This is a genomic window from Planococcus sp. ISL-109 (assembly GCF_018613655.1).
In the GTDB taxonomy this organism is placed as follows: domain Bacteria; phylum Bacillota; class Bacilli; order Bacillales_A; family Planococcaceae; genus Planococcus.
This window is the reverse complement of sequence record NZ_JAGGPW010000006.1, coordinates 1-55858: the sequence shown is the minus strand read 5'-3', so window position 1 is coordinate 55858 and position 55858 is coordinate 1. Positions and strand designations below refer to the sequence as shown.

56 protein-coding genes, 2 pseudogenes and 1 other annotated feature are annotated in these 55858 nt (G+C 49.1%); of the genes and pseudogenes, 44 read left to right on the top strand and 14 right to left on the bottom strand.

What is annotated here, in order from left to right; genetic code table 11:
- Positions 1–356: 356 nt before the first annotated feature.
- On the top strand, positions 357–842 hold the full coding sequence (locus tag J7E21_RS07920) for a DUF2243 domain-containing protein (protein ID WP_215106388.1): 486 nt from the start codon (positions 357–359) through the stop codon (positions 840–842).
- Between the two features lie 41 nt (positions 843–883).
- On the opposite strand, the gene J7E21_RS07915 is transcribed toward J7E21_RS07920, so the two are convergent.
- Positions 884–1468 carry a protein-L-isoaspartate(D-aspartate) O-methyltransferase gene (locus tag J7E21_RS07915; RefSeq protein WP_215106386.1) on the bottom strand — a complete coding sequence of 195 codons (585 nt, stop codon included), beginning with the start codon at positions 1466–1468 and terminating at the stop codon, positions 884–886.
- A gap of 108 nt (positions 1469–1576) precedes the next feature.
- Between J7E21_RS07915 and msrA the strand changes: the two genes are divergently transcribed.
- The 7 genes and pseudogenes from msrA to J7E21_RS07885 all read left to right on the top strand — a co-directional run bounded on the left by msrA (position 1577) and on the right by J7E21_RS07885 (position 5744).
- The gene (gene msrA, locus J7E21_RS07910; RefSeq protein ID WP_215106384.1) at positions 1577–2251 is read left to right on the top strand and encodes a peptide-methionine (S)-S-oxide reductase MsrA; all 675 of its coding nucleotides are present in this window, start codon (positions 1577–1579) and stop codon (positions 2249–2251) included.
- 134 nt (positions 2252–2385) lie between these two features.
- Positions 2386–2580 (top strand): PLD nuclease N-terminal domain-containing protein, encoded by a 195-nt coding sequence (locus J7E21_RS07905; RefSeq protein ID WP_483313488.1) that lies wholly within the window; start codon positions 2386–2388, stop codon positions 2578–2580.
- A pseudogene (locus J7E21_RS16655) lies at positions 2499–3110 on the top strand (ABC transporter ATP-binding protein); the annotation flags it as partial. The gene J7E21_RS07905 and the pseudogene J7E21_RS16655, both read left to right, overlap by 82 nt.
- Positions 3111–3140: 30 nt before the next feature.
- Positions 3141–3458 (top strand): DUF4162 domain-containing protein, encoded by a 318-nt coding sequence (locus J7E21_RS16650; RefSeq protein ID WP_483313491.1) that lies wholly within the window; start codon positions 3141–3143, stop codon positions 3456–3458.
- Complete coding sequence (locus tag J7E21_RS07895; RefSeq protein ID WP_215106378.1) at positions 3455–4240, top strand: ABC transporter permease subunit; 786 nt, start codon at positions 3455–3457, stop codon at positions 4238–4240. The genes J7E21_RS16650 and J7E21_RS07895 overlap by 4 nt, the downstream gene beginning before the upstream one ends.
- A 162-nt stretch (positions 4241–4402) precedes the next feature.
- A complete protein-coding gene (locus tag J7E21_RS07890) occupies positions 4403–5230 on the top strand; it encodes a metallophosphoesterase (RefSeq protein WP_215106376.1) in 828 nt (275 codons plus the stop codon).
- A 31-nt stretch (positions 5231–5261) separates the two neighbouring features.
- A complete protein-coding gene (locus J7E21_RS07885) occupies positions 5262–5744 on the top strand; it encodes a GNAT family N-acetyltransferase (protein WP_215106374.1) in 483 nt (160 codons plus the stop codon).
- 75 nt (positions 5745–5819) lie between these two features.
- Here the strand turns inward: J7E21_RS07885 and J7E21_RS07880 are convergent, their stop codons facing one another.
- A complete protein-coding gene (locus J7E21_RS07880; RefSeq protein ID WP_215106372.1) occupies positions 5820–6146 on the bottom strand; it encodes a CHY zinc finger protein in 327 nt (108 codons plus the stop codon).
- 148 nt (positions 6147–6294) lie between these two features.
- Between J7E21_RS07880 and J7E21_RS07875 the strand changes: the two genes are divergently transcribed.
- The 4 genes from J7E21_RS07875 to J7E21_RS07860 all read left to right on the top strand — a co-directional run bounded on the left by J7E21_RS07875 (position 6295) and on the right by J7E21_RS07860 (position 10826).
- On the top strand, positions 6295–7308 hold the full coding sequence (locus tag J7E21_RS07875) for a GTPase (RefSeq protein ID WP_215106370.1): 1014 nt from the start codon (positions 6295–6297) through the stop codon (positions 7306–7308).
- A 90-nt stretch (positions 7309–7398) separates the two neighbouring features.
- Positions 7399–8079: a response regulator transcription factor gene (locus J7E21_RS07870; RefSeq protein ID WP_215106368.1), complete on the top strand. Its 681-nt coding sequence runs from the start codon at positions 7399–7401 to the stop codon at positions 8077–8079.
- Positions 8069–9475: a sensor histidine kinase gene (locus J7E21_RS07865; protein WP_251047912.1), complete on the top strand. Its 1407-nt coding sequence runs from the start codon at positions 8069–8071 to the stop codon at positions 9473–9475. The genes J7E21_RS07870 and J7E21_RS07865 overlap by 11 nt, the downstream gene beginning before the upstream one ends.
- Positions 9476–9650: 175 nt before the next feature.
- Entirely contained in the window at positions 9651–10826 is a 1176-nt protein-coding gene (locus J7E21_RS07860; RefSeq protein WP_215106366.1) for a S1C family serine protease, read from the top strand.
- Positions 10827–10921: 95 nt separating this feature from the next.
- Here J7E21_RS07860 and J7E21_RS07855 read toward each other — a convergent pair whose 3' ends face one another.
- Both J7E21_RS07855 and J7E21_RS07850 read right to left on the bottom strand, forming a co-directional pair.
- Complete coding sequence (locus J7E21_RS07855; RefSeq protein ID WP_215106364.1) at positions 10922–11152, bottom strand: hypothetical protein; 231 nt, start codon at positions 11150–11152, stop codon at positions 10922–10924.
- 63 nt (positions 11153–11215) lie between these two features.
- Positions 11216–11911: a type 1 glutamine amidotransferase domain-containing protein gene (locus tag J7E21_RS07850; protein ID WP_215106362.1), complete on the bottom strand. Its 696-nt coding sequence runs from the start codon at positions 11909–11911 to the stop codon at positions 11216–11218.
- Positions 11912–12059: 148 nt separating this feature from the next.
- Here J7E21_RS07850 and J7E21_RS16265 point away from each other — a divergent pair, with 148 nt between their 5' ends.
- A complete protein-coding gene (locus J7E21_RS16265; protein WP_251047900.1) occupies positions 12060–12230 on the top strand; it encodes a hypothetical protein in 171 nt (56 codons plus the stop codon).
- Between the two features lie 206 nt (positions 12231–12436).
- Positions 12437–13144, top strand: coding sequence for a YqjF family protein (locus J7E21_RS07840; RefSeq protein ID WP_215106360.1), 708 nt, complete (start codon positions 12437–12439; stop codon positions 13142–13144).
- Between the two features lie 356 nt (positions 13145–13500).
- Here J7E21_RS07840 and J7E21_RS07835 read toward each other — a convergent pair.
- From J7E21_RS07835 to J7E21_RS07815, 5 genes and pseudogenes are all read right to left on the bottom strand, one after another.
- A pseudogene (locus tag J7E21_RS07835) lies at positions 13501–14364 on the bottom strand (SDR family oxidoreductase).
- A gap of 134 nt (positions 14365–14498) precedes the next feature.
- Positions 14499–15137: a superoxide dismutase family protein gene (locus J7E21_RS07830; RefSeq protein ID WP_215106358.1), complete on the bottom strand. Its 639-nt coding sequence runs from the start codon at positions 15135–15137 to the stop codon at positions 14499–14501.
- A gap of 93 nt (positions 15138–15230) precedes the next feature.
- A complete protein-coding gene (locus J7E21_RS07825; protein ID WP_215106356.1) occupies positions 15231–17822 on the bottom strand; it encodes a YfhO family protein in 2592 nt (863 codons plus the stop codon).
- Positions 17823–17840: 18 nt separating this feature from the next.
- Complete coding sequence (locus tag J7E21_RS07820) at positions 17841–18236, bottom strand: GtrA family protein (RefSeq protein ID WP_215106652.1); 396 nt, start codon at positions 18234–18236, stop codon at positions 17841–17843.
- Positions 18226–19164, bottom strand: a complete 939-nt coding sequence (locus J7E21_RS07815; RefSeq protein ID WP_215106354.1) for a glycosyltransferase family 2 protein — start codon at positions 19162–19164, stop codon at positions 18226–18228. Before J7E21_RS07815 ends, J7E21_RS07820 begins: the two co-directional genes overlap by 11 nt.
- Before the next feature lie 348 nt (positions 19165–19512).
- Positions 19513–19740, top strand: a binding site (T-box leader).
- A gap of 82 nt (positions 19741–19822) precedes the next feature.
- Here J7E21_RS07815 and J7E21_RS07810 point away from each other — a divergent pair.
- Positions 19823–20980: a pyridoxal-phosphate-dependent aminotransferase family protein gene (locus J7E21_RS07810; protein WP_215106352.1), complete on the top strand. Its 1158-nt coding sequence runs from the start codon at positions 19823–19825 to the stop codon at positions 20978–20980.
- A complete protein-coding gene (gene serA / locus J7E21_RS07805; RefSeq protein WP_215106350.1) occupies positions 20980–22566 on the top strand; it encodes a phosphoglycerate dehydrogenase in 1587 nt (528 codons plus the stop codon). Before J7E21_RS07810 ends, serA begins: the two co-directional genes overlap by 1 nt.
- Before the next feature lie 60 nt (positions 22567–22626).
- Here serA and J7E21_RS07800 read toward each other — a convergent pair whose 3' ends face one another.
- Complete coding sequence (locus J7E21_RS07800) at positions 22627–23427, bottom strand: HAD family hydrolase (protein ID WP_215106348.1); 801 nt, start codon at positions 23425–23427, stop codon at positions 22627–22629.
- A gap of 125 nt (positions 23428–23552) precedes the next feature.
- Between J7E21_RS07800 and J7E21_RS07795 the strand changes: the two genes are divergently transcribed.
- The 28 genes from J7E21_RS07795 to J7E21_RS07660 all read left to right on the top strand — a co-directional run bounded on the left by J7E21_RS07795 (position 23553) and on the right by J7E21_RS07660 (position 52045).
- Positions 23553–24650: a nitric oxide synthase oxygenase gene (locus J7E21_RS07795; protein WP_285228738.1), complete on the top strand. Its 1098-nt coding sequence runs from the start codon at positions 23553–23555 to the stop codon at positions 24648–24650.
- A gap of 212 nt (positions 24651–24862) precedes the next feature.
- Positions 24863–25579 carry a YebC/PmpR family DNA-binding transcriptional regulator gene (locus tag J7E21_RS07790; RefSeq protein WP_215106346.1) on the top strand — a complete coding sequence of 239 codons (717 nt, stop codon included), beginning with the start codon at positions 24863–24865 and terminating at the stop codon, positions 25577–25579.
- 509 nt (positions 25580–26088) lie between these two features.
- Positions 26089–27669 carry a class I adenylate-forming enzyme family protein gene (locus tag J7E21_RS07785; protein WP_215106648.1) on the top strand — a complete coding sequence of 527 codons (1581 nt, stop codon included), beginning with the start codon at positions 26089–26091 and terminating at the stop codon, positions 27667–27669.
- The gene (locus J7E21_RS07780; RefSeq protein WP_215106344.1) at positions 27662–28888 is read left to right on the top strand and encodes an acyl-CoA dehydrogenase family protein; all 1227 of its coding nucleotides are present in this window, start codon (positions 27662–27664) and stop codon (positions 28886–28888) included. Before J7E21_RS07785 ends, J7E21_RS07780 begins: the two co-directional genes overlap by 8 nt.
- A gap of 34 nt (positions 28889–28922) precedes the next feature.
- Positions 28923–29903 (top strand): NADPH:quinone oxidoreductase family protein, encoded by a 981-nt coding sequence (locus tag J7E21_RS07775; RefSeq protein ID WP_215106342.1) that lies wholly within the window; start codon positions 28923–28925, stop codon positions 29901–29903.
- Positions 29904–29915: 12 nt separating this feature from the next.
- A complete protein-coding gene (locus tag J7E21_RS07770) occupies positions 29916–30692 on the top strand; it encodes an enoyl-CoA hydratase/isomerase family protein (protein ID WP_215106340.1) in 777 nt (258 codons plus the stop codon).
- A gap of 56 nt (positions 30693–30748) precedes the next feature.
- Entirely contained in the window at positions 30749–31864 is a 1116-nt protein-coding gene (gene dctP, locus J7E21_RS07765; RefSeq protein ID WP_215106338.1) for a TRAP transporter substrate-binding protein DctP, read from the top strand.
- A gap of 184 nt (positions 31865–32048) precedes the next feature.
- The gene (locus tag J7E21_RS07760) at positions 32049–33371 is read left to right on the top strand and encodes a TRAP transporter large permease (protein WP_215106336.1); all 1323 of its coding nucleotides are present in this window, start codon (positions 32049–32051) and stop codon (positions 33369–33371) included.
- Between the two features lie 18 nt (positions 33372–33389).
- Positions 33390–33938, top strand: coding sequence for a TRAP transporter small permease (locus J7E21_RS07755; protein WP_215106334.1), 549 nt, complete (start codon positions 33390–33392; stop codon positions 33936–33938).
- A 25-nt stretch (positions 33939–33963) separates the two neighbouring features.
- Positions 33964–34557 carry a TetR/AcrR family transcriptional regulator gene (locus J7E21_RS07750; RefSeq protein WP_215106332.1) on the top strand — a complete coding sequence of 198 codons (594 nt, stop codon included), beginning with the start codon at positions 33964–33966 and terminating at the stop codon, positions 34555–34557.
- A gap of 18 nt (positions 34558–34575) precedes the next feature.
- Positions 34576–35322 carry a 2-phosphosulfolactate phosphatase gene (locus J7E21_RS07745; RefSeq protein ID WP_215106330.1) on the top strand — a complete coding sequence of 249 codons (747 nt, stop codon included), beginning with the start codon at positions 34576–34578 and terminating at the stop codon, positions 35320–35322.
- A gap of 12 nt (positions 35323–35334) precedes the next feature.
- Positions 35335–36117: an enoyl-CoA hydratase/isomerase family protein gene (locus J7E21_RS07740; RefSeq protein ID WP_251047899.1), complete on the top strand. Its 783-nt coding sequence runs from the start codon at positions 35335–35337 to the stop codon at positions 36115–36117.
- 16 nt (positions 36118–36133) lie between these two features.
- Positions 36134–36979 (top strand): 3-hydroxybutyryl-CoA dehydrogenase, encoded by an 846-nt coding sequence (locus J7E21_RS07735; RefSeq protein ID WP_215106328.1) that lies wholly within the window; start codon positions 36134–36136, stop codon positions 36977–36979.
- 16 nt (positions 36980–36995) lie between these two features.
- Positions 36996–38048 (top strand): phosphotransferase family protein, encoded by a 1053-nt coding sequence (locus J7E21_RS07730; RefSeq protein WP_215106327.1) that lies wholly within the window; start codon positions 36996–36998, stop codon positions 38046–38048.
- A gap of 102 nt (positions 38049–38150) precedes the next feature.
- Positions 38151–38597: an FAS1-like dehydratase domain-containing protein gene (locus tag J7E21_RS07725; RefSeq protein ID WP_215106325.1), complete on the top strand. Its 447-nt coding sequence runs from the start codon at positions 38151–38153 to the stop codon at positions 38595–38597.
- Positions 38575–38931: a MaoC/PaaZ C-terminal domain-containing protein gene (locus tag J7E21_RS07720; protein WP_215106323.1), complete on the top strand. Its 357-nt coding sequence runs from the start codon at positions 38575–38577 to the stop codon at positions 38929–38931. Before J7E21_RS07725 ends, J7E21_RS07720 begins: the two co-directional genes overlap by 23 nt.
- Positions 38932–38979: 48 nt before the next feature.
- Positions 38980–39753 (top strand): SDR family NAD(P)-dependent oxidoreductase, encoded by a 774-nt coding sequence (locus J7E21_RS07715; protein ID WP_215106321.1) that lies wholly within the window; start codon positions 38980–38982, stop codon positions 39751–39753.
- Between the two features lie 58 nt (positions 39754–39811).
- Entirely contained in the window at positions 39812–41194 is a 1383-nt protein-coding gene (locus tag J7E21_RS07710; protein WP_215106319.1) for a short-chain fatty acid transporter, read from the top strand.
- A 16-nt stretch (positions 41195–41210) separates the two neighbouring features.
- Positions 41211–42194 carry a quinone oxidoreductase family protein gene (locus tag J7E21_RS07705; protein WP_215106317.1) on the top strand — a complete coding sequence of 328 codons (984 nt, stop codon included), beginning with the start codon at positions 41211–41213 and terminating at the stop codon, positions 42192–42194.
- Positions 42195–42412: 218 nt separating this feature from the next.
- Complete coding sequence (locus tag J7E21_RS07700) at positions 42413–43594, top strand: acetyl-CoA C-acetyltransferase (protein ID WP_215106315.1); 1182 nt, start codon at positions 42413–42415, stop codon at positions 43592–43594.
- Positions 43587–44489, top strand: coding sequence for an NAD(P)H-dependent flavin oxidoreductase (locus tag J7E21_RS07695; protein WP_215106313.1), 903 nt, complete (start codon positions 43587–43589; stop codon positions 44487–44489). The genes J7E21_RS07700 and J7E21_RS07695 overlap by 8 nt, the downstream gene beginning before the upstream one ends.
- Positions 44467–45291, top strand: coding sequence for an enoyl-CoA hydratase-related protein (locus J7E21_RS07690; protein WP_251047898.1), 825 nt, complete (start codon positions 44467–44469; stop codon positions 45289–45291). Before J7E21_RS07695 ends, J7E21_RS07690 begins: the two co-directional genes overlap by 23 nt.
- Positions 45292–45447: 156 nt before the next feature.
- On the top strand, positions 45448–46860 hold the full coding sequence (locus J7E21_RS07685) for an MBL fold metallo-hydrolase (protein ID WP_215106309.1): 1413 nt from the start codon (positions 45448–45450) through the stop codon (positions 46858–46860).
- 80 nt (positions 46861–46940) lie between these two features.
- Positions 46941–47309, top strand: a complete 369-nt coding sequence (locus J7E21_RS07680) for a hypothetical protein (protein WP_215106307.1) — start codon at positions 46941–46943, stop codon at positions 47307–47309.
- Positions 47310–47496: 187 nt separating this feature from the next.
- Positions 47497–47664: a helix-turn-helix domain-containing protein gene (locus J7E21_RS16260; RefSeq protein ID WP_353047747.1), complete on the top strand. Its 168-nt coding sequence runs from the start codon at positions 47497–47499 to the stop codon at positions 47662–47664.
- 286 nt (positions 47665–47950) lie between these two features.
- Positions 47951–49450 (top strand): D-alanyl-D-alanine carboxypeptidase/D-alanyl-D-alanine endopeptidase, encoded by a 1500-nt coding sequence (dacB, locus tag J7E21_RS07670; protein ID WP_215106305.1) that lies wholly within the window; start codon positions 47951–47953, stop codon positions 49448–49450.
- A 903-nt stretch (positions 49451–50353) separates the two neighbouring features.
- Entirely contained in the window at positions 50354–51076 is a 723-nt protein-coding gene (locus tag J7E21_RS07665) for a gamma-glutamyl-gamma-aminobutyrate hydrolase family protein (protein WP_215106303.1), read from the top strand.
- Complete coding sequence (locus J7E21_RS07660; RefSeq protein ID WP_215106301.1) at positions 51077–52045, top strand: dipeptidase; 969 nt, start codon at positions 51077–51079, stop codon at positions 52043–52045. It abuts the gene before it with no gap.
- A 44-nt stretch (positions 52046–52089) separates the two neighbouring features.
- Here J7E21_RS07660 and J7E21_RS07655 read toward each other — a convergent pair whose 3' ends face one another.
- The 4 genes from J7E21_RS07655 to J7E21_RS07640 all read right to left on the bottom strand — a co-directional run bounded on the left by J7E21_RS07655 (position 52090) and on the right by J7E21_RS07640 (position 55604).
- Complete coding sequence (locus J7E21_RS07655) at positions 52090–52980, bottom strand: YihY/virulence factor BrkB family protein (protein ID WP_215106299.1); 891 nt, start codon at positions 52978–52980, stop codon at positions 52090–52092.
- 110 nt (positions 52981–53090) lie between these two features.
- A complete protein-coding gene (locus J7E21_RS07650; RefSeq protein ID WP_215106298.1) occupies positions 53091–53450 on the bottom strand; it encodes a YolD-like family protein in 360 nt (119 codons plus the stop codon).
- 123 nt (positions 53451–53573) lie between these two features.
- Entirely contained in the window at positions 53574–54890 is a 1317-nt protein-coding gene (locus tag J7E21_RS07645) for a hemolysin family protein (RefSeq protein WP_251047897.1), read from the bottom strand.
- 84 nt (positions 54891–54974) lie between these two features.
- Positions 54975–55604 (bottom strand): YfbR-like 5'-deoxynucleotidase, encoded by a 630-nt coding sequence (locus J7E21_RS07640; protein WP_215106296.1) that lies wholly within the window; start codon positions 55602–55604, stop codon positions 54975–54977.
- Positions 55605–55858 lie beyond the last annotated feature (254 nt).

Sequence of the window (55858 nt, the reverse complement as noted above, 5' to 3'; positions counted from 1 at the left end):
AATGAATAAGCTCAGCTTCCCCTTCGCTTATTCATTTCCCGCGGGAAAGGTGCCCGACCTTGCGAGGGCAATCCTTTGCGACGCAGTGCGCAGCACGGTTTTCTCCGTAGTTTTGCTACATATCTGTTTGTTTGTTCGCAAATTGTTAGTGGTCAAGTAGTAGTGGTAATTCACTGATATTTCTTTAGTTCAACATATATGATAAAATTATTTGGTTAATTATCCCTTATCTAAAAGCGAAATTCCGTCAGAATTGAATTAATCGCCGTATCTGAACTGTCGGAGCGGTTTGCGGCCTGAAAGAGCGGGTATAATTTGAAAATACAGCATATGGTCAGGAGGAAGGGGGAGCTCGAATGGTTTCTGCCGAACGGAAAACAGATCTTACAAAAGCGAGAAATCGGCGAGTGCACACTACCCGGAATTTTTGGGCGGGCCTGTTGTTTGGAGCCGGAACATTTTCGGTTCTGGAGCAGAGCGTCTTTCATTTCTTTTTGCAATGGCATCATTTCTACGAAGGAAACGGCCCGCAAGCTTTGCTGACGGGGGAAGGTGTTTACCAGCTGATCGGCTGGGTCTTGACCGTCCTGTCACTTTGGATCGCTGTCGACCTGGCAACAAGAAAAGCATTCTGGCCAGCACGCTTTTTCGGAAGTGTACTGATCGGCGGCGGTGCATTGTTGTTGTGGGATAGTTTGATTTTCCGGCAATTGCTGCAGCTGCACACAATCAGAGACGTCGAAAACCCATTGTTCTATGAGTCACTTTGGTTAGGCGGCGGTGCTTTCTTGATCTTTCTCGGCTGGACAATTTTGCGCGAAGCGTCTAAAATGCATGATTGATTTTGCTGTCCTTTGCTGCATGGTCTTCAGCAAAGGGTTTTTCAGTATTCGTACTTTCCTTTCAAAGGGACAAAGCGCACAGCTTCGAGTGCCGTTTTTTCCAGCTTCCCATCTATTGTTTTATCGATTGCGAGAAGATCTTGGCTGAACCGGCCGCCTACAGGAATGATCATGCGCCCGCCTGGCGCCAATTGGTCCAGCAATTCCTGCGGGATGGCGGCTGCGGCTGCGGTGACCATTATGCGGTCATATGGGGCGTGCTCAGCCCAACCGAGACTGCCGTCGCCCAACAGAAAATGAATGTTGTGGAATCCCTTTTCCTTTAGGCGCAGGACCGCGCGCTCATGAAGCTGCGGGATCTTCTCTATGGTATAGACTTGTTGTGAAAATGCAGCAAGGAGAGCGGTTTGAAATCCGGAACCGGTGCCGATCTCGAGCACTTTGTGATGGTCTTGCACATCGAGTGCTAGCGTCATTTCGAGTACGAGAGAAGGCTGAGAGATGGTTTGGCCATGGCCGATAGGCAGCGCTTCATCACGCGCAGCATCTTCCATTTGGTTATCCATAAAAGTGCGGCGGTCGAGTGAGCGGAAATAAGCAGTGATGTCGTGTTTTCGTCCAGTCATGCGATGCACCTGCTTTCATTCGATTTTTTCTTGTGGATTCCTTGGTACTATCATAAGGCAAAACCGTGCCGAAGCACAAAAGGCAGCTCTTGAAAGGAGGAGAAACATATGGGGAAACAGACAATTTCCACCCTCGAACGCTGTTTGATTGAGGATGGCAGGAAGCTTGAAACTGCTACGTTCGGCATGGGCTGCTTTTGGGGTCCAGATGCCCGCTTCGGTTCGCTGCCCGGTGTCATCCGGACCCGGACAGGCTATGCTGGCGGTTCAATGCCTACGCCAAGCTATCGCCGGATGGGAGATCACACGGAGACGCTTCAAGTGGAATTTGATCCGCATCAGATTCGCTATGAGGATCTATTAAGGGAGTTTTGGTGGAACCATTACCCGAACCGGGATGCCTATAAAGGTCGCCAGTACATTTCTTTGCTGTTTTGGCATTCGGAAGAGCAGCGTCAGCTCATCGTTCAAGTGAAAGAGGAAAGGGAACAGCACCTGAACGAGCCCATAGAAACCGAAATACGGCCGTATGCTGGTTTTACGGAGGCAGAAGAGCGCCATCAGAAATATTATTTGAAACGTTATCCGAAAGCAATGGACCAATTGGCTGAGCTCTATCCTGAGGAAGCGTTGCTGACCGATTCGGCATTTGCGGCCCGGCTGAACGGTTTTGTCAAAGGCTTCGGCAACCGCAAGCAGTTGATGGATGAACTCGATTTATGGAAACTTCCACAAGACCATCGCATAATCCTGCAACAGCTGCTATTGGAGCTTAAATGGTAAGTGAATCCGTTCGACTTATAGAGCATATCAAAAGCCGCTGATTGCGGCCTTTTTTCGTGTGGAAGCAGGGACAGTGAGCGGATGTAGCGAAGTAAGAACAGGCATTGAACAACAGTCAGGCAAGGGGGATGAACATGATAGATGAACAGGCATTATTGCTGGTGCTGCCCATTTTGCTCCTGCAATTAGCGTTAATGATCTTCGCGCTTGTCGATTTGATCAAAAACCCGAATCCGAACGGACCGAAATGGATGTGGGCAGCCATTATCGTCCTATTGAATATTATCGGCCCCATTCTATACTTTATAATAGGGAGGCGGAATTATTGAACGTCTTGGAAGTCAGGGCATTATCTAAGCGTTTTGGGACAGAGCAGGCAGTTGATAGAGTGGACTTCGAACTTACTGAAGGCAGTGCGACGGCGCTGATTGGGCCTAATGGATCCGGTAAGACGACGACTTTGTCGATGCTTGCCGGATTACTCGAGTCGACGGGCGGGGAAATTCAGCGCAAGAAAGGGTTGTCGGTCGGGTTTCTGCCGCAATATCCCCGATTTTTTCCATGGCTCACAGCTTTGGAATTTACGGAAATGGCAGCGAAGCTTAGCGGAGTCGACCCGAGAAAAGCGCGCCAGCAAGCACAGCGGACCTTGGAGTTTGTCGGACTTCACCAAGTTGCAGGTAAAAAGGTCGGCGGTTTTTCCGGCGGTATGAAGCAACGGCTCGGACTTGCGCAGGCAATGGTACATCAGCCGAGTTTATTGCTGCTGGATGAACCGATTTCTTCTTTGGATCCGACAGGTCGCCGGGAAGTGATGGAGCTCTTGAAATCACTTCTGGGGCAAACGACTATTTTATATTCCACCCATATTTTGAATGATGCTGAAGAAATGACGGATCAGCTTTTATTTTTGCGGAAAGGGCGCCTCGTCGAACAAGGATCGCTCGATCAAGTGCGCAGCCGATATGCCGATCCGCAAATACAGATTCGCTTTGAAAACACTGACGCTGCGGAAAGGTTTGTGCGCGAGTCACCGTGGCCAGCTACGGCTAAAGGCGCAGCGGCGGTACTTCCGGTAAAAGCGGAAGAGCCGGTTATGCAGGATGTGTTCCGCTACCTGGCAGCAAATGGCGGGCGGGTACTCGGCGTGGAGCAGGAAACGGCGAGTTTGGAAGATATTTTCCTCAAGGTGGTGGCAGAAAAATGAAGCAATTATCCACACTGCTATTGAAGGAATGGCGGGAAAATGTACGTAATTATAAAGTTTTCTGGATTCCTGTCGTGTTTATCCTGCTTGGCGTGACTGAACCGCTATCAAACTACTATCTGCCGCAGATTCTGGATGCTGCCGGCGGTTTGCCGGACGGTGCAGTCATCGAGTTTCCGGAGCCTGAACCCGAACAATTGCTCGTTGCTGTCATGGGACAGTTCCAGACGATTGGAATGCTCGTTTTGGTCCTTGCCTACATGGGGAGCATAGCCGGCGAACGAAGAAATGGCACGGCGACACTTTTATATGCAAGGCCGTTATCGTTCACGTCCTATTTTCTCAGCAAATGGATGATGGCTTCTCTGATTGCGATGATTAGCATATGGACAGGCTTTCTAGCAGGTTATTATTATACAGCGGTGCTGTTTTCAGCGGTGCCGTTCGGAGACTTCCTTCTATTTGCCATCACGTATAGCTTATGGATTTTGCTTGTCGTCACAATGATTTTGTTCGCGAGTGCAGCCATGCCAAGCGCGGGGCTTACCGCAGCGCTCGCACTTACCGTATTGATTATTGCTCAGCTCGTCGATGGCCTGCTCGGCAGCCGGTGGATATGGTCACCGCTCAAATTGCCGAATTACGCCGCAGCCTTTTTAGATATTGGCCCGGATGGGGGAGCGTTTGTCGGGGCAGTTTTACTTGCTATCATATGCATCTTCGGACTTGCAGCTTTCGGTATTTGGTTCTCGAAAAGAAATCGTTCGAAAGCAAAAGTATAAAAGCAATCAGCTGCGTTAGCTGATTGCTTTTATTTTGTGCGAATGCTGGTAGAATAAGAACAGGATTTGGCGGCAGATGAAATGCTTTGTCCGAACCGAGGCCTCTGTTGTAGAATAAAGCATTATATGCACGGGCCATAATAATGAATTGAGGAATTGTTTATGAAGAAACTGATCGCATTACTTTTTGTGGCATTGCTCCTGTGGGGTTTTGTCTGGGTCAATAATAAATGGATCGTTACGACCGAATACACGATTCAATCGGAAAAATTGCCGGATGCGTTTGCCGGCAAGCGCATCGTCCAAGTTTCGGACCTGCACAATACAGAGTTTGGAAATGAACAAAAATCGCTAGTGTCGAAAGTGAAAGCGGCGAATCCGGATGTGATTTTCATTACGGGTGATTTGATCGACAGCAACCACTACGATTTGGGGAGAAGCTTGGCTGCTGTCGATGGCCTTGTGGAGATGAGTGAGGTTTATTACGTCATCGGCAACCATGAAGTTTCCTCAAACCGGCTGGATGATGAAATCATTCCTGCCTTGGAAGAACGAGGCGTAGAAGTGTTGCGCAACCGTTCAGTGATGTGGGAAGAGGATGGAGAATCGGTGCGTATTGGGGGCATTGACGACCCGTTGATGGACGTCTTTTTTAATGAAGAAGAGTTCACACGCAACAGCATTACAGAAGCCGGGTTGGGGGAAGAGTTTACCTTATTGCTCGCGCATCGCCCTGAACAATTGGAAGTCTATGCAAGTGAAGGCGTTGATGCAGTATTCGCCGGCCATGCCCACGGTGGCCAGATCCGCATTCCGGGTCTTGGCGGCCTGATTGCTCCCGGGCAAGGCTGGTTCCCGGATATGACAGAAGGGGTCTTTGAGTCGGGTGATACGCAATTGATCCTCAGCAGGGGACTCGGCAATAGCGGGTTCCCGCTCCGGATTTTCAATTTGCCGGAAGTTGTCGTGGTGACTTTGGAGAAAGAATAGCAATAATCATCTGTTTAGGGGGACTCATTTCGTGATCAGAAAAAGTGAAGTGACGTTGCATTGTCATACAAAGAAAACGACTATATCGTATGAACTGCCGGCAGACCAGCAGGAATTTACGAGCCTTCCTCAAGACCTCATCAAACGGGATGCCGGAAATCCCGAGAAGCACCTGGTCGTCATCCGGGCGCGCGGGGAAGTGGCCGGATTTTTCGAGCTCGATGAGTCCAGTGACCGGAAAAGATGTTCCGACAACCCGAAAGCGTTATTGCTGCGCGGTTATTCGGTCAATCCGAAATTCCAAGGGCGCGGCATAGCGACAGGCTCACTCGATGCCTTGCCTGCTTTTATGAAAGAGGAGTTCACCGAATTTAATGAAGTCGTGCTCGGTGTGAATGCCCGAAACAGCGCAGCGCAGAATTTATACAAAAAAGTCGGCTTTGAAGATACCGGCAGGCGCATCATGGGGCCAAAAGGCGAGCAGCTCGTCATGTGCCTGAAAGTGAAAGAATAAAATCACCCCGAAGGCGTGGAAACATTGCTTCGGGGTGATTTTTATTCAGTGGAGCCGAGAGTTTTTCTGGTTTTCTCACGTTTCGAAATACAGATGTTTATGGAGGTTGCAGCCGGGATTGAATGCAGTGGAACAGTTCGGGCAATGGGATGCACAGTCGAGGTATTCGCGGATTGAAAGTTCCGTGCTGCATGCCCCACATAAAATCGCTTTCTCATGGAATCGCTCTTTCGGCCACACAGAATGATGCCCGCAACCGAGCGCTTTGTGGCATTCGAAGCATGGAAAAAAACTATTGCAGCAATGGAAGCGGATGGCGATCCGGTCATTTTCCGAATGGTAATGGCGGCAGCGGGTTTCCGGGTCGACATCCAGGCCGAATACTTGGGGACGTTCACACATAGAGCGACACTCCTTCTGATTTGTCGTATTTCTTTCATGCTACTATGAAATGCGGCGCTTAACGAGTTCGGCTAGGTGGCTGAAAATGGTCGCGGGCGCCCTATGCCTTTATAATGGAGTTAAGTAAGTTGAAGGAGGAGACTGGCCAATGGTTAAGGAGTTCGAAGATGAGGTCATGCGCGCGATGGATAAAGTGTTTGAAGACGAAATGAAAAAAGTGAACGATGCGCTTGATCAGGAATTGCTGATTTCGTTGATAGGTGAAGTCAATGCCGGAAAATCATCGACAGTCAATAAAATCATCGGTGAAGATATTGCAAGCACCAATCCGATGCCTGGCGAGACGGTCAGCGTGGATCCATATAATATCCGCGGCTTGGAAAACATCAAATTCATGGATACACCGGGACTCAATGACCCGAATGACAAAAACCCGAAAAAGACCTTGGAATTCGTTCAGCAATCGGACGTTGTGCTATTTTTCCTGAACGCTGCCGGAACGGTCTTTTCAGAGAGCGAAAAACAGAAATTCGCTGAAATCGAAAAGCATAATAAAGACATTCTCATCGTCTTGAATAAAATCGATGCGGCGGAAGACATCCCATCAATCGTCAAGTTCATCAAGGGACACACGAAAAGCAAATACAAAGTGATTCCGGTGTCTTCAAAGACCGAAGAAAACTTGGACAACTTAAAGAAAGAGATTCTGTTGCTTCTCGAAAAGAAGGGGAAAGACCTGCTCTTCGCCAAAAGCATGAAAGAGAAATCATCCGCCGCAACGCGCTGGATCGTAGGTGCGGGTGTATCAGCAGGAATCATCGGCGCGTCTCCGATTCCAGGATCGGACGTTTTGCCTTTGACGACGCTGCAGGTCGGACTGATCGTCAAACTATCGAACCTGTACGATAAACCGCTGACGAAAAAAGCGGCAAAAGACATGATCGTCATTACGGCGACGCAGACGATTGGCCATACGCTTTACCGCCAGGCGCTGAAGTTCATTCCGGGAGCCGGTTCGATTATCGGCGGGACAGTTGCCAGTGCCATGACGCTTGCACTCGGCTACGGCGTGAAATATGCTTATGAAAACGACATTGCCATCGATTACGTAATGATCGGCAGCTTGTATGAAAAGCTGAAAAAGCGCGATAAGAACGCTTGATCCACTTAGCCGTCCTTGCTTTTTGCAGGACGGTTTTTTAATCTTTGTATATGGAATAATGATGGAATGAGAATGCCGGAGGTGCACGAGATGAAGATATTGGTAGTGGAAGACAACCCGAGTGTCAGTTCGATGCTGGAGCTGTTTTTTTCAAAAGAAGGCCTAGAAGGGGACTTTGCCAGCGATGGGCTGGAAGGCTACCGCAAATTCCAGGAAGGCGACTATGATCTGCTCGTTCTGGACTGGATGCTTCCGGGGATGGACGGCATTGCCTTGTGCCGGAAAATCCGTGAGACGGGTAGCGAGGTGCCGATCATCATGCTGACGGCCAAAGACAGTGAATCCGACCAAGTGATTGGATTTGAAATGGGGGCCGATGATTATGTCACCAAGCCGTTCAGCCCGCTCACGTTAATGGCGCGCATTAAAGCGGTCGCCAGAAGGTCACGCAAGGGGGACAGTTTTGATGCGGGTATCCGAACTGTCCATTTCTTCGCACGGAAAGAAACTCGTGAAGTATTGAAAGACGGCGAACCGATCGATAATTTGACGCCGAAAGAATTCGACTTGCTGCTGTTTTTCCTCCAGCATCCGAAACAGGTGTTCAGCAGGGAGCAATTGCTCGAACAAGTTTGGGGCTATCAGTTTTACGGCGACGAACGGACAGTCGATGTCCATATCAAGCGCTTGCGAAAAAAAATTCCGGAAGGGGACCGACTCTTCCATACGGTGTGGGGAGTGGGCTATAAATTTGAAGAACTTGCGGATTAAATATTTCTACCAACTGATTGCTAGCCATATGGGTGTCTTGATGTTTGCGGTGGCGATTTTAAGCACACTGTTCATTTTCTACGGCGAACGAGTGGCATATTCCGATAAAGCCGAAGAGCTCGAGCGCTACGGGGAACAGATTCTGCAGGAACTCGAACAAGCGCGCCCAGGTACGGACCTGCAATCGTATGTGACTGTGCTCGAGTCGCAAAACATCAATTTCATCGTTTTTGACCAGCAAAGCCGTATTCTGTATCCCGTCAACGGCAATTTTCCGTCTGTCGAGCTGACGCCTGAAGAATGGAACGTCATCGAGCGGGGGGAAACCTTGGTCGTCCACCGGGATACCGACCGGTTCGATCGGTCGATGACCTTTGTTGCGCTGCCGTATGTCCAAGGCAGCACGCTAGCAGGAGGCGTATTGCTCGCCGCACCGATCAGCGGCATCCGGGAGATGGTGACCGAGCTGAACCGGACTTTGGTCGCCGTGATCGCCATCTCACTGCCTTTTGCACTCCTGCTCAGCCTGTTGCTGGCGAAAATCCACGTGACGAGGCTGCAGCGCATGCGACAAGCGACATCGATGATCAGCGAAGGGCATTACCAAGTGAATTTGCCGGAATCGAATTTTGATGAGTTCGGCGATTTGGCACATGATTTTAATGTCATGGCGGACAAGCTGCAGCGTTCCAATGAAGAAATCGAACAACTCGAAAATCGCAGGAGGCGCTTTATGGCGGACGTTTCACACGAAATGCGGACGCCGCTGACGACCATTGCCGGCGTGATCGAAGGCTTGAAGAGCGGCATGATCGAGGAACAACAGCGCGAGAAAGGCATCCGTCTAGTCAGTGAAGAAACGAAGCGGCTGATGCGCTTGGTCAACGAAAACTTGGATTATGAAAAAATCCGTTCGAATCAAGTAGCACTGATGAAAGAACAAATCGAAGCGAGTGAGTTGCTAGAAATCATCCAGGAGCAACTGCAATTGCAGGCGGCGGAAAAAGGGGACCGCTTGCTCATCGAAGCAGTGCCTGGTGACATGGTTTACGGGGATATGGACCGCCTCATCCAAATTCTCGTGAACATCGTGAAAAACAGTATCCAATTTACTGAAAACGGCGACATCACGCTGAGAGCGCACGCAGAACAAGATGCGATTCGGCTCGAAGTGGAAGATACCGGCCAAGGCATCGCGGTCGAAGAACTCGAAATGATCTGGCGGCGTTTCTATAAAGCGGATATGTCGCGGGGCAGCGGCCAATTCGGCCTTGGCCTCTCGATTGTTCGCCAGTTGGTCACTTTGCATGACGGCGAAATTTCGGTGGAAAGCGAGAAGGGTCGCGGAACGAAGTTTACTATCCGCCTGCCGCATCAAAAAAAGACTGACAATTAAAGATGCCGAACGCCTGCCGTACGCTTACGGCAGGCGTTTTCATGCAGCATAAGTTAGCGTAAACTTTCCATTTCTGTTGCATGTTTGGTCATACATTTTTCATATATGGTTTGTATGATTAAACTATCGAAAGCCCGCGGGCAAACGACAAAAAATGCCGAAGGAGATGGAAAAGGTGGGCTATTACAACACAAATCAGCAGAAAGACACAAAAGCTTCCTGGAAACGCTATATGGCTTCTAGTTTTGGCGGCGTCTTGGCCGGTGCATTGCTTGTCGGGACGATGATGACAGGAGCGGATACCGGAAGCAACGAACCGCTGACAGTTACTGAGCAAAGCAGCGAACTGCAAAGTGCATCGGCAGTCGTCACCACCGATGTGACGGAAACGGTCGACCGGACGGCGGACGCAGTCGTCGGTGTGTCGAACCTTCAAGCGAGCAACAACCCTTTTGCGCAAACTTCCACGCAAGAAGCAGGTGCCGGATCTGGCGTCATTTATAAAAAACAGGGCGAGGAAGCATTTATCGTCACCAATCATCACGTCGTCGACGGCGCAGAAGAAGTGGTCGTGACGCTCGCGAACGGAGAAGAACTAAAAGCGGAAGTGCTTGGGACGGACGTCTGGACAGACCTCGCAGTGTTGAAGGTGGCAGGGGAAACGATTGAAACTGTCGCGGAGTTCGGCGATTCGTCTGTCCTGAAATCCGGCGAACCGGTCATTGCAATCGGCAATCCGCTCGGCCTTCAATTTTCCGGTTCAGTGACGACGGGTGTCATTTCCGGAACAGAGCGCGCAGTCCCGATTGACATCAATAATGATGGCCAGGAAGACTGGCAATCCGAAGTGCTTCAAACCGATGCCGTGATCAACCCCGGCAATAGCGGGGGTGCGCTATTGAATGCGCAAGGCCAAGTGATCGGCATCAACTCGATGAAAATCGCCCAAGATGCTGTAGAAGGGATCGGGCTGGCGATTCCGATCAACTCAGCGATTCCAATCATCGCTGAACTCGAAAGCAGCGGGGAAGTGGTCCGCCCGTCGATTGGCGTTTCGCTGCTGGATCTTAAACAAGTTCCCGCTGACATTAGGGCTTCTGAATTGAATTTGCCGGAGCAAGTGGAAGATGGTATTATCGTCCAGTCGGTTCAGGAAGGTTCAGGAGCGGCTCAAGCGGGCATGCAGGCAAAAGATACAATTGTCGAATTGAACGGCAAAGCAGTAGCATCTGTTTTAGAGCTGCGCCAATATTTATATAGTGAAGTGAATGTCGGGGATGTCTTGACGGTGAAGGCGTATCGAGATGGTGAACTGAAAACTTTCGAAGTTCCCTTGAGCGAGCAATTCTAAAGGGCAAAGTGAAAAATGCAGAAATACAAAAGCCGGCGAAAAGGATCTCCTTTTCGCCGGCTTTTCTTGCTATGCAAATGATGCGCAATGCGTTTTTAGTTAGTGCCGAACAGGCCGAACCAATCAAAGCCGATCGCAAAACCGACAATGACTAAAACAGCAATGGCGAAAATAATCATGCCCAATTGCAACGGTTTATAGCCCGTTTTTCTTGGCTGTTCAAGACCTTCTTTTTCTGGCATCGGTTGTTTTTTTTCTAATTCCTGCTCGCTTGTTTTCATATATTCCTGTTCTTTGTCCTGCTGCTTATCCTTATCTTTATCCATTAGGTTTCCTCCTCAATACTGCTTGTTTTATCCAATACCCATTTTAATGTTGGGTAAATCCACTTATTTGTCGAGCGGGTGTGCTTCGAGTTCTGTCAGCTTTTTAGCGAGTTCACGGCCAAATGCCTCTGATGACCCAGGGTCCCGTCCAGTCAATAAACGATCGCTGCCCCAAATGACAAACCCCTCCTGTCCCTCGCCTTTATCGTATTGGCCGATTTTGCTCATTTCGTCCTCTAAGCTAAATGGCAACAGGCTCTCCAGTTCTTCCGGTTCCATGTCATTCGGATAGCCGGTCACGTTCAAGCCTTGCAATAACGGCTGCCCCTCTTTTGTTTTCGTGAAGACGAGTGGAGCCGGCCCGTGGCAGACAGCCGATACGATGCCGTTTGTTTCATGGACGATGTTAATGACGGCGTGCAAATCGCTGTCATGCGCCAAGTCGAACATCGCGCCATGTCCACCGACAATCATAATCGCGTCATAATCGCTTGCTTTCACATCGACGACAGGTGTTGTTTTATCCGCAATCCCGGAATCGTATAGTTTTTTATACTTGCCTTCCGGATCATAGGCTTTGTTCAAGCTTAAAGGATCAACGACAGGTTTGCCGCCTTTGATGGAAGCGAGTTCCACCGCATGTCCTGCTTTTTCGAGTTCTGCGATGGGTGCGAATAATTCTTCCGCCCACCAGCCAGTGACGTAATTATGTTCTTCATTTGCGTAACCACTCGATAATACCGCTAATACTTTTGCCATTCGATGATCCTCTCCATTTCTAAAAAATGCTCTTGCTGTTTCATTTACCCTCTGGCGGTTTCCTGAAACTTCAAAGCTGCCCCGATTTCGGCAAAAAGCGAAGCTATGCTACGATGAAATGAGTGAAATATTTGAGGTGAACTAGTAGATGAAAAAATTAGAAGTGGATACACAGATTCAGTTGCTGGAGGCGATGCTCGACGGCAGTAAAGTCGGAACCATCGTCACAGACCCTGCCCTTGATGATAAAATACAAACTATAAAGCAGCGAAATTCACTATTATCTAAAAACATGAGCAACTCTGTTTTGTTGATTTAACTCTGGGTAAATAACTAAAAAGTGGTAATGTTCGACCTGAAAATGGTATTAAAGCTCTGAGCACATGAGTTGCGTGATACGCTGCTGAAAGGCCAGTAGATAGGATCAACGGAACACGAGGTGAAGAGCTTATTCTCCGTTTCATTTTTGATGTGAGAGTAGTTTACGATGCCCGGAAAAAAATAAGAATTTAGGAGGGAAACCAGATGAACAGGTCTTGGATTATGGCTCAGACGTGGCGGGATCTGGTGTTTTTGCATTGGCCCGTTTCTACAGAGTGGCTGCGGCCGTTTATCCCGCAGGAACTCGAGGTCGATGTGTTCGAAGGGCAAGCATGGCTAGGCGTTGTTCCGCTTGTCGCGGATCAGACACGCCCGCGCTTTTCGTTGCCGATTCCATTTGTAAGGAAGTACCGCGAGCTGAATGTCCGGACGTACGTGCGCTACCGTGGGCGTTCCGGGGTATTCTTTTTCAGCTTGGACGCGGATAGCTTACTCGCTGTGAAGGCGGCAAGCGCTGGAGGTTTTCTGCCATACCGCTATGCCCGAATGAGATTTGTAAAAAAGGAGAATCGGCGTTTGTTTTTAAGCCATTATGCCGGCAAGAACGGAAGTGAAGATTTCCGGATGGGCTATACGCCAGCCGCTGGAATAATCGAGGCTTCCGAGCTGGAACTGTGGCTGACGGAACGGTATTGTTTATGGACAAAGCCGGACGACATATTATATCGGGTCGATATCGAACATGCGCCGTGGCAATTGCAAAACGTCCATATTGAAATAGCCGAAAATTCCCTGGCAGCGTTCCTGCCTATCGATTTGAATGCTCTTCAGCCGCTGGCGCATTTTTCGGCAGTGCTGCATGCGCGTATTTATCCGCCAGTCGCGGAAACGAAAAAAAGAGCCGGCCATTAAATATGGCCGGCTTTTCCAGGCTGTCGAGAAAGCATAATCAAACGTGGCCTTCCGAAGCTTACCGCGGGCTCGCGCTCAAGCTTCCTCGGTTTGCTCCACTTTCACTACGCTCAAGCGTCGCAAATGAATGCGCTCAGTAAACTTCGCACATTCATTCGCTGTGGGGTCTCGATCGTCTCGCTATTCCGCCGGAGTCGAGCGGACGCTTCTCCAAACCACTAGGTCAGCTCATTTAATATGGCAAGCAGCGACTTAAGGTAGTATAACCAAAACGACAGCAACTTAACTTTTTCAACAAGCAAAAAAAGCCTGCCATTAAACATGGCCGGTCTTTCTCGTTTGGGTTGTTTGTGGGGTTATGAGTTGATAAAGTCTCCGCCGCTAATATGAATTGCTTGTCCTGTGACATATGTGGAATCTTGTGACGCAAGATAAACATAAGCGGGAGCAACTTCTGACGGCTGCCCGCGCCGTGTCGCCGACTTGACCGCCGACTTTTTCAGCACCGAACGAAGCAAGGATCAAAGGCGTCCAAATCGGGCCGGGTGCTACGGAATTGACGCGGATGCCCTGTTCGCTGACACTAGCAGACAGAGAGCGTGTGAAGCTAGTGATTGCGCCTTTTGTTGATGAATAATCGATCAACTTAGGTGAGCCGCGATAAGCGGTGACGGATGATGTATTGATGATGCTGTCGCCTTTTGATAGATGTGGCAATGCAGCTTGTGTTAAATAGAACATGCTGAAAATATTCGTTTAAAAGGTTTCACGTAGTTGTTCGGGGCTGATGTCCAGGAAATCCTCCTGAGGGAACTGCTTGCCAGCGTTGTTGACGAGAATGTTCAATTGGCCGAACTCGGCGATGACGTCAACGACCAGTTGATGGCAGTTTTCCACTTGGCTGATATCTGTCGCAAACTTAAAGGCTTCTGCGCTATATGCTTTTGCCGCTTTAACCGTTTTTTCTGTATCCTCGTGTTCGTCGAGATAGGCAATGGCGATGTTTGCACCTTCCTTTGCAAAAGCGATGGCAACCGCGCGCCCGATTCCGCTGTCGCCGCCGGTAATCAGCGCCACTTTTCCTTCCAGTTTGCCGGCACCTTGATAATTTTCATCATCGTAGATAGGTTCTGGAGCCATCTCGCTCTCAATACCCGGTTGGCGGCCCTGCACTTGCGGGTCGACCTGTTCATGGGTTTTTCGAACTTATCTTTTGTCATCGATGTATTCCTCCTTACAACTAATATGTGGTAGTTATTCCCGTTCCATTTTCAACTAAACGTAACCCTCCCATTGAGTAAATGTTCACATAAAAACAGCCGGAGAATTGTTCTCCGGCTGTTTTGGGGAAACTTTACTCAGTTGTGACGACGCCGCAAGCGATGCGGTCACCGGAATCTCCTGAAGGGTCGGTCTGGCCGTCATCCGCTGAAGCGTGGATGACGAGCGCTGTGCCGCCTTCTTTTAATAAGGAGTTGTCTTCACCGATTTGCAACGTAAGGTTTTCTGCCGTCAGTTCGTCCATCGACGTCCCGTCATCGGCTACTTCGATATTCTTCAGGTCGCCGGCATGTGGGCCGTCCGGGTTATCGTGTCCGTGGCTCGCGCCGGTCGGGTTGAAATGGCCGCCAGCCGATTCGAAATCAGGTGCTTCACATAATCCTTCTTCGTGGAAATGGATGCCATGCGTTCCAGGTTCCAAGCCTTCCACGTTCAATTTCACTAAGACGCCTGTATCTTCCTCGGTCAATTCAGCCGTGCCGATTGCATCACCATCGACGTTTAAAAATTCGACCGTCAGCATTTGAATCTCGCTGGAGTCTTCAGGATCTGCTTCCGAGCCTTCGGGTGGTGTTTCTTCTTCGCCTTCAACTTCCTCTTCTTGTGCGTCTCCCGCACCGTCCGTCTCTGTCGGAGGTTCATCCGTGTCATCTCCGCACGCCGCGAGCAGCAGCACAAGGCCTAACAGCAAAATCTTTAACCAAGATTTCATCGTGTTGTCTCCCTTCTCCTAAAAAATGTGATTACCATACATTACACTTCTTGGCGGGTATATAAACCCGTCAATTCGACACGGTGTCTTTTGTCATACAACAGAAGACGTTTTCTTCCTGCGCAGGAACAGCCAGGAAACACCGAGAGCAAGTGACAATACAGTCACTAGTAGGGAAGATAAAAAGAATGGTGGGCGGTAACGCAGCTCGACTTGGTTATCGCCCGCTTGGAGCGGAACGGCAAGAAAAGCGTAATTGGCTTTTAACACGTCGACCGGCTCGCCGTTTACCGTTGCGTGCCAGCCTCTTTCATAAGGAATCGACAAATTCAGGAAAGGGGCATCGTCCTGGTTATTGTATGAAACGTCGACCCGGCTGCCGTCGATCGTCAAATCGCTCGTCCGGTCTGCCAGCGCGTTCTGTTCTTTCAACAGCGTATAAGGCTCTATCAGCACTTCGATATCAGCTAAGCGGTAGACGCCTTTCGGCAATCGGATTTCGATCGTTTCAGCCGCTGCTACGCGGATTGTCAAATCATCAATAAAGGTCTTGTAAATGGATTGGTTCGACTTGCGCGTCGTCCGGTATTCATTGACTTCGAGCGCAAATCCTTGATCCACTGCGGTATTTTCCAAGTGGAACGACACGTACAAGTCGCCCTCTTCAGGTATTTCCTCCAGCGTCAAATCGATGCCTCCAGTTTCAGCGGTTATGTCGAGCAGCCCGTTTTCATACGTGGCGTCAACGCCTTCGATATCAAAACTAGCCTCATCCGGAAAGCGGTCGGGAAGCGGTTGGGCTTCAACGTCTTTATCCAGGACGATTCCGCTGAGCATGGCATGTTCCCTCAGCAACGGCGATTCATCGGCCAATTGCGCTTCTTGGAAAACTTGGAAAGCGGGACGCGCAAAAGGCAGCGGATAGCGGTTTTGGTATGCGACGTAATTTTCGGTTGCCGCAAATTTGCGGAAGCCGTACGGCACATTCAGATCAGTTTTTTCACGTATCGCATAATTGCCTTGCAAGAGGCTGTAAAGGTTGCTGCGGTTGCCGAGTGTTGCATAGCGGCTGACGCTCTCACGCTTCATATCGATTTCCAATTCAGTTAAGTAGAAGTACAGCAAGTTTTTGTTCAAGATGCTGGAATAGGCGCTGAGTCCTTTAAAGCCCTGGACGATCGGCGTATTATTGCGGACACCTTCCATCCAGTCGATCCGGTACATTTCGCTTGTCTCTCGCTGTTGGATTTGATCGATTAAGTCGCGGACTTCCGTATCGTCATAGGTTTCTCCGGTGATCAATTCCTCATCGACATCGGCAATATTTCCATCGACGAGCAATTTCTCGCTTTGGTAGACATTGGCGGCCACCAGTGTGAAAAGCAGCAACCAGCCGGCCAATAATAATTTTTTACTAGCATCGGAGCCCGTCGTGGCCATCAATGCAAGCGCCAAAGTGACGACCAGCCCGATCACTGCCAGCCGTGGATACAGCGTAGAGAATTCAAGCTGATCATCGCGCAGAACAAACAGCCCATAAACGAGCAAGGTCATAAAGGCAGCGGGAAGCAGGTCTTTCAAACGCAGCTTGTGGAAGTGATCCAGACCGCTCGCAATCGCCCCAGCTGCCACCAGTGAAATGAAATATTCCCAGCGGTGCTGAGGAGCGGAAAAGCCGTTGAACATACTGCCGATCATTGGGCTATAGTACAGCACAATCGTCAGCATACCGATCAAGGCAAATAACCTGAATGTGCGCAGGCGATAAAGCGCCGGGATAAACAAGAACAGCACGAAAATCGCCGGCAATAGTATATAGCGGCTCATGAACAAAATGTTCTCCGCTTGTTCAAACCACGGTATTTCCTGCTCGAACGGCGGCCGGTGGTTGTTGAGGTACGCATAAACCGACGGCACGAAGGACACAGCTGAAATGCCGGCGCCGATCAATCCAGCGACTAAAAACAAGACGATGGCTTTTTTGCGTTTTGTTTCAGCGTCGACCAATGGCATGAACAGGCGGAACGCGATATAAATACAGGTCAATAGGAAATTGATATAAGCAAAATAAAAATTATCGATCATCGAAATCGCGACGGCAGCGATGAACCAGCCGGGTTTTTGTTCGCGAAAAATTTTCTCCGCTCCGAAAATCAATAGCGGCAGCCAGAGGAAGGCATCGGCGAAAAACTCCCAAAACGCGACATGGCGGAAATACATGCCGGAAATGGCGTAAATGCTGGCACCGACAAACGCCGATAACCGGCTGATGTGCATATAACGGAACAGCCCATAAGTGATCAGCAATGCGGCGACTAGCCTTGCAATGCTGATGAGCACTGTAGCCTGCGCCCAAAACAGCACAGTCGGTTCACCGATGATGTGCAATAATTCGAGCAGAAAAACAACGGCGATTGTCACGAGGTAGACGAAGGAAGTGGAAAAATAATACGACAGCTCACTGAAAATTCCAGCCCCGAGGCCGAAATCGAACGAGTAGAAAAATTCCCCTCGCGTGTACTGGTCATAAAGCAACTGTTTAAAAGGCATCATTTGAGCGAGGCCATCATTCGGGCCTGCCATAAATTGATTTTGCGTCCATTGAAACAGAAAGACGCCATGGCCGATAACGGACATGGCTAAAAAAGCAATGGCAATCAGAAGATAGGGACGAAACGAACGCATAAGGTCACCGTCTTTAAGTTATTTTGGCTGCGCCGGTGCCTTAAGGATTTTTCCAGAGACGATAAACGTCACGGGAATGGTGAAAATCACAGCGGCAAACGGTGCGATATTGCTGTTGATGTTGAGAAATTCAATAAATATGAAAATCAAGATCGTAGAAACCGACATATTCACAACTTGGGTCAATGGAAAATACAAGTATTTTTTCAAGGTGGGCTTGACTCTGTACGTTACGTAAGTGTTCAAGAAAAACGAGATGTTTAAACTGATCAAAAAACCGATGATATGCGAGAGCATATAAACCCAATCGAGCACATTGTGCAAAAACAGGTAAATGGAGTAATAGCTTAAGGTGTTGACGACCCCAACAAAGATAAAGCGGGTAAACTCCGTATTCAAGTGATTAAGGCTCATCGTATTCATCCACGTTGCTCATATCCACCAAGAAATGCGGCCGTTGCTTTGTTTCATTATAGATGCGCCCGACATACTCGCCGATGACGCCGAGGCTGATCAATTGAATGCCGCCGAGCAGCAAGATGGCTGTAATGGTCGTGAAATAACCAGGTGCGATGATGCCATGCGCCATAATTTGATAAAACGTGAAGGCGATATAAAGGAGCGACAAAAACAACACGAGAAACCCTGTATAAAAACAGATGCGCAATGGTTTCATATTGAACGAGATGATGCCATCGATGCCATAATTGACCAGGTTGCCGAAAGACCATTTGGAATCGCCTTCCGCGCGCAAGACATTTTCATAATTGATGGTTTTTTTGCTGAGGCCGATCCATGAATAGATGCCTTTTGAAAAGCGGTTGCTTTCGCTGAGCGATAGGATGGCGTTGATGGCTTTCCGGCTCAGTAAGCGGAAATCGCCCTCGCCGTCTTCTAGGCTGACATCGGTGACCGAATTGACCATTTTATAGTAGAGGGCGGACTGCCAGCTGCGCAGCTTCGATTCGCCGCTGCGCGAGCGCTTGGCGACGACTTGGTGGAAGCCTTCTTCATAGCCGGCAACCATTTCGCAGATGAGTGTCGATGGATGCTGCAAATCGCTGTCCATCAAAATTGCAGCATCCCCACTGATGCGTTTAAGCCCTGCAAACATAGCGGATTCCTTCCCGAAATTACGGGTCAGGGAAATGTATTTTACGGTGTCGTGTTCATTAGAGAGTTTGAGTATTTCTTTTAAAGTTCCATCACTGCTGCCGTCATTAATAAACATGATTTCATACAGATAAGGAAGCGGCTCAAGTTCTTGTACCAATGTTGTGTACATCGAAGCGATATTCGCTTCTTCGTTATAAGCTGGTACAACAATAGAGATCAGCTTCATAATGGTGTCTCCTTTCAATGGGCTTTCAAATCTTCCCTAAAGATCATTTTACCCTGTCTACAGGGGAATATGCTTGAAAACAGGAAAACAAAAAGGAAGCTGTGTCCATTATACGCAAATTGTACTTCTGTATCATCTGCAAACCTTTTACCGGCCAGGCGCGACGGGGAAAAATGCCATAAAAATGCCAGGCGGAAGTGTTTTGCGAGGACAAGAAAAATAATTTTTCCTACCAGTTGTTTGTAGCTAATACAGCATTGGAAACGCTTGCAAAGAAATCTAAATATTTATTATATATTGACAATAGTTTTTTGCATATATATGATGGATTCAATTCAACTATACCGACCAACTATTTTGACGGAGACAGGCATAATGTTCAGGAATCTCAAAGAGAGCTGATGGGTGGTGCGAATCAGCGGTTCCGGCACGAGGCAGCACTCCCGAATAGATGCGCTGAACTTATCAGTAGGCCCATCCGCTTCATGTCCGTTACGCATGATGTTTAATGAGGCTGTCTGTGTGTTGGGCAGCGAATTAGGGTGGTACCGCGACAGAAGACTCTTCGCCCCTTGCATCTTAGATGTGAGGGTGAAGAGTCTTTTTTTGTATAGCAATTTTCACGACAAAGGTTTACAAATCGAAAGGGGAAATAACCATGCTAACAGACCAACAGATTTTACGAATTCCAGGACCGACACCAATTCCGCCAAGTGTTGAACGGGCGATGACACAGCCGATGATCGGCCATCGCGGGGAAAGCACTTATTCTTTAATCCGGGATATTCGCCCGAAACTGAAAAAAGTATTTGGCACTAAAGAAGAAGTAATGATCATAACGGGCAGCGGAACTTCTGCACTTGAAAGCGCCGTCGTCAACACGGTAGCACCAGGTGAGGAAGTATTGGTGCTCGTCACCGGAGCATTTGGCGAACGCTTCGCGAAAATCTGTGAAGCATATAAAATTACGACGCATGTATTCGATGTGGAATGGGGCAAGGCGGTCGACCCGCAAGCCGTGAAGAACTTCCTTCACGAGCACCCGGAGATCCGCGTCATCTTCTCTACATTCTGTGAAACGTCAACCGGTGTGTTGAACCCGATCAAAGAACTCGCCGAGACGGTGAAACAAGTGTCGGATGCACTCATCGTCGTCGATGGCGTATCGTGTGTGGCAGGAACGGAAACGGAAATGGATAAATGGGGCGTCGATGTGGTCGTCACCGGTTCGCAAAAAGCATTTATGCTGCCGGCAGGACTCGCCTTCATCGCCGCGAGCAAACGGGCATGGGAGAAAATCGAAGCCAACCCGCAGCCGCGTTTCTACTTGGATTTGAAAAAACACCGCGACAATATCGAAAAAGATACGACACCGTTCACACCGGCAATTTCCATTCTCTTTGGTCTTCAGCAAGTGCTGAATCTATTGGAAGAAGAAGGGCTCGATAACGTATACCGTCGCCACCGTTTGATGCGCGACATGACGCGCGCTGCATTTAAAGCATTGAACGTCCGTTTGTTGACGAGCGATGAAGATGCATCGCCGACAGTTACCGCCGTTTACCCTGAAGATTTTGACGCAGAAAAATTCCGCAAAGTGCTTAAAGAGGAATTCGCGATCGAATTCGCAGGCGGACAGCAGCATCTTGCAAAGAGCATCTTCCGCATCGGCCATATGGGCTATTGCTCCCCGGCAGAGATGCTCCAGGCACTCGCAGCCTCTGAAGTGGTATTGAAGAAACTCGGGCAAGATATCACACTCGGCGCAGGCATCGCGGCCGCACAGCAAGTCTTTTTGGAAGGGAAGGATAACTAATGACATTTCATGTCTTGATCAGTGACCCATTATCAGAAGAAGGCGTTTATCCGCTTCGCCACGCCGACGGCATCAACATCGTCATGGAGACGAATTTATCTGAGGCAGAGCTTATCGAACGCATCGGTGGATTTGATGCGTTGCTCGTGCGGAGCCAGACACAAGTGACACGCGAATTGATCGAAAAAGCATCCAACCTGAAAATCATCGGCCGCGCAGGCGTCGGTGTCGACAATATCGATTTGGAGGCGGCGACCGAACATGGCATCATCGTCGTCAACGCACCGGATGGCAACACCAATTCTGCAGCGGAACATACGATGGCGATGCTCATGGGCATGGCACGCAAAATTCCGCAAGCGTATAACTCTTTGAAACAAGGCAAATGGGATCGCAAATCCTATGTCGGCGTCGAACTGAAAAACAAAACGCTCGGCGTCGTCGGCTTCGGGCGGATTGGACAGGAAGTGGCGGCACGGGCGAAGGGCCAGCGCATGAACATCATTGCTTACGATCCATTTTTGACAGCTGAAAAAGCGGAGAAACTTGGTGTTGATTTCGGAACGGTAGAGGACGTCTTGAAAGCGGCTGACTTTGTCACCGTCCATACGCCGCTATTGAAAGAGACGAAGCATCTGATAGATGCGGAAGCGTTCAAAATGATGAAAGACGGCGTGCAGATCATCAACTGCGCGCGCGGCGGCATCATCGATGAGAGCGCCTTGTACGATGCGGTGAAATCCGGCAAAGTGGCAGGCGCTGCACTCGATGTGTTCGAACAGGAGCCGATGGTCGATTTCCACTTGTTGGAACTGCCGGAAATCATCGCAACACCTCACCTCGGCGCGAGTACATTTGAAGCGCAGGAAAGCGTCGCGGTCGATGTCAGCCAGGATGTGGTCAGCTTTGTGAAATATGGCACCGTGCGGAATTCCGTTAATTTGCCGTCTGTACCGAAAGAAATCATGAAGCGGATCGAACCGTATTTCGATTTGGCTGAACGCATCGGGACGTTCCTTACCGATTTGACAGGAGAAACGGCAGAAGAAGTGAACGTCTATTACTCAGGCGAACTAGCCAACCTTGAAGTCGGCCCCTTGACGCGCAACATGCTCAAAGGGATGCTGAAGCGCCATCTCGGCAAACACGTCAATGACGTCAACGCGATGTATATCGCCAATCAAAAAGGCATCCATGTCAATGAACATAAATCGACCGAATCAAGAGGATTCACCAATCTCATTACCGTCGAAGTGAAAACGCAAAGCGGCACACGGAAAGCTTCCGGTACGCTATTGAACGGGCAAGGGGCGCGTATCGTCAAAGTGGACGATTATATCGTCGATTTCCTGCCGCTCGGCCACCTATTATTCATCCGGCACAATGACCGTCCGGGAGTCATCGGGCGCGTCGGTACACTGCTCGGTGAAGAAAACATCAACATTGCGACGATGCAAGTAGGGCGTTCGAATGTCGGGGGCGATGCAATTATGATGCTGTCGATCGATAAGCACGCCGATCCTGAAGATTTGGAAGAATTGAAGAAACTCGAGGAGATCGAAGGCGTCACAGCTATTGATCTGTAAAAATATAATGAGAAAGCCCGTTCCGATTGTGTCTTAAGACATCATCGGAACGGGCTTTTATTATGCGGATTCAGCTTCGAGCTTTTCGAGCAAAGGCAAAAGCTCTGTCAGGTCTTGGATTTCATAGGTCGCCATCACACTATCATGAGGCGTTTTGTGCTCGCGGTTCAGCCAGACAGAAGGGATGCCCGCGCGCTCAGCGCCGAGAATGTCCGTCATCGGATTATCGCCGACCATCAGCACGTCTTCCGGAGCATAGTCGAACTTCTCCAGCGAATGGCGGAAAATATCCACGTCTGGCTTGCCGCGGCCGAATGCACCGGAAATGACGATATGATCGAAAAACGGCGCGATTTCCGGCGTGATTTCGAGTTTGATTTGCTGGAGGCTTGGCGATCCGTTAGTCAACAGCAATAAATCGAAGCGGCCTTTTAATTGATCGAGTACTTCTAGGCTGTCTTTGTAGAGGATCGGATTGCGCTTTCTCGCTTCCGGAAAAAATCTGGCGAGCTGTTTGCCAAGAGCAGGGTCGTTGATGCCTAGGCGGTTCAGCCCGCGTGTCCATGATTCTTGTTGGTAGCTGGGTGCGACTGCTCTTAATTTTTGGAAGTCATCGCCTGGATCGTCGAAATGTCCCCATAAGCCTTCGAAAGGGTTGATGCCGATCATTTGCGTGAACGCATAAGTCGGATACCCGGCGTATAGTTGCCGGGCCTCTTCCCGCACCGCTTGTTCCAATCCGCTGCAATCGGCGCCGCTTTGTTCAGCTGCCCATTCGCACGTTTCACGGAAAGCTTCTTTTACACTTTGTTGATCCCACAGTAATGTATCGTCCAAATCAAAAAAAATTGCTTTCACCATTTCGTGCCGCCCCCTGCTGTTTTTTACTAGTGTACTAAAGTGCGGCTGAAAATCAAAGAGTTGTCACAAATATGGCTTCCGCTGGCGGTTTCCGGTGGTACGATGTACGGAAAGGAGTGAAATGTATGGAAAAGCTGAAAGAAAGCACTCTTCTGTTTGAAGAGGCCGCTCATTTCATTGAAACTTGTTATTTGGAACTTGGAAAAGAACAAGCGGAAATCCGTCGCCGCGTCGCTGTGGTCGAACAGGAAATCGAGGCGATGGGCAACTATGAACACACTATAGAAGAACTGGCTCACGGAGCGCGCATGGCGTGGCGCAATAATAACCGCTGTATCGGGCGTCTTTTTTGGAAAACATTAGAAGTTTTCGATGAACGTGAAGTGGAAACGGAAGAACAGGCATTTGCGGCACTCGTTCGCCATTTGCGCTTTGCTTTCAATGACGGAAAAATCCGCCCGGCCATCACGATTTTCAAACAAGCGGGACAAGGCGGCATGCGTATCTGGAATCATCAGTTGTTACGCTATGCGGGATATGAGCGGGAAGGCCGGATTATCGGCGATTCGTCTTCGGTCGCTTTCACAAAACAATGTGAAGCGCTCGGTTGGCAGGGCGCAGGGAGCGATTTCGATGTATTGCCGGTAGTGATCGGTAAAGTTGGGCAGGCACCGAAATGGTTTGAACTGCCGGAATACGCCAAGCTGGAAGTGGCGATCGGGCATCCGGATTGGCCGGCACTAGGCGAACTGGGCTTGAAATGGTATGCGGTGCCGCTCATCTCGGATATGAAACTCGAAATCGGCGGCATCGAATACCGGATGGCTCCATTCAACGGCTGGTATATGGGAACGGAAATCGGCGCGCGCAATTTGGCTGATGAGGACCGCTATGACCTATTGCCGAACATGGCGGAGATCATGGGACTCGATATAAGTTCACAGCGCACATTATGGAAAGACAAGGCGCTTGTCGAATTGAACGTCGCGGTACTTGAATCATTCGCACAAGCCGGTGTGACCATTGTCGATCATCATACGGCCGCGAAGCAGTTCAAAAACTTCGAGAAAACCGAAGAGCGGGAGGGGCGCGCCGTCACTGGAAATTGGGCATGGCTCATTCCGCCGGTGTCTCCTGCAACGACACATATTTTCCACAAGCCGTATAAAAACGATGTCGTCAAACCGAATTATTTCTATCAAGACGAACCATATGAAAACTGAACTGTTCAAATATATCGCTTTGTCCATGCTGCTGGAATCGTTTCGGGTGGTATGACAAAGCGATTTTTGTCTTTCATTGGAAGTTCAGGAGAAGAACGGGCACAATGATGGCGGTTTTTTCGGCTGACGGTCGATAGAGCGGAAGGTATTGTATTATAATAGAACATAATGATGTTCTTCATCGTAAGAAATTTAAGAAAGAAGGAATAACTATGGGACGCAAATGGAATAATATTAAAGAGAAAAAAGCTTCCAAAGATGCCAACACAAGCAGAATCTACGCAAAGTTTGGCCGTGAAATATATGTAGCCGCAAAACAAGGCGAACCGGATCCGGACTCAAACCAAGCATTGAAAGTCGTGCTCGAGCGTGCCAAAACCTACAATGTGCCAAGAGTCATCATCGACCGCGCCGTCGAAAAGGCAAAAGGCGGTTCAGAAGAAAACTATGACGAGCTGCGTTATGAAGGTTTTGGCCCGAGCGGTTCGATGCTCATTGTCGACACATTGACGAACAACGTCAACCGCACCGCATCCGATGTGCGCGCGGCATTCGGGAAAAACGGCGGCAATATGGGCGTCAGCGGTTCGGTCGCCTATATGTTCGACCACACAGCGGTCATTGGCGTAGAGGGTAAGACTGCGGATGAAGCGTTGGAATTGCTGATGGAAGCGGATATTGACGTGCGGGATATCCTAGAAGAAGAGGGCATCGTCATCGTCTATGCAGAACCGGATCAATTCCATCTTGTCCAGGAAGCATTCAAAGCAAACGGCGTGACCGACTTTACGGTCGCTGAGTTGACGATGCTGCCGCAAAATGAAATGCCGCTATCGGAAGACGACCAGGCACAATTCGAAAAAATGGTCGACGCGATCGAAGACCTCGAAGACGTCCAGCAGGTCTACCACAACGTGGATTTAGCATAAGAATCCATGAATTAAAAAATATACCTTTGCTATCATTTCAACCAAAGATGTCGGAGTGTAAGTGCCTGTTAATGAACAATCTCTTATACGTTTGAGAGTTTCTTATATTTAAGATGAATTAGCAAATTGATGCTCTTTCTAACAATATACTTTTATTTATGAAGAGGTGTGGAGCAAAATTGCAAGATGCCTGCGGGAAAGCGAGACCCTGCAGGAGCATAGCGACGAAGCGGCTCAGCGCTCGCCCGCGGCAAGCGCAGCTGTTTTGTGGAATACCGGATGTTCTAAAATAAAAACTATCAACTTCTGTCCAAAAGCGGGCAGAAGTTTTTTGCGATAATTAATTAAAAGAATATTTAAAATAATTTAAAAATTAACTTGCAATTCGAAAAAAATAACTTTATACTTTTTTTGAATCAAGATTTAATAAATGACCAGTGAGTTAAATTTTTTTCGGATATCATGTAAGTGCTTACATTGTTTTGAGAGGAGGACTTTGCTTGGCAGTTATGGAAACGATGGAACTTTTCGGCCGGCCAGAGGTGAGAGTGTTTACGGATCGCCCGGTGACGATCGGCCAGTTGCTTACAGATAACGTGGAACGTTACGGAGATAAAGATGCGGTCGTCACGGAAAATCGAACGTTAAGCTATTCGGAACTCGACAATGAGTCTACAATACTTGCCGCCAACCTGCAGCAGCACGGCATCAAAAAAGGCGATCGGGTAGGGGCGGTGATCGGCAATTGCGCAGAGTTTCCGGTAGTCGTATTTGCTTGTGCGAAAGCCGGCGCAATAATGGTTCCAATCAATGTCAAACTGCAAGTCGAAGAGCTTCAATACATTATCGGGCATTCCAAGCCAACGCTTGTGATCGCCGAAGTGGAATACGCAGAAAAAGTGAGCGAAGCCATTGAAAAAAACCGGTTTCCGCAAAGTGATCAGCCGACGTTGTTTGTGATTGGCGGCAGCAACTCTTATGAAGAGCTGCTAAGTGCGGATGCTCCGTTCCAACAGACGCAAATCGATGAACAGGACGGCGCATTCATTCTTTATACATCGGGAACGACGGGACGCCCAAAAGGCGCGGTGCTCGCCCATGTCAATGCAGTGCACAGCGTCATGAATTACAAAAAACGGTTCGCAACGGACGATTCGATGAAAACCATAGTCGCCGTTCCGATGTTCCACGTCACTGGGCTTGTCGGGCAATTGCTGCATATGTTCTATATCGGCGGCACAGTATACAGCATGAAACGTTACCAGAATGAAGCGTATATCCAGCTGATCTTGAAACATGAAATCAATTTTCTCTTTAACGTACCGACCATTTTCATCATGATGTCGACGAGTGATGAATTCCAGAAGCATTCGTTCGACTTTGTACGGAAAGTGGCATTTGGGGGTTCGCCGATCTACCAGCAGACGTTCCAAATGCTGAAACAAGCGTTTCCGAACGCCGAACTCCATAATGCGTATGGGGCGACGGAGACGACATCGCCTGCCACTTTGATGCCAGTCCGCTACCCGGATTCAAAAGTGACATCTGTCGGATTGCCGGTCGAAGTCGCCGATATCAAAATCGTCGATCCGGAAGGCCACACGGTGCCTCGCGGTGAATCAGGTGAGTTGTATATCAAAGGGTCGATGATCATTAAAGAGTATTGGGACAACCCGGCCGCCAATCAGTCGAGCTTTACGGACGGCTATTGGCATTCGGGAGACCTCGGCATCATGGACAGTGACGGCTATGTCTATATCCGCGACCGCAAGAAAGACATGATCAACCGGGGCGGAGAAAAAATCTTCTCCATCGAAGTGGAAGATGCGCTGAAAAGCCATCCGGATGTTGTCGAAGCAGCCGTCATCGGCGAGCCGGATCCCGTATTCGGCGAAAAAGTGAAGGCGTTTGTCGTTGGGCCGAAGCTGGATCCGAATGATCTGGACGGACTCAAAGCCCATTGCAAAAAAACGCTTGCGAAATTCAAGGTGCCAGAAGAGTTTGTGCTCATTGAAAGCCTGCCGCGAAACGCGTCAGGGAAAATACTGAAAAACACATTAAAAGAAACTGGGGGCCGATCAAATGCTTAAAGAATTATCGCCAAAAGCAGAACAATTGCGTGTGGAATTACTGAAATTCATGGATGACTATGTGTACCCGGCTGAACAGACAGTGAAAGAATACAAAGAAAGCACAAGCGACCGCTGGACGATTCCACCGATCATTGAGGAGCTGAAGGAAAAAGCGAAAGCACAAGGCTTGTGGAATCTATTCCTCGACCATCCGGATTACGGTGCAGGATTATCCAATTACGAGTATTCCCATTTATGTGAAATTATGGGGCGTTCACTGATCGCTCCGGAAATCTTCAACTGCAACGCACCGGATACCGGAAATATGGAAGTATTCGTCAAATACGGCACGGACGAACAGAAAAAACAATGGCTCGAGCCACTGTTGAACGGCGAAATCCGCTCGTGCTTCTCGATGACGGAACCGGATGTCGCTTCATCTGATGCCACCAATATCCAAAGCAGCATCGTCCGCGACGGCGATGAATACATCATCAACGCCAAAAAATGGTGGACTACCGGCGCAATGGATCCGCGCTGCAGCATCGCGATCGTCATGGGCAAAACTGATCCGGACGCAGAGAAGCATAAGCAGCAATCGATGATTCTCGTGCCATTTGATACACCGGGCGTTAAAATTATCCGTCCGCTCACCGTATTCGGCTATGACGATGCTCCTCAAGGACATGCGGAAGTGCATTATGAAAATGTCCGCGTTCCAGTGGGAAATATGCTGCTAGGAGAAGGAAGAGGATTTGAAATCGCACAAGGGCGTCTTGGGCCAGGGCGTATTCATCACTGCATGCGCGCAATCGGAGCTGCAGAGCGTGCGCTGGAACTTTTGTGCAAACGCGCAGAAAGCCGCGTCGCGTTCGGGTCGACATTGGCGGAAAAAGATGTCATCAAGGAAATCATCGCAGAAAGCCGCATCGAAATCGAACAGGCGCGACTGTTGACGTTAAACGCAGCGCATAAAATCGATGAACATGGTGCAAAAGGGGCACGCAAGGAAATCGCCATGATCAAAATCGCTGCGCCGCGCGTGTCGATCAATGTCATCGACCGTGCGATGCAAGTATTCGGCGGAGCCGGGCTGACAGAAGATTTCCCGCTCGCGGAACATTACGCAAACGCACGTACTTTGCGCCTCGTCGATGGACCGGACCAAGTGCATCTGCGCGACGTCGGACGTCTCGAGCTGCGTGAGCAACTAAAAGCGAACACGGCGAAACAGTAACGCCATTCAGGTCAGGGGAAAGGGGCGATGATTAGTGAAAGCATGGCAAGTGACGGAACTCGGCGAACCGCAGGAAGCATTGGCAGTGGCCGAGTTGCCGAAGCCGACACCAGGCAAAGGTGAAGCGCTCATCAAAGTGGAAGCGGCGGCGCTTAATTTCTTCGATATTTTGCAATGCCAAGGAAAATACCAAGAACAACCGGAACTCCCCTTTACGCCGGGAGCGGAAATTGCCGGGACGATCGAGGCGCTCGGAGAAGAAACAGCAGGCAAAGTCGGCCAGCGCGTACTCGCGACGCCGATGCTTCCGAACGGTGGTCTTGCGGAGTGGGTGATCGTCAAGCAAGAAGGAATCTTCCCGATTCCGGATGAGCTTTCCTACGCGGAAGCGGCCGCTCTGTTCATTACGTATCAGACTGCCTATTTCGCGCTTCACCGCACCGCAAACTTGAAAAAAGGCGAAGTGCTCTTAGTGCATGCAGCATCGGGAGGAGTCGGGTCCGCGGCGGTACAGCTCGGTAAAGCGGCGGGTGCTCTGGTCATTGCAACGGCAGGGAGCGAGGAAAAGCTGGCAATCTGCAGAGAGCTCGGCGCTGACATCGTCATCAATTACCGGGAAGAGGATTTCGTGCCGAAAGTGAAAGAAGCGACAGGCGGCAAAGGGGCCAACGTCATTTTTGATCCCGTGGGCGGCGATACGTTCGACCGTTCGAGAAAATGCATCGCCTTTGAAGGGAGGCTTCTCGTCATCGGCTTTGCCGGAGGGCGGATTGCCGATGCGCCGACCAATCACGCGTTGATCAAAAACTACTCGATTGTCGGTGTCCATTTCGGCTTGTTCCGCAATTTGATGCCCGAACAAGTAATGAAAGCCCATCACGAATTGATGGAGCTGTATAAAGAGGGGGCGATTAAACCGCTTATCTTTAAAGAGTTCGCATTTGAAGAGGTTGTCGATGCGCTACAGCAGCTCGGCAGCCGTAAAACCTACGGAAAATTAGTAGTAACGCCATAAGGGGGACAGTCTATGGGGAATCTCGTCAAAACAGAAGTGCAAGAAAGCATTGCCAAGCTGAGGATGAACCGCCCGGATAAGCTCAATGCCTTATCCAGGGAAATGGTCGAAGAAATGCTCGCGGCATTGAAGCAATTGGAGTCGGATCCATCTGTGAAAGTCATTATTCTTTCGGGGGAAGGCAAAGCCTTTTCCGCAGGAGGTGACATCGCCGCGATGAAATCGCTCGGAGGCGCCCATGAAGTTGCCGAGTGGATCGATTTTGTTTCGAGCCTCTCAAAAGCCATCATGGACAGCGATAAATACATCGTCGCTGCCGTTCACGGCTATGCGGCAGGTGCCGGTTTCAGCCTAGCGCTTGCTGCGGATTTCATTGTGGCGGAAGAGGAAGCGAAGTTCGCACTGAGCTTTTCGAACATCGGTTTGATCCCGGATCTCGGCCTCATCAAGGCATTGCGGAAACGCATCAGCCCGCCGCTTGCCAAGGAATGGATTTCCTCTGCGAAAGTGATAAGCGCACAACAAGCGGAGCGCCACGGATTGATCAATCAGATTTCCTCAGGAAATGTTGAAGAAGCGGCCACGGCATTTGCAGAATTTCTCGCTAGGGGCCCGGGCATCAGCAATAAATACGTCAAGTACTTGGTCAATCACTTGGATGAATTGCCGCAGGAAGCTGCGTTTATGCAGGAAAACCTCATCCAGACGATGCTGCTGCAGACAGAGGATCATAAAGAAGGCGTCACGGCTTTCTTTGAAAAGCGCAAACCGGAATTCCAAGGAAGATAATGTAAGCGTTACCATTTGATGCGGCCACGGCATAAAAACCGGATGGAGGAATTATTATGAAAAAATATGGTTCACGTTATTTAGCAGCGGGTGCGGCAATGACGCTTTTACTGGCAGGATGCGGCGGTGGAGATTCAACGGACGGCGGTTCGGAAGGCGAAGAAACAATCACGTTGCGTGCTGCAACGGGTCTCAGTGCCCAGCACGCTTGGTGGGAAGCTTCGATGGTCCCGTGGATGGAGCGGGTCGAAGAGTTGACGGATGGCCAAGTGCAGTTTGAAACGTTTACAGGCGGAGAACTCGTATCGGTTCCGGATGAAGGCGACGCTTTGCAAACCGGCACGGTCGATGTCGCATTGGTGCTGCCGATTTACCAGCCGGACCAATTCCCGATGGCGGAAGTGACGATGCTGCCACTTAACCATTCCGATACATTGATCGCATCGAACGCCTGGAAAAAGCTCCTCGAAAGTGAAGAAGAGCTGGCAGATGGCCAAACTTACACTGAAATGCAGTTCGGGGACTTTAAAGTATTCCCGGTTTCAACGACTCAGGAGTATTCAATTTCAACAACGGGGCATGAGTTCAATACCGTCAGCGATGTCGAAGGCACTTCACTCCGTACGCCTTCCCGCATCCACGAAATTTATGCAGCCAAAACGGGCATCAATAGCGTGACGATGCCAGCTGTCGAAATTTACGATGCTCTGAGCCGCGGCACATTCGATGGGGCGTTCTACAGCATCGCCGACTGGACGGGCTATGGCTTCCAGGATTTGTTCCGCTACACCTTGACCGGCATCAACTTCGGCCATTTCAACGCTTTCATCGGCATGAGCCAAAGTAAATGGGATGAGCTTCCGGAAAACGTCCAGGAAGCGATGGTACAGGCAAATGAGGATATCTTCGAAGCGGGCGCCCAGGAGTGGATTGACCGCGCAGAAGGGATCATTCCTGAGAATGAAGAAAACGGCGGTAAATTTGTCGAATTCAGTGAATTGGACCAGGAAGTTCAGGATCATTTCAATAAAGGGATCGAAGACACATGGACTGATTACGCAAAATTGCTCGAGGATAGTGGAATGCCGGGCAATGACCTTGTCAAAATGTGGAGAGATCTTTTGGTTGAAGAAGGCGGCGAAGTGCCGGATGCAATCATGAATCTGGAATAAAGAGAAACTTCATCCCCCGGTGATTGTTAGTTGATCCAATCGGACTTTTATGGCCTGTGGATCTCCCACTTATAGAAGTGGGAGTCTTACAGACCGTAAAAGCGGGATAAATGGCTAAGAAGAGGATAGCGCAAGAAATTGACGCTATCCTCTTTTTCCATCATGGAAGCTAGGAGGTCAGAGAATGGACAATTTACTGGTTATTGGAATCATTTTGGTCATGATGATTGTCTTGTTGCTCGCTGGATTGTATATTCACTCCGTGTTGCTCGCAAGCGGCATCATCGGTTTGATCCTCTTGGAAGGGTTCGGCATTTTGCCGGGGCTTCTAGGTAATGAACCGTTCAACCGCGTGGCCAGTTATACCTTGACGACGATTCCGTTGTTTGTGTTGATGGCACAGTTCATCCTGCAATCCGGACTCGTCCAGGATATCTTTTATATGGTTCATAAAGTGTCGAAAGGAAAAAATAGTTTACTCGGTATTCTGACATTGATCATCGGAGGGCTATTGGGCGCTGTTTCCGGTTCCGGAACTGCCACGTCCGCCTCGCTTGGCCAAGTCGCCATTCCAGAACTCCGCAAACATGGCTATAGTGCGCCGCTTGCAGGGGCGGTTGCGGCAACGGGTGGATCGCTTTCCGGCATCATCCCGCCGAGCATCATCTTGATCCTTTACGGGGTCGCGACGGAAACTCCGGTCGGCAGTTTGTTTATCGGAGCATTTATTCCCGGAATCTTGACGATGGTCGTCTTTATCTCCGTCATGCTCGTTTATTTCCAGTTAGGAAAGAAACAGCAGGAAGCTGTGCCGACAGAAACAATTCAGGAGTCGGCGCTAGAAGAAAAAATCCCGGTTATTCGCCTGGTCATCGCCGCTGTTATCGCGGTGGCAATCGTCATTATTATCTTCGGCGGCATCTATACCGGCGTATTTACACCGACCGAAGCCGGTGCTGTCGGGGCGTTCGTCGGGTTGATTGCAGCCTTCCTTTTAGGGAAAGTGAATTTTGCTTTCTTTAAAGTATCCTTGATTGAAACCGTGAAGCTGACTGGAATGGTTATGATCATCATGATCGGTGCGCAAATTTTTGGGCGTTTCGTGTCCCTATCGCTCCTTCCGAGGCGCTTGATCGAATGGATCGAGCCGATTATGGATAAACCAGCGCTCGTGCTGATCGCCATCTCTATCGTTTTGTTCATCATGTTCATGTTCATTGAAGGAGCAGCGGTCATTTTGATGTCGATTCCGGTACTCCTGCCAATTATCGTAGAGCTGCAAGTTGATACCTTATGGTTTGGTGTATTTGTCGCCGTTATTTGTACCATCGGGTTGATTACCCCGCCGGTCGGATTAAGCGTTTATGCGGTCGCGGGTGTCAGCGGCATCACACCAGGTTCCATTTTCCGGCTGACGACGGTCTTTGCTTTAGTGGCGATGGTTGTCGTCACCGGATTGATGATCGCGTTCCCAGGCCTCGCAACGTGGCTGCCGAATTCGATGTAAGAAAAGGAGGGGATATGAATGGAAGCTGTATGGAAAGTTTATCGGCTCTTTCATTATTTAAAACTCATCGGCATTTGGATCAGCGGCGTAGCTGTTGTGGCGATGATGCTCTTAATCGTCTATGACGTGATGATGCGGACGGTATTCTCCAGTTCGATCCGCGGAGGGTTTGAGATCATCCAGAATTACATGATGCCGCTGGTCGTATTTCCCGGACTTGCCTATGTCTACGCTTCGGGGGTTTTGCCGAAAATGGACTTATTGCTCGATCGATTCGGGCCAAGAATGCAAAAAGCCATTATTTTGCTGATGGTCTTGCTCGAATTGTTTGTGCTCGTGCTCATCGTCCAATTCAGCTGGGCATATGCCATGAACGGGCTCGAACGCGGAATCGCCTTCCCGGCGGCAGGCACGCTGTATCCGCTGTATCCGTTGTTCTTCTTGATTCCGATTGCGTTCGGGATGATCATTGTCGAGAACCTGTTTATCTTGATTCGAAACCTACTGGAGAAAAAGCCAAGCCTGTTGATGGAAGAACCGAAACGGCAAACGGAAGATCTCCTGTAAAAAAAATAGCAAATGAGGTAGTGAGATGAATCTACGTGAACAGAAAGCAGCGAAGAAACGAGAGGACATCCTTCGTTCAGCCAGTTTGGTCATTTCACGGCAGGGATATCATAATGCAACGATGGAGGACATTGCCGCGGAATTATTGATGACAAAAGGGGCGCTCTATTACTACTTCAAGAACAAAGAAGAATTATTGTACCGTTGCCATGAATTGATTTTGACGGAAGCGAAAGAAAAAATGCTGGCTATTACAGAAGCCGATTTGCCTTCCGTCGAGAAAATGCGCAAGGCGATCCATCATCATATCGAAGTGGCGATCCGGGAAAAGGAAGTCTTCAATTTGATCGTCAAACCCGAAACGACGTTTTCCAAGGATAATATTCCAGAAATCATTGAAAAGCGCGATGAGTACGCCGAACTGTTCGACCGCATCATCGATGAAGGTATAGTGCGGGGGGAATTTGAAGTGCCTGAGAAAAAAATGGCGCGTATGATCATTTTGGGAGCGACTAACTGGATCCAAGTCTGGTATTCGCCGGAAGGTAAATACTCAGCGGAAGATGTGGAAGAAATCTACGCCGAACATTTATTGAAAATGTTGCGGAAAACATCCTGATCTGAAGGAATTGATGCAATGAGAAAAATACATGTCATTACGCAAAAAGAAGCGGTGAGAGAAGAGCGCCTCGCCGGCTGCACGGCGGCGGTCATCGACGTGTTCCTGGCGACCTCGACAATCATCTTCCTGCTCGACCGCAATTATGAGCCGGTGCACGCCGTCCGGGGCAGAGAGCAAGCGCTCGAGCTGTCGCGGCTGCAGCAGGCGGAGCATCTATTGCTCGGCGAATCAAAAGGCGAAGGACTCGCCGGATTCGACTATCCAGACCCAGCTCTACTCGAACATAGTGTGGAGCGGCGGGCGGCCATCATCTGTTCGACCAACGGCACAATCGCCATTGAGAAAGCTAAGAATGCGAAAAAACTTTATATTTCTTCTTTGGTGAATGGCCACCGGGTAGCTGAGCGGATCCACCAGGAACAGGGTGGATCTTCGATTGTCCTTGTTTGCTCGGGGAATGATGACCGCTTCTCGATGGAAGATTTTATCGGTGCCGGCCAGCTGGTCGAGCATTTAACGAAATGGGGCAATTATGAACTATCGGATGCCGCGAAGCTTGCACAAAAAGCATATCGCAGTTCTCTTGCTGAAGGTTTTAAGGAACTATTGGGTAGTGAAACGGCCGATTTGCTCAAGCGTTTTAATTTTCCGGACGCAGCAGAATTCGTCATCCGCCAGCACGAACAGCTCGATGTCGTGCCGATTTATGTAGATGGCATGATCGTGAGAGAACGCGGTCAAGTGAAATCGACGACTGAATAGAGGAGGAACGCGATGGAGAAGCAGTGGAAGTCCATCCATCTCGAGATGGACAATTTAATCGGCGTAATAACCATCGATCATCAGCCGCTCAATGTATTGAGTGATGCAGTGTTAGGAGAGCTTGAAAAAGCGATTGCCGCGATACATGATTCGGATATGCGGGCGGTCGTGCTCCGCTCTGCAAGCGACAAGGCGTTTGCCGCTGGCGCGGATATCAGTCAATTTCCGGAGCTGACGAAAATGAACGGCATCGAATTGGTGGAAAAAGGAAAACGGATTTTCGACAAGCTGACGGAAGGGAAAGCCCCTGTCATCTGCGCAGTTCACGGCTTGGCGCTCGGGGCGGGTTTGGAGCTAGCGCTCGCCTGTGACATCCGCATAGCAGAAAAAACAGCGAAACTTGGTTTGCCTGAAACGGGGCTTGGAATTTTACCGGGTTACGGTGGAACACAGCGGCTTTCCCGTCTCGTCGGACCTGGAAAAGCTAAAGAACTTGTGCTCTCTGGAGTATGGTTAGACGGGAAGGAAGCTTATGAAGCAAGACTTGTGGAACGGGTTGTGCCAGCAGGCAGGGCGTTCGAAGAAGCTTACGCACTGGCAGGAAATATTGCAGCTAAGGGGCCCCTTGCTGTCGCTTACGCAAAAGAAGCGATTGATGAAGGTTTGGATTTGTCTTTTTCCGAGGCGCAATTTCTGGAAACCCGCATGTTCGCAAAATTAATCGGTACGTCAGATATGGCAGAAGGCGTGCAAGCATTTATTGAAAAAAGGAAGCCCGGTTTCATAGGCAAATGATGAGGGGGAGAAACGAATGGAACAATTAGCAGTAATCGGCGCCGGCACAATGGGCAACGGCATCGCGCAAGTCGGCGCGGAAGGCGGCATGAACGTTACTTTATTCGATGTTGACCCAAAAGGGCTTGAGCGTGGAATGAAGCGCATCGATAAAACACTTCGCCGGAATGTCGAAAAAGGCCGCATGACGGAAGATCAGCGCCTTGCAGTTTGGGAGCGGATCCGCACAAGCACGGATATAGATGATTTGAAAGAAATGGATATCATCATCGAAGCAATCATCGAAAAGCTCGAGCCGAAAAAAGAATTGTTCGCTAAACTCAATGGCATCTGCAAAGCGGAAACGATTTTCGCGACCAACACATCCGGCCTCAGCATCACAGAAATGGCCGCAAGCTCGGGGCGCAGCGGGCAAGTCGTTGGCATGCATTTTTTCAACCCGGTACCGATCATGGAACTGGTGGAAATCATCCGGGCAGAACAAACGAGTGACCAAACTTTTGAACGGGCGCATGAAATAGCCCAACGCTTTAATAAAACGGCAATCTCCGTGAAAGAAGCACCGTTGTTTGCGGTCAACCGCATTCTCACGCCGATGATCAATGAAGCGGTGTTCGTTTTGATGGAAGGCATCGCATCAGCTGAAGATATCGACAAAGGCATGGAACTCGGAGCGAACCATCCAATCGGCCCGCTTGCTTTAGCTGATTTGATCGGTCTCGACACAATGCTGTTTGTCACTGAAACGCTTTACGAAGAAACGAAAGACTCCAAATACAGACCGGCGCCATTATTGAAGCAATATGTGCGCGCAGGCAAACTCGGCAGAAAGTCGGGAGAAGGATTCTTCAAATATGAATGACAGGGAGGCCATCAATATGAGCGACACAACACCGGAAACGAAAAAAACACAGCAAATCGACTGGGATAAAGTCGAGCGCTTTTTGCGGAATGCCCTTCCCGACTTGCCGGAAGGTGAAATGGCAGTCCGCCAATTCTCTGAAGGCTATTCGAATCTCACATATTTACTCCAAATCGGCACTTGGGAAGGTGTATTGAGACGTCCGCCTTTCGGGGAGATTCCGCCAAAAGCGCATGATATGGAACGTGAATTCAAGATGCTCGAAAAAGTCCATCCGGTTTTTCCGCTGGCACCGGAGCCTTATGTGTATTGTGAAGACACTGAGGTGATGGATAAGCATTTTTACGTGATGGAGAAAAAGCCGGGGCTCGTCGTCGACGAAGAGCTTCCGGAAGTGTACGGAAACTCCGAGACAGCAGGACCGATCATTTCGAAAAACGTCATTTCGACATTGGTCCAACTGCAATCAATCGACTATAAAGAGGCAGGGCTCGCCGATATGGGGAAACCCGCAGGATTCATGGAGCGCCAAGTAAAGGGCTGGATCAAACGCTACCACCATTCAAAAACCGATGAACTTGAAGAGCTTGCCGAACTCGAAGAATGGCTCACGGCAAATATTCCGGTCAATGAAGAAACGACCATTGTCCACAACGACTTTAAATTGAACAATATGGTGCTGGATGAACAGAATCCTGGAATTGCGACAGGCGTGCTCGACTGGGAATTGTCGACCATCGGAGATCCGTTGAGCGATGTCGGATCGACTTTGGCGTACTGGGGGCAAGCGGAGGATGCTGATATTGGCATCAACATTATCTCGAGCCAGCGAGGCTTCTATAGCCGCAAGCAGTTTGTGGAAGAGTATGCGAAACAAAGCGGCCGTGATGTCTCCAATATCAACTATTACCTAGCGTTCGGGTTTTATAAATTGGCGGGTATTTTGCAGCAGATCTATTACCGATGGAAAAACGGTGAAATCGAGGATGAGCGTTTCCGCCATTTAAACAAAGCCGTCGCCAATCTCATTGATATGGCCAACCGGGCGCGAAGAGGCGAAGTACTATAAAGAGAAACTTCAATCAGTGGGGGTTTTCCTCATCCCCCACTGATTGTTAGTTGATCTAATCGGACCGTTAAAGCGGGATAACTCGGATGAGGAGGAAGTTGGATGGAGCAAGAGTTTCACTACGCGCCGTTTCGTGTGGAGGCTGGGAAAATACGGGAATTTGCGCTGGCGCTCGGATTGAAGGATGCGGTTTATTTTGACCGGCAAGCGGCAATCGCCGCTGGGTTTAGGGACATCCCGGCTCCGCCTACATATACGACCGTCATCGATTTTTGGAATGAGCGGGATTTCTATCAATTGTTTGCCAACTGGGGCTTGAATCCGAACGACATTCTCCACGGCGAACAAAGCTTCGAATATCAAAAAGATATCATCAATGGAGATGTCATTACAGCAACGGCTGTGCTGATCGATCATTTTGATAAAAAAAATAAACGCTTTTATCTGATTGAAACGACCTATCGCAACCAACACAATGAGGTGGTCCGCATCGGCCGGGCTACCTTGATTGAAAGGCGGGAGCAGCATGGCACACTTGCCGGACATTAACAAACAAGCGCTCGCACCGATCGATCTGGTGCGCTATGCGGGTGCATCAGGCGATTTCAATGAGATCCACACGGTTCCGGAAGTCGCACGCAGTAAGGGGCTCGGGGAACCGATCGCTCACGGTATGCTGTTGATGGGCTGGGCCGCGGACGCCGTAGGGCAATGGTTCCCGGACAAGCGCTTAACCAAATTTACCGTACGATTTGTCGGGATGGCACATGCGGGCGAAGCCTTTGTCATTGAAGGGGCCTTAATAACTGAAGGCGCCGGCGAGCTCCAGATTAAAGATTCATCAGGTTCCGGCAAGCTAGTCGGAAGCTTTGAAGTGGAATGATGACGTATTTAATTAACGAAATACTCATTTAATTGGAGGAGAGCTGTATTGAAAGAATTCTCATATCCAAGTTTTGATCTGACAGGAAAAAAAGCACTCGTGACCGGCGGCAGTAAAGGCATCGGCTTAGCGATTGCAGCAGGACTCGCCAATGCCGGGGCGAAAGTGCTGATCACCGGGCGGAATGAATCGGTACTTCAGGAAGTAACGGATGAACTGAATAGAAGGCATATGGACGTCTCGTGGAAAGCGGCAGACGTCACTTCTAAACAGGCCGTGGTCGAGTTGTTCGATTTCATTGATTCTGATTTCGGAGGGATCGACATTCTCGTCAATAACGCCGGCATGAATATCCGCAAGCCTTTGGTCGAAGTCGAAGAGGAAGACTGGGACGCAGTAATCGGGACCAACCTAAAAGGAATCTTTCTCATCGGCCAGCAGGCGGCGAAGCGGATGATCGGACAAAAAAGCGGCTGCATCATCAATATTTCCTCCATAATGGGGCAGGTCGGCAATCCGCTTCAGACGAGTTATGCAGCCAGTAAAGGCGGCATCAACCAATTGACGAAAGTTTGGGCAGCGGAACTCGCTGAACACAATATCCGAGTCAATGCCTTGGCGCCGGCCTACATCAAAACGCCGATGACCGAACCTTTCCTGCAAGATCCGGAGAGGATGGAGAAGCTCATCGGGAGAACCTTGTTGAAACGGATGGGCGAAGCGGATGAAATGATCGGCCCTGCCTTGTTTTTTGCCTCCAGCGCTTCGAGCTATGTGACCGGCCAAATTCTTTACGTCGATGGCGGATGGACCGCTAATTAGAAGAAAGCGGAAATTAGTGTGAGCATGAAATGAAAAATGGGATTAAGGGGGAAAGATTATGGCGAATGGAAAAAATACTGACAGAGATGCTGCCCTAGACAAGCACCAAAATAACCCGCTGGCAAAAGTAGCCGGCCTTTTTGCGAAAATCGCTGAAAAATGGTTGCCGGACGCTTTCGTCTTTGCGATTTTGCTGACTGTAGTCGCTTTTCTCGCAGGGATAGTCTTTACGGATTCCGGTCCGATCGACATGATGCTGCATTGGGGAGACGGCATGTGGGGTCTTTTGACCTTTACTGCACAAATCATCACGACTTTTGTATTGAGCTATGCACTGGCATTGACGCCGACCGTTTCAAGAGTGCTTGAGAAAATTGCCGGCATACCGAAAGGGCCGAACTCAGCGATTCTGATGGTGACGTTCACGGCACTCTTTGCTTCGTTGATCAGCTGGGCATTCGGGCTGGTTGTGGCCGGTATCATCGCGAAACTCGTCGCAAAGAAAGTGCGCGACGTCGATTACCGCGTATTGGTAGCGGCAGGCTATTCCGGATTCCTCATCTGGGAAGGCGGATTGTCTTCATCACCAGCGCTTTTTGTCGCAACGGTTGGGCATATATTTGAAGGCGACATCGGCATTGTCCCGATTTCTGAAACTTTATTGTCTGGAATGAATATCGCGATTGTCACCATCTTGTTCTTCACGCTGCCGTTCGTCATGCGCTTTATCCATCCGCGCAATCCGAATGACCGCTATATTGTCGATGCGGCGCGTCTTGAAGATCCAATTGTTGAAGAAGAAGCAAGGGAAGAAACGAACAACCCGAACGATAAAATCGAAAAATCCCGCCTCATCCCACTGATCGGCGGATTCCTAGGCTTGAGTTATTTGATCAATCATTTCTATATGAACGGTTTTTCACTCGATTTGAATACAGTGAACTTGATATTCTTGACAGCTGCTTTATTGATGTTCGGAAACGTGCGGGAACTGGCACAAGGGCTTTTGAAATCCGTCAGCAGTGTCGGCCAGTTCGTTTTGCAATATCCGTTTTATGCAGGCATCATGGGCATGTTGAGCGCATCGGGCCTGGCGGTCATGATGTCGAACTTCTTTATTGATATTTCAACCGAAACAACTTTGCCGCTGTTCACGTTCTTCTCTGCGGGCATCTTGAACGTCTTTATTCCTTCAGGCGGCGGGCAATGGGCGGTTCAGGCGCCAATCATGCTCCCAGCTGCACTGGAAATGGGTGTCGACCCTGCAAAAATCGTCATGGCCGTCGCATGGGGCGACAGCTGGACCAATATGATCCAGCCGTTCTGGGCGATTCCGCTGCTTGCCATTGCTGGATTAAAGATCCGTGACATTATGGGCTATACGATGATCGCCTTGATCTACAGCGGATTGGTCATCGGCGCCTGCCTATTGATCTTCTAAGAAAAGGAGTGCTGTCATGAAAGCGATTATTGCAGAAACACCGGGGCCTCCAGAAGTGCTGAAGCTTCAGGACGTGCCGAAACCGAAGGCGAAAGACAATGAAGTTCTCATTAAAGTCGAAGCGATCAGCGTCAATTTTGCCGATATTAAAGCACGCATTGGCCAATATCACGGCGTTGCGGCGAACCAGCCGTTTACGCCCGGGCTGGATTGTGCCGGCGTCATCGAAGAAGTGGGCAGCGCCGTCGTTGGATTGTCTGTCGGCGAACGGGTCAGCGCGTTTCCATCTTCCGGCTCTTATGCCGAATACGTTGTCGCCAGCGATCAACTCGTCTATAAAATTCCGGAGACGGTATCTTTTGAAGAAGCTGCCGCCTCGTTAACCGTCGGCATCACCGCTTTTAATGTGCTGCACAAAGTTGCAAGAGTACAGCCCGGCGAATCGCTCTTGATCCATGCAGCAGCCGGAGGCATCGGGACAACCGCGATTCAATTGGCAAAACTCGCAGGGGTTTCAAAAATCTACGGTACGGTCGGCAGCGGAGAGAAGATGGAGCTGGTCACACAGCTCGGCGCGCGCCCAATCAATTACCGGGAGGAAAATTTTGTTGATGTGTTGTCTGAATGGACTGGCGGGAAGGGTGTAGACGTCATTCTCGATACCATCGCAGGTGAAAATTTTGAAAGGAGTTTGGAAGTGTTGGCTCCATTCGGCCGCATCGTCTCGTTCGGCCACGCCAATGAAGGCTCTGTTCCCGGGAATGTCAAAACAGATGAACTTCATTCGAGCTGTCGAGCAGTACTAGGATATAGCACCGGCACATACCGGAAGCATCGCCCTGAATTCCTGAGGGAAGCGCATGAGGCGATCAGCGACTTGCTTGAACAGCAACAGCTGACAGTCGCAATCACCGGGCGTTATCCGCTCGCAGAAGCTGCACAAGCCCATGTCCTCATGGAAAGCAGGAAAAGTACGGGGAAACTGGTTTTGATTCCTTAATCAAAAAAGAAGACTCGTAATGGGTTTTCTTTTTTTTCTAGTATGAAGATTAGTTCCATAACTATATTTAAACAATGCGTTAAAATTTAAATCATTGGTAAAAATATTTTGCAATTGAACATACTGGACGGTATGATGAATTGGAAAACTAAATTTTCTGATAAGTAAATGAAAAATATGTAAGCCCTTTCATCTGGGCAGGAAAAGGAGAAATGAATATGAAAAATGTATATCTAGTAGATGGTGCGAGAACGGCATTCGGGGCATTTGGAGGTTCGTTTGCGAATACTGATGCGACAGAGCTTGGTACAGCAACAGCGGTGGAAGCGCTGAAAAGAGCGAAAGTGAAAGCGGAAGATGTGGATCATGTCATTTACGGAAACGTCATCCAGTCGAATGTCAACGCGGCTTATCTTGCGCGTCATGTCGGGTTGAATGCGGGTGTTCCTCAGGAAGTGCCAGCGTTGACTTTAAACCGGTTATGCGGTTCTGGTGCACAGGCGGTTGTTTCCGCAGCACAGCACATTTTGCTCGGTGAAGCGGATATCGTGCTTGCAGGTGGTGCCGAAAACATGTCGATGTCACCGTATGCAAATTTCACACAGCGCTTCAGCAATGCAAAAATGGGACCGATGCAATTTGAGGATATGCTGGTCGCGACGCTTACCGATCAATATACTGGCAACGGCATGGGCATGACGGCGGAGAAGCTCGCGGAGCAATACAAAATTCCACGCGAAGAACAGGATGCATTTGCAGTCGAGTCGAACCAGCGAGCGACAAGAGCTGCAGCGGGCGGACAGTTCGCTGAAGAAATTGTCGGCGTCGAAGTGAAAACGCGCAAAGGCACGGTGACGGTCGATAAGGACGAGCACATCAAGCGGGACGCGAGCACTGAAGGGTTGTCGAAACTGCGCCCTGCGTTCAAAAAAGATGGCTCCGTCACAGCGGGCAATGCTTCAGGGATTAACGACGGCGCGGCGTCACTCGTCGTAGCAGGAGAAGATGCGGTCAAAAAGCATGGTTTGTCGCCGGTAGCGCGCATCGTTTCATGGCACGTGGCTGGGGTGGATCCGACCATTATGGGAATCGGACCAGTTCCGGCGATTCGCCGGGCGCTGGAGAAAGCGGATTTGAGGATTGAAGATATCGATTTGTTCGAAGTGAATGAAGCGTTCGCGGCCCAGTACTTGGCGGTGGAAAAAGAGCTCGGGCTGGACCGTTCGAAAGTCAACGTCAACGGAGGGGCAATTGCGCTTGGCCACCCGGTCGGTGCAAGCGGGGCACGCCTTCTGTTATCGGCCGCCTATGAACTCAAGCGCCGCGGAGGGAAATATGCAGTCGCCAGCCTGTGCATCGGTGGCGGACAGGGAATCGCGGTGGTGATCGAACATGCCTAAACTGCCGGTTATCGTCGCTCCGATGTTTCTCGTCTCTACGCCTGAAATGGTTATTGAATCAGGGAAAGCCGGTGTGATCGGTTCGTTTCCTCTATTAAATGCACGCCCTGCCGAAGAATGTGCGAAATGGCTCATCGAAGTGAAAGAGGCGCTCGGAGAGATTCCATGGGCTGTCAATTTCATCAGCCACCGCGGATCCAATAAGCGCTACGATGAAGATGTCGAATTGATACGGGAACACAAGCCGCCGATCGTCATCACTTCACTCGGCTCACCTGCAGAAGTACTGGAAATCGTCCACGGCTACGGCGGTCTTGTCTATTCGGATGTCGCGAATGTGCGCCATGCAAAAAAAGCGGCACAAAGCGGCGTCGATGGTTTGATCCTCGTATGCGCTGGAGCGGGCGGTCACGGCGGCACGCTGAATCCGTTCGCGTTCATCGCGGCGGTGAAGAAATTCTATGACGGGACGATCATTTTATCAGGCTCGCTGTCTTCAGGAGCAGATGTCGCCGCAGCCCGTCTGATGGGTGCGGACTATGCGTATATGGGCACGCGCTTTTTGGCGGTCGAAGAAAGCAGTGCGCCTGAAGAGTACAAGCAAATGGTCATCGATTCGTCCATCGAAGACGTGCTCTATACCGATTCGTTCAGCGGTGTGCCAGTCAATGTCCTGATTCCGAGTCTCGAAAAACAAGGGATCGACCCGAAAACCTTGAAGCCGAAAAAGGATATCGACCTGTCGCATCTCGTCAATGCAAAAGCGTGGCGTGATATTTGGTCAGCTGGCCACGGTGTGACGACGGTGACGAAGCGGGAAACCGTCAAAGAAGTTGTCGAGCAGTTGGAGCGGGAGTATAAAGAAGGGGTGAATGCGCTTGTACGAAACAATTAAAACAGAGCTTACGGATGGAATCCTTACATTAACCTTGAACCGCCCCGATAAAATGAATGCCTATACGGAACAAATGAACGAAGAATTGCTCGATTTTTACCGCAAAGTTAATGATGATGATGAGGTGCGGGTGATTGTCGTAACCGGAGCCGGCCGTGCGTTTTGTGCCGGCATGGATTTATCGGACGGCGGTGCGACTTTTGCGTCTGAACAAAGCTCGGAAGATTACCGGGACTTGGGCGGCCAAGTGAGCAACCAGGTATATGAAGTCAATAAACCGATCATCGCCGCCATCAATGGCCCAGCAGTCGGAATCGGCATGACGATGACTTTGCCGATGGATATCCGCATCGTCAAAAAAGATGTGAAAATCGGTTTTGTCTTCGGTCGTCGCGGAATCGGCCCGGAAGCCTCATCCGGATGGTTTTTGCCGCGCATCGTCGGAATCGGCAAGGCGCTAGAATGGACATTGACAGGGCGTTATATTCCGACGAAGGAAGCGGTGGAAGCTGGGCTCATGCAATATGAGTCAGAAAACCCGCTTGAAAAGGCATATGAGATTGCGCGGGAAATCGCAGAAAATACAGCAGCGACATCCAATAGTTTCACCCGGCAATTATTATGGAAGATGCTCGGTGCCGATCACCCGCATGAGTCGCATCTTGTGGAATCGAAATTTCTTCACTGGGCTGGACGCAACGCAGACGCCGATGAAGGCATTCAGGCGTTTGTCGACAAACGCCAAGCGCAGTTCCCGATGAAAGCGAGCGAACTTCCCGATTTCTTCAATGAGAAAAAATAACACAATCACCAGCTTCCGAATGCGCTTCGGGAGCTATTTTTCTGTTTTTCGGGAAACAGCCCGCAATAAAAAAGCGAAGCAAATATGTTTACATTTTATACCCTGTGGGGTATATTATATTTAAGCAAAAGAAAACAAAAAAAGGAGATTGATTCCATGTTATTACGATATTTCTATGATGAAAAATTGGCTCACGCATCTTATGTAGTAGGGTGCCAGAAAACAGGCGAAGCAGTAGTTGTTGATCCGATGCGCGATGTGACAGCATATGCGGAACTTGCGGAAAAAGAGAAACTGAATATTGTCGGCGCTCTTGAAACGCATATCCATGCTGACTTTGTTTCCGGTTCACGGGAACTGAATGACCGTTTCGGCACTAAGCTCTACATTTCGGATGAAGGCGATGCCGATTGGAAATATCAGAACTTGGATGGAATCAGCCATCAATTAGTGAAAGACGGCGACAAGTTCATGATCGGCAATTTAGTCTTTGATGTGATGCATACACCAGGGCATACACCGGAGAGCATCTCATTCCTGTTGACGGACAAAGGCGGTTCAGCGGATAAACCGATGGGCATTTTCACTGGTGACTTCGTCTTTGTCGGTGATGTCGGGCGGCCGGATCTTCTCGAAAAAGCAGCGGGCATAAAAGGGACATCCGAATCAGGTGCGATTGCGATGTATCAGTCGATCGAACGTTTCAAAGCGCTTCCGGATTATCTGCAAGTATGGCCGGCTCACGGAGCTGGATCTGCATGTGGGAAATCACTCGGTGCAGTGCCTTCGACAACTGTCGGCTACGAAAAAGCTTTCAGCTGGGCAATGCAGTTCGACGATGAAGCTGCGTTCAAGAAAGCATTACTTGAAGGGCAGCCGGAACCGCCTTATTATTTCGCAGTCATGAAATCCGTCAACAAGGTCGGCCCTCAGCTGATCAAAAACTTGCCGGAACTGAAACGAGTCGACTCTGCAACTGACATTGAAACGCTTCTGTCAGAAGGCAAGCAAGTCCTCGATATGCGCTCTGCAGATGTCTACAGCAAAGGGCATATCCAAGGAACAATCAACATCCCGTTCAATAATTCCTTCACTACTTGGGCAGGGTGGGTCGTCGATTACAAAAAGCCGCTATACCTAGTGTTGGATACAGCATTGCTCGATGAAACGATGGTCGCCTTGCGGTCGATCGGCATCGACGAAGTCTACGGCTATGCAGAAGCGGAAAAAATTATGGCACAAGCTGAAAACTTGGCAACATATGAAAGCGTCACACCGATTGAAGCAAATGAAATGGTTGAAAAAGGCGAAGCTTACGTGCTCGATGTCCGCAACCAGACAGAATTTGATGAAGGACATATCGAAAATGCACAGCACATCATGGTCGGTACATTGAAAAATCGCCTCGATGAAGTCGACACAGATAAAACCGTCATCGTCCAATGCCAAGCAGGTGCGCGTTCTGCCATCGCAGCAAGCGTCCTGAAAGCAAACGGCATCGACAACTTGGTCAATATGACAGGCGGCTACACTAAATGGCAGCAGGAAGTCGCATCAGTTAAACAATAGTAAGAAATAGAACCGCTCAAGCTCCGGCTTCGGCGGTTTTCCTGTGAAACTATCATAAGCCAGAAGGGGAAGATGATTCGATGAGTATTGGTATCCCGATTGCACTGCTTGCACTTGCCGGCTCAAACGGCTTTTATAAACGCTACGTGTCAGCAAAAGGCGTCAAGCATGATTGCGCCGAAAATCTTAGTGGAAACGAAGACGTCTTGCTGCTAGATGTGCGTGCTTATAATATTTCCTATAAAGATCCGGTCGAAGGCGCTTTCGAGCTTCCGGTCGCTTATTTTATCCGCAGCTACGAAGAAATTCAGGACGACGCGATACATGTGATCGCGTCGGATGAAATGGAAAAAAATATGGCCGTGCGATTGCTTCGGAAAAAAGGAAAAAACGTCATCAGTTATAGCCTTACAGAAGAAACATGCAATGAACAACTGCAAATCAATTAATAGCTATCACCTCGACAAAATGTGTCGGGGTGATTTTTTGTTTCAAGAATTAGCGAAAAGAAAAATCGCGTCGACAAGAAAGGAGGGACGTTTTATAGCGTGTGTCGGTTATACATAGACCGAGAACGGAGAATAGCGATGATAACAACTAGGAATATAGCAAAAAAAAGCAGGAGTTTCCGTTGCGGTGGTCTCACGGTTTCTAAATGGCAGCGGCTATATAAGTGCAGATGCCGCACAAGCTATGACAGAATCTGTCGAAAAACTGGAGTATGAACTGAACCTGGTTTCGCGCTCTTTGAATACGAAACGTTCCAATTTGAACGGGCTCATTTTGCCGGAATTTGAACGGTGAAGAAGTGGAAGCTTCGATTCCAGTTGAGAGTTGGAATAGATTCAGCAATAAAGCTGAAGCCCGCATGGACCCATTGTCCATGCGGGCTTTTTTTGGGGGGACGATAATAGCTAGGCTGAAAGAACATAACCTGAAGAAATTGTCAGAAATTAAAGGGTTTCATTTGGCTTTTTTTACTATTAATTTAAAATAGTAGTAAGTCGATAGTTCTGATTATTTAAATATCAGAAAATTCCTTTTTTTATTATGGTACATTTTAACAAACCATAATAAAGGAGGAAGTTAAATGGAAAAACTAAGTCGATGGAAAGTTGCCGGTTTGCTCACTGTAGCAGGAGTGCTGGCAATGTCGCCATTGCAGATGGGAAGTGATGAGCGATTGGTTGGTGCAGATGATAAATACGCAACATTAGCTAGCGAGGTCAACGAAATTTTGCAAGATGAACGTTTGGACGGAGCGCTCGCGGGGGTGAGCATTCGGAAAGCAGACAGCGGGGAAAAAATTTACGGTCATTTTGGTGATATCCGCCTAAAGCCGGCGTCTAATATCAAATTGTTCACATTAGCAGCGGCACTCGAGAGCTTGGGGGATGATCACCGGTTCTCGACAGAAATACATACGAACGGCGAATTAAAAGGTAAAGTCTTGCACGGCAACTTATATTTGAAAGGAAAAGGCGATCCGACTTTGCTTGAAGAGAATTTCGATCGTTTTGCCGAAGAACTGAAATCGCAAGGCATCCATAAAGTGAAGGGCGATTTGATAGGTGATGACAGTTGGTTCGACGATGAACGCTTGTCTGAGGATATGACTTGGAAAAATGAAGTTTATTATGTCGGCGCGCAAGTTTCTGCACTGACAGCTTCTCCGAATACGGATTATGATACAGGTTCGATTATTGTAGAAGCGAATGCAGGGACGGCAGCTGGAGACAAAGCAAAGATTAACCTATCCCCGGAAACCGATTATGTGACCATTGTGAATAACGCGAAAACGGTGGCAGCGGGTGAGCCGAAAACGGTCAGCATCACGAGAAAACACGGCACGAATGAAATCGTTGTAGAAGGCAATATCCCGGAACAAGGCACGCGCAAACGTGAATGGATAGCGGTCCACGAGCCATCGGGCTATGCGCTCAGCTTGTTTGCAAAAGCGCTGGACAAGGCAGGAATCGATATGATTGGCCAGTCGGCAACGGAAATGGGCGTCACGCCGGACAATAGCCATCTGTTAGTGGAGCATCAATCGATGACACTGGCGGAACTGTCGATTCCATTTATGAAACTGAGCAATAACGCACACGGAGAAGCTTTGGCGAAGGAAATGGGCCGAGTCGTAAACGGCGAAGGCAGTTGGAATGCGGGGATTGATGTGATGGAGTCCGTCTCTAGGGATCTCGGTGTCAATGTCGATACGATTCAATTGCGCGATGCTTCGGGAATGTCTCATGTCAACTTGATTCCGGCCAATGAGATTTCACAATTATTGTACGCGGTACAAAGCGAGCCTTGGTTTGATACGTATTTGGCCTCACTGCCAGTAGCTGGCGCAACGGAGCGTTTTGTCGGTGGCACACTGCGCAACCGGATGAAAGGGACGGCGGCAGAAGGCAATGTCCAAGCGAAAACAGGCAGCTTGTCGTCGGTGTCATCCTTGTCCGGCTATGCGACGACCAAAGACGGCGATCGGCTGATCTTTGCGATCGTCTTGAACAACGATTTGACGACCGTCACACCAATTGAAAACGCCATAGCAGAAGCTATTGCGAGTTATGAAGCGGAGTGAATTAGTAGTAGGGTTTAGAAATTTTTTATTCCAAGGCGTTAAAGAGTTTTACGTTTTACAGTTTAATGAGCTTAGGCTATGAGACTACGCTTCAACTGCCGCTTTCCCGAGGGAGTCGGCAGTTTCCGCTTCGTCTCTAGGTTTAGAGTGGAAAGCAGGGGCATCGTGTTTTCGATACTGCAAGCAGAAATCAGTTGCGGATTTTGATTTGCTAGAAGAGTTGGATATAAAAAGTGAGGGTAGAGCTTGAGCTCAGGGGCATGCTTGCCGAGGGGCGGGCGTCGAGCCAATGTGCCGCAAAGAGCACGCCACATTTGTCTCGCCAGTCCCCGAGCAGCCCCTTCCGCTTCAGCTTTAGGTTTACAGTGGTTGAAAGTTTCTTTCTCCTCTCAAACCAGCAAGCAGCAGAAAACATCTCTCTGTCGATAAAAATGATGCTGCATTTTTCTTCATCATAATCATAACAAGTGAGGGGAAAAGGTGTTTTTCAGCATTTACTATACTAGCTAAGCTAGTTTTCTGATTGCGGATGAATCATATCAAAGAAGATGCTTTATCAGACCCGCGGTTCAATGAACTATAATAGCCATCTCGCGCTCACGGGTGAAGCGAAGTATTGAGACAGATGGTCTTCCTGGCTCACTGCGAAAGCGGGGCCCTAAGCGAGGCGGCGGATATCTTGATGACGCTGGAAATACGAGCGCCGTTAATATTAACAGAAAAACTACTACTATCTAAGCAGGCAACTCGGAAAAAAAGTGGATTCCGAACAAGCAGCGGGCGAAGACTATGCGTCTTCTGTCGGCTGTTTCTTTTGTGGAAAGCTTGCTTTCTCTTTTCATTCTGAAAAAAGTTCTGTATGGTAAGTATATTCAGTATTCAAACAACTTAGGAGTGGTGAAAATGAGACCGATAATTGGCATAACGGCTTCAAAGGAATTGGGGAAAGATGAATACGTGGTAGAACTGGCCGATACCGAAGCGATTGTCAGAGCTGGCGGATTGCCGATTATGCTGCCGCATATTACGTCAGCTCTAGAGCTGGATGAAATTGCGGAGCATATCGATGGCTTGTTCCTCGCAGGAGGCTACGATATCGACCCGACCTTATTCGGCGAAGAGCCGCATCCGGGACTTGGTGTGATTATTCCGTCGCGCGATCGCTTTGAACTCGAGCTGTTGGAGAAAGTGATGGAGAAGAATAAGCCGGTGCTGGCGATCTGCCGCGGCGCCCAGATTTTGAATATCGCAGCTGGCGGGGATATGTATCAGGATACGCCGTCGCAAATGTCCGGCAACTTGCTGCAGCATCAGCAGCGTGCGCCGAAAGAGCATGGCTCACATTTTGTCGAGGTTCGGGAAGGCTCGCTATTGCACCGGCTGACGGATTCACTAAAGCTGAAAGTGAATAGCCGGCACCATCAGTCAAACCGCAAAGTTCCGGACAGCTATCTCGTTTCCGGAATCGCAAGAGATGGGGTCATTGAAGCGATTGAAAGCAAAGAACATCCTTTTGCACTCGGCGTGCAATGGCATCCGGAAAATATGGCGCGGGCAGGGGACGCAGCGTCTCTGCGCATTTTTGACGGGTTCATTACCGCATGTCTTGAAGAGGGAGATGAGTGAGTGCACATTATCGATACGCATTGCGATGCGCTTTTAAAGCTTCAGGTAAGCAAGCGCAATGAACTGTTTCGCGAAAAGCCGATAGAGTACAAGGATGCTGAAGAGCTCGACAGCAGTTTTCTGCGCTTGCAGCAAGGGGGCGTGAAAGTGCAATTTTTTGCGATATTCGTCCATCCGGAGCTCCCGGATAATGAGAAATGGCAGCATGCGTTAGAGCAAATCGATTTGTTTTACAGTGAGGTGCTCGGCCAGCCGTTGATGAAGCATATCCGGCAATGGAACGACATCGATGCTTTGAAGCAAGGTGAAATCGGGGCGGTGCTGTCGCTTGAAGGAGCGGACGCCTTCGGCAACGACCTCTCCAAGCTGCGCCATCTGTACCGTCTCGGCATGCTGTCGCTTGGCTTGACTTGGAACTACGCGAATCTTTGTGCGGATGGTGCCTTGGAGCCAAGGTCAGGTGGTTTGACGCTGCTCGGCAAGCAAGTCGTTGGGCTCAACAATGAACATGGTATTTTAACCGATGTGTCGCATTTATCGCCAGCTGGGTTTTGGGATGTGCTGGAGTTCGCTGATTATCCGTTTGCCAGCCATTCGAACGCAAGGAAATTATGCGATCATCCTAGGAACTTGGACGATCGGCAAATCGAAGCAATGTTTGCACGTGGCGGCTTGATCGATGTTGTGTTTTGTCCGGACTTCATCATTCAAGACAGCCGGCCGGCGAGCATTGATGACTTATTGTGCCACATCGATCATATGTGTGCACTTGGAGGCGAACGGCATATCGGCTTAGGCTCAGATTTCGACGGTATTTTTGATCATGTCGCGGGGCTTGAGAACGCTTCGGCATATCCGCATTTGATCGAGGCGCTTCAAAAACGCTATACGGAAACGCAAGTGGAAGGTTTTGCGTTCCGCAACTTTCTGGAACACCGGCCCGGCATCTCACAAAATCATCCGAGATAAACCAAAAAGCCATCCGCTTGTTTTTAAGCGGATGGCTTTTTGGTTTAATACTTATTCATCGATGACTCTGTGCCACCAGATTCTGCGTTTTGCAATTTACTTTCTTCTGCATCGCTTTCGGCATGTTTGTGACGGTGAAGAATCGCATTGATTTCAGCACCGACTACGAGAATCAAGCCTGTCAGGAAGAACCAAAGAATCAAGATGATCAAACCACCAAGGCTTCCGTAGGTAGCGGAAAAGTTTCCGAAGTTTGAGACGTAGAAAGAGAATCCAAGAGAAACAAGCTGCCAAAGAATCGTGGCAATCAAAGCACCGACCAAGACTTCCTTGAATGGGAAGCTTTTATTCGGCGCGAATTTGTAAAGGCAAGCCAACACGATGCTCATGACTGCAATAGAAATGACCCAGCGAAGTACTTGGAAGATGATTTCTGTTTGCTGAGGCAAGTTCAGGAACTCGGTGATCATATTGATGATTGCACCGCCAAAAATCGGCAGGACAAGTGCAACGATGACAGCAACCAGCATAAAAATAGTCAAGATGATCGCCATTCCTTTTTTCTTGATGAACGAACGGGTTTCTTCCACGTCGTACGCTTTGTTCGTCGCGTCTATAAAAGCGGTCATTGCATTGGATGCCGACCAGAGCGTACCCAAGATACCGAAAGTCAGTAGACCGCCGGATGGTGTCGTCACGACACTGATGATATTTTCTTCAAACGTAGCTGCGACTTCCCCTGGTAGGATGCTGCCGATGAAATCGACTACCCGCTGCGGGTCAAGCTGTAAATACGGCAGTATGGCCAGGAGCAAAATCAATAAAGGGACAATTGCTAGTAGATAATAATAAGCCTGGGCTGCCGCAAGTGTCGTCGCATTGTCTTTCTTGAATTCTTGGCCAAGTTCCTTGGCATAAGACGTCACTTTGCTCATCTAATTAACCTCCATTTTTCTGATAGTTAATTATTGTATGCCCAATTCTATAGGTGCTTAACCCTGAAAAGAGAAAACAGTCTACAAAATTGCCTGGTGTCACCATCCGCCTAATCCAATAGGCGAATGCCGTGGAGGTCCGAAAAAGCGATTCGGGTGGAGGAGTTACCGGATGTCACTTCGAGCATTCCGTGGGAAATATCGATGGCTGTGATGATACCTGGAATAGCTGCCTGCCGGTTATTCCAGTAACGAATTTCAACAGCACATTGCCGCTGGAAAGCGATTTCGATTTCTTCCTGCAATAATTTGAGTTCCTCTTCGTCAAGATGAGGCCTCTCTTTAGATGGGTCTGCTGCTTCCCATTCACGCAGCATGCGGACGTGTTCCGGAAGCATGAGCGATCCCCATTTCAGTTGTCCTCGGTCTAGTACATTTCCTTTGACCGTCAAACGCTGGTTTTTTTTCATTTTCATCACTCCCTTTGAAGAAAATAAGAACATTTGTTCCTATTCTAAAGAAAGACCATCCAGCCGTCAATCACTCTTTTTCTTGAACGATAAAAAAACAGATATGCCCTAGGGCATATCTGTTTATGCATTCGTTCCTGGTTCTTCCAGTTTTTCGAAAGTGATTTTTAAAATATGATGGTTTTCCATGGCGATAATCGACCATAGGTATCCGTCTTTTTCAAACGAATCTCCAGTTTCCGCTTCGATAAGCTGGTGCTGCATCCAGCCGGCAATGGTATCGATTTCTTCGCTGTCTGCAAACTTCAAGCCGAATCGTTCTTCTAAATCCTTCAGCAGGACGCGGCCATTTACGACGTAACGGTTGTCGTTTTCTTTCATAATTTCAGCTTCTTCATCTTCATCGAACTCATCGCGGATTTCCCCGACAATTTCCTCGAGAATGTCTTCCATCGTAATCAAACCGGACGTGCCGCCGTATTCATCGATGACCAACGCAATGTGAGTGCGGTCTTTCTGCATTTTCACGAGCGCCATTTGAAGAGGCGTCGTTTCGTGGAAATACGGGAGGTCATGAATCAGTTCGGTCATCTGGACATCGTTATGGATTGCGTAATGCGTCAGCACTTCTTTGGCGTTGATAAAACCGATCAGATCATCTTTGTCGCCATCACGTGCAATCGGATAGCGCGTAAAGCGGTGCTCACGGAGTTCCGTAAGCAGTTCCTCTGTCGACAAATCATCCGCGAAGGCAATCATTTGCGTGCGCGGAATCATCACGTCTTTGGCGCTGCGCTCATCAAATGCAAAGATGTTCTGCATATAGGAAAGCTCGGTCTGGTTGATTTCTCCGCTTTGGAAGCTCTGCGCCATAATGATTTTCAGTTCTTCTTCGGAATGGGCTTGCTGCTCGCCGGCAGGTTCCACGCCGAACATGCGCAACAGCAGGCGCGCAGAGCCGTTCAAAACAAAAATGAACGGGTACATGATTTTCCCGAAAATATACAAAGCTGGAGCAAGTGCCAAAGTCATCCGTTCCGCAAATTGAAGCGCCAGTGACTTCGGTGCCAGCTCGCCGATGACTACGTGCAAAAAGGTCACGAGCGCAAACGCGAGCGCAAACGAAACGATTGTCGAGACGGCTGAAGGAACGCCGAGCCAATCGAAGAGCGGGTGCATGAGCCGTTCGACTGTCGGTTCTCCGAGCCACCCAAGGCCGAGAGCGGTGACGGTGATGCCGAGCTGGCAGGCAGACAGATAATAATCCAGGTCATTGACGACTTTTTTGACCAACAGAGCCCGTTTATCGCCTTCCTCGATCAATTGCTCGATGCGTGACATGCGGACTTTGACCACGGCGAATTCCGTGCCGACAAAAAATGCGGTTAATGCGATGAGTAATATAAGAAGAGCTAAATTCAGTAAAAGTATGGGGTCCAATAAATTCCCTTAAGTAAGGGATTCACCTCCGAAGTATTTTCTTCTAATCTATCATAAATTGCCTATTGGTGCTGAGGAATTACATTAATGCGCTTCGAGAACGCGCTTTGTAACTTTTCGTACGTCGATTGCTGTATCTTCTGTCATGATGTCATCGAGTATGGCTTCACGGAAATAGGTGACGCTGGCGGTGAGCGGCAGATCAAGAATTTTGCTGAGCGCGATCCGGTACATTTTCAAAAATTCCTTGTCGGTATTGCCGCGCTTCAATTCGGCAAATGCTTCATAAAACTGATCGAGTTTATCAGCGAATTCCAAGAGGAGCCCTTCTAGCGAACCGTCTTTGCCTTCTTTCATGCGTTCAAAAAACACTTCTTGGAACTCTTCCGGAATTTCCTTCAGGATGAATTTTTCCATCATTCCTTCTTCGACTTTCGCGAGAATCTCTTTGAGTTCCGGCGAGGCATATTTCACTGGAGTTTTGATGTCCCCGATAAATACTTCTGCAAAGTCATGGTTGATGGTCCGTTCGTAGAGGGATTTCCAATCAATAGGGCGCCCCGCACGCTCTTCAATCGTGGCGAAGAACATGGCATATTGGCTGACTTTCCAGGAATGCGCAGCCACATTATGTTCTTCAAACTTGAACCTTCCTGGAGCACGGATGATTCGTTCCAAATCATTCAATGACGTAAAAAAGCGATGAATTCCCATAATAACGACTCCTTTTGCTGTTTCCTTGTCTTCAGCATACCCGAAAAACGCTATAATAGAAATTAAAGTGAGGGAATGAATAAGCGAGGGGAAGCTGAACCTATTCATTTGCGATGCTGCGAATGCAGAGCGAATTGAGCAAGCTGCTTTTTGCAGAATATCTTATACCACTTACATGAATCAATTTCATAAATCGCACTTTTAAAAAAGTGTAGACGACTTTACCGACCATTTTTTCTGTTTTTTAAATTTAA

What these genes read in the sequence shown, in the direction of transcription:
- J7E21_RS07790 (WP_215106346.1), top strand. Translation starts at nt 24,863, where the DNA reads ATGGGACGCAAATGGAATAATATTAAAGAGAAAAAAGCTTCCAAAGAT.
- J7E21_RS07830 (WP_215106358.1), bottom strand. Translation starts at nt 15,137, where the DNA reads ATGAAATCTTGGTTAAAGATTTTGCTGTTAGGCCTTGTGCTGCTGCTC.
- J7E21_RS07855 (WP_215106364.1), bottom strand. Translation starts at nt 11,152, where the DNA reads ATGGATAAAGATAAGGATAAGCAGCAGGACAAAGAACAGGAATATATG.
- J7E21_RS07640 (WP_215106296.1), bottom strand. Translation starts at nt 55,604, where the DNA reads ATGGGAATTCATCGCTTTTTTACGTCATTGAATGATTTGGAACGAATC.
- J7E21_RS07665 (WP_215106303.1), top strand. Translation starts at nt 50,354, where the DNA reads ATGAGACCGATAATTGGCATAACGGCTTCAAAGGAATTGGGGAAAGAT.
- J7E21_RS07905 (WP_483313488.1), top strand. Translation starts at nt 2,386, where the DNA reads ATGATAGATGAACAGGCATTATTGCTGGTGCTGCCCATTTTGCTCCTG.
- J7E21_RS07730 (WP_215106327.1), top strand. Translation starts at nt 36,996, where the DNA reads ATGAGCGACACAACACCGGAAACGAAAAAAACACAGCAAATCGACTGG.
- J7E21_RS07695 (WP_215106313.1), top strand. Translation starts at nt 43,587, where the DNA reads ATGCCTAAACTGCCGGTTATCGTCGCTCCGATGTTTCTCGTCTCTACG.
- J7E21_RS07890 (WP_215106376.1), top strand. Translation starts at nt 4,403, where the DNA reads ATGAAGAAACTGATCGCATTACTTTTTGTGGCATTGCTCCTGTGGGGT.
- serA (WP_215106350.1), top strand. Translation starts at nt 20,980, where the DNA reads ATGACATTTCATGTCTTGATCAGTGACCCATTATCAGAAGAAGGCGTT.
- J7E21_RS07760 (WP_215106336.1), top strand. Translation starts at nt 32,049, where the DNA reads ATGGACAATTTACTGGTTATTGGAATCATTTTGGTCATGATGATTGTC.
- J7E21_RS07920 (WP_215106388.1), top strand. Translation starts at nt 357, where the DNA reads ATGGTTTCTGCCGAACGGAAAACAGATCTTACAAAAGCGAGAAATCGG.
- J7E21_RS07880 (WP_215106372.1), bottom strand. Translation starts at nt 6,146, where the DNA reads ATGTGTGAACGTCCCCAAGTATTCGGCCTGGATGTCGACCCGGAAACC.
- J7E21_RS07700 (WP_215106315.1), top strand. Translation starts at nt 42,413, where the DNA reads ATGAAAAATGTATATCTAGTAGATGGTGCGAGAACGGCATTCGGGGCA.
- J7E21_RS07810 (WP_215106352.1), top strand. Translation starts at nt 19,823, where the DNA reads ATGCTAACAGACCAACAGATTTTACGAATTCCAGGACCGACACCAATT.
- J7E21_RS07755 (WP_215106334.1), top strand. Translation starts at nt 33,390, where the DNA reads ATGGAAGCTGTATGGAAAGTTTATCGGCTCTTTCATTATTTAAAACTC.
- J7E21_RS07875 (WP_215106370.1), top strand. Translation starts at nt 6,295, where the DNA reads ATGGTTAAGGAGTTCGAAGATGAGGTCATGCGCGCGATGGATAAAGTG.
- dacB (WP_215106305.1), top strand. Translation starts at nt 47,951, where the DNA reads ATGGAAAAACTAAGTCGATGGAAAGTTGCCGGTTTGCTCACTGTAGCA.
- dctP (WP_215106338.1), top strand. Translation starts at nt 30,749, where the DNA reads ATGAAAAAATATGGTTCACGTTATTTAGCAGCGGGTGCGGCAATGACG.
- J7E21_RS07650 (WP_215106298.1), bottom strand. Translation starts at nt 53,450, where the DNA reads ATGAAAAAAAACCAGCGTTTGACGGTCAAAGGAAATGTACTAGACCGA.
- J7E21_RS07815 (WP_215106354.1), bottom strand. Translation starts at nt 19,164, where the DNA reads ATGAAGCTGATCTCTATTGTTGTACCAGCTTATAACGAAGAAGCGAAT.
- J7E21_RS07705 (WP_215106317.1), top strand. Translation starts at nt 41,211, where the DNA reads ATGAAAGCGATTATTGCAGAAACACCGGGGCCTCCAGAAGTGCTGAAG.
- J7E21_RS07690 (WP_251047898.1), top strand. Translation starts at nt 44,467, where the DNA reads ATGCGCTTGTACGAAACAATTAAAACAGAGCTTACGGATGGAATCCTT.
- J7E21_RS07750 (WP_215106332.1), top strand. Translation starts at nt 33,964, where the DNA reads ATGAATCTACGTGAACAGAAAGCAGCGAAGAAACGAGAGGACATCCTT.
- J7E21_RS07720 (WP_215106323.1), top strand. Translation starts at nt 38,575, where the DNA reads ATGGCACACTTGCCGGACATTAACAAACAAGCGCTCGCACCGATCGAT.
- msrA (WP_215106384.1), top strand. Translation starts at nt 1,577, where the DNA reads ATGGGGAAACAGACAATTTCCACCCTCGAACGCTGTTTGATTGAGGAT.
- J7E21_RS07770 (WP_215106340.1), top strand. Translation starts at nt 29,916, where the DNA reads ATGGGGAATCTCGTCAAAACAGAAGTGCAAGAAAGCATTGCCAAGCTG.
- J7E21_RS07745 (WP_215106330.1), top strand. Translation starts at nt 34,576, where the DNA reads ATGAGAAAAATACATGTCATTACGCAAAAAGAAGCGGTGAGAGAAGAG.
- J7E21_RS07870 (WP_215106368.1), top strand. Translation starts at nt 7,399, where the DNA reads ATGAAGATATTGGTAGTGGAAGACAACCCGAGTGTCAGTTCGATGCTG.
- J7E21_RS07725 (WP_215106325.1), top strand. Translation starts at nt 38,151, where the DNA reads ATGGAGCAAGAGTTTCACTACGCGCCGTTTCGTGTGGAGGCTGGGAAA.
- J7E21_RS07840 (WP_215106360.1), top strand. Translation starts at nt 12,437, where the DNA reads ATGAACAGGTCTTGGATTATGGCTCAGACGTGGCGGGATCTGGTGTTT.
- J7E21_RS07685 (WP_215106309.1), top strand. Translation starts at nt 45,448, where the DNA reads ATGTTATTACGATATTTCTATGATGAAAAATTGGCTCACGCATCTTAT.
- J7E21_RS07915 (WP_215106386.1), bottom strand. Translation starts at nt 1,468, where the DNA reads ATGACTGGACGAAAACACGACATCACTGCTTATTTCCGCTCACTCGAC.
- J7E21_RS07740 (WP_251047899.1), top strand. Translation starts at nt 35,335, where the DNA reads ATGGAGAAGCAGTGGAAGTCCATCCATCTCGAGATGGACAATTTAATC.
- J7E21_RS07820 (WP_215106652.1), bottom strand. Translation starts at nt 18,236, where the DNA reads ATGAGCCTTAATCACTTGAATACGGAGTTTACCCGCTTTATCTTTGTT.
- J7E21_RS07780 (WP_215106344.1), top strand. Translation starts at nt 27,662, where the DNA reads ATGCTTAAAGAATTATCGCCAAAAGCAGAACAATTGCGTGTGGAATTA.
- J7E21_RS07680 (WP_215106307.1), top strand. Translation starts at nt 46,941, where the DNA reads ATGAGTATTGGTATCCCGATTGCACTGCTTGCACTTGCCGGCTCAAAC.
- J7E21_RS07710 (WP_215106319.1), top strand. Translation starts at nt 39,812, where the DNA reads ATGGCGAATGGAAAAAATACTGACAGAGATGCTGCCCTAGACAAGCAC.
- J7E21_RS07785 (WP_215106648.1), top strand. Translation starts at nt 26,089, where the DNA reads ATGGAAACGATGGAACTTTTCGGCCGGCCAGAGGTGAGAGTGTTTACG.
- J7E21_RS07655 (WP_215106299.1), bottom strand. Translation starts at nt 52,980, where the DNA reads ATGAGCAAAGTGACGTCTTATGCCAAGGAACTTGGCCAAGAATTCAAG.
- J7E21_RS16265 (WP_251047900.1), top strand. Translation starts at nt 12,060, where the DNA reads ATGAAAAAATTAGAAGTGGATACACAGATTCAGTTGCTGGAGGCGATG.
- J7E21_RS07825 (WP_215106356.1), bottom strand. Translation starts at nt 17,822, where the DNA reads ATGCGTTCGTTTCGTCCCTATCTTCTGATTGCCATTGCTTTTTTAGCC.
- J7E21_RS07800 (WP_215106348.1), bottom strand. Translation starts at nt 23,427, where the DNA reads ATGGTGAAAGCAATTTTTTTTGATTTGGACGATACATTACTGTGGGAT.
- J7E21_RS07735 (WP_215106328.1), top strand. Translation starts at nt 36,134, where the DNA reads ATGGAACAATTAGCAGTAATCGGCGCCGGCACAATGGGCAACGGCATC.
- J7E21_RS07795 (WP_285228738.1), top strand. Translation starts at nt 23,553, where the DNA reads ATGGAAAAGCTGAAAGAAAGCACTCTTCTGTTTGAAGAGGCCGCTCAT.
- J7E21_RS07895 (WP_215106378.1), top strand. Translation starts at nt 3,455, where the DNA reads ATGAAGCAATTATCCACACTGCTATTGAAGGAATGGCGGGAAAATGTA.
- J7E21_RS16650 (WP_483313491.1), top strand. Translation starts at nt 3,141, where the DNA reads ATGACGGATCAGCTTTTATTTTTGCGGAAAGGGCGCCTCGTCGAACAA.
- J7E21_RS07850 (WP_215106362.1), bottom strand. Translation starts at nt 11,911, where the DNA reads ATGGCAAAAGTATTAGCGGTATTATCGAGTGGTTACGCAAATGAAGAA.